At 72.4% G+C, this 56,501-nt stretch carries 50 protein-coding genes and 2 pseudogenes (1 of these 52 running past the window's edge); 25 read left to right on the plus strand and 27 right to left on the minus strand.

All coding sequences use genetic code 11. The features are described from left to right. Positions 1–1,268, minus strand: a 1,268-nt coding sequence (locus ACZ6H8_RS06775; protein ID WP_464145746.1) for an ATP-binding protein, incomplete at its 3' end; no start/stop codon positions are given. Positions 1,269–1,888: 620 nt separating this feature from the next. Here ACZ6H8_RS06775 and ACZ6H8_RS06780 point away from each other — a divergent pair. Next, positions 1,889–2,506 carry a hypothetical protein gene (locus tag ACZ6H8_RS06780; protein ID WP_464145748.1) on the plus strand — a complete coding sequence of 206 codons (618 nt, stop codon included), beginning with the start codon at positions 1,889–1,891 and terminating at the stop codon, positions 2,504–2,506. Here ACZ6H8_RS06780 and ACZ6H8_RS06785 read toward each other — a convergent pair. Beyond that, the gene (locus ACZ6H8_RS06785) at positions 2,503–3,117 is read right to left on the minus strand and encodes an SDR family NAD(P)-dependent oxidoreductase (RefSeq protein WP_464145750.1); all 615 of its coding nucleotides are present in this window, start codon (positions 3,115–3,117) and stop codon (positions 2,503–2,505) included. The two genes, ACZ6H8_RS06780 and ACZ6H8_RS06785, sit on opposite strands and share 4 nt — an antisense overlap. A gap of 32 nt (positions 3,118–3,149) precedes the next feature. Next, positions 3,150–3,938: a DUF998 domain-containing protein gene (locus ACZ6H8_RS06790; RefSeq protein ID WP_464145752.1), complete on the minus strand. Its 789-nt coding sequence runs from the start codon at positions 3,936–3,938 to the stop codon at positions 3,150–3,152. Positions 3,939–4,171: 233 nt separating this feature from the next. On the opposite strand from ACZ6H8_RS06790, the gene ACZ6H8_RS06795 reads away from it, so the two are divergent. After that, positions 4,172–4,666 carry a DUF427 domain-containing protein gene (locus tag ACZ6H8_RS06795; RefSeq protein ID WP_464145754.1) on the plus strand — a complete coding sequence of 165 codons (495 nt, stop codon included), beginning with the start codon at positions 4,172–4,174 and terminating at the stop codon, positions 4,664–4,666. Positions 4,667–4,914: 248 nt separating this feature from the next. Here ACZ6H8_RS06795 and ACZ6H8_RS06800 read toward each other — a convergent pair whose 3' ends face one another. Then, on the minus strand, positions 4,915–10,953 hold the full coding sequence (locus ACZ6H8_RS06800) for a choice-of-anchor G family protein (RefSeq protein WP_464145756.1): 6,039 nt from the start codon (positions 10,951–10,953) through the stop codon (positions 4,915–4,917). 320 nt (positions 10,954–11,273) lie between these two features. Continuing rightward, positions 11,274–12,689 carry a DUF6421 family protein gene (locus tag ACZ6H8_RS06805; protein WP_464145758.1) on the minus strand — a complete coding sequence of 472 codons (1,416 nt, stop codon included), beginning with the start codon at positions 12,687–12,689 and terminating at the stop codon, positions 11,274–11,276. Between the two features lie 234 nt (positions 12,690–12,923). Between ACZ6H8_RS06805 and ACZ6H8_RS06810 the strand changes: the two genes are divergently transcribed. From ACZ6H8_RS06810 to ACZ6H8_RS06835, 6 genes are read left to right on the plus strand one after another with little or no spacing between them, the layout of a single operon-like run. After that, complete coding sequence (locus tag ACZ6H8_RS06810) at positions 12,924–13,904, plus strand: tripartite tricarboxylate transporter substrate binding protein (RefSeq protein WP_464145760.1); 981 nt, start codon at positions 12,924–12,926, stop codon at positions 13,902–13,904. Between the two features lie 59 nt (positions 13,905–13,963). Then, complete coding sequence (locus ACZ6H8_RS06815) at positions 13,964–14,320, plus strand: VOC family protein (protein WP_464145762.1); 357 nt, start codon at positions 13,964–13,966, stop codon at positions 14,318–14,320. Positions 14,321–14,330: 10 nt separating this feature from the next. Then, positions 14,331–15,353: an amidohydrolase family protein gene (locus tag ACZ6H8_RS06820; RefSeq protein WP_464145764.1), complete on the plus strand. Its 1,023-nt coding sequence runs from the start codon at positions 14,331–14,333 to the stop codon at positions 15,351–15,353. Next, positions 15,350–16,024 carry an RraA family protein gene (locus tag ACZ6H8_RS06825; RefSeq protein ID WP_464145766.1) on the plus strand — a complete coding sequence of 225 codons (675 nt, stop codon included), beginning with the start codon at positions 15,350–15,352 and terminating at the stop codon, positions 16,022–16,024. Before ACZ6H8_RS06820 ends, ACZ6H8_RS06825 begins: the two co-directional genes overlap by 4 nt. Positions 16,025–16,033: 9 nt before the next feature. Continuing rightward, positions 16,034–16,606, plus strand: coding sequence for a tripartite tricarboxylate transporter TctB family protein (locus tag ACZ6H8_RS06830; RefSeq protein WP_464145768.1), 573 nt, complete (start codon positions 16,034–16,036; stop codon positions 16,604–16,606). A 1-nt stretch (position 16,607) separates the two neighbouring features. Further along, the gene (locus ACZ6H8_RS06835; RefSeq protein WP_464145770.1) at positions 16,608–18,125 is read left to right on the plus strand and encodes a tripartite tricarboxylate transporter permease; all 1,518 of its coding nucleotides are present in this window, start codon (positions 16,608–16,610) and stop codon (positions 18,123–18,125) included. On the opposite strand, the gene ACZ6H8_RS06840 is transcribed toward ACZ6H8_RS06835, so the two are convergent. Beyond that, on the minus strand, positions 18,103–18,864 hold the full coding sequence (locus tag ACZ6H8_RS06840; RefSeq protein WP_464145772.1) for a MurR/RpiR family transcriptional regulator: 762 nt from the start codon (positions 18,862–18,864) through the stop codon (positions 18,103–18,105). The two genes, ACZ6H8_RS06835 and ACZ6H8_RS06840, sit on opposite strands and share 23 nt — an antisense overlap. 160 nt (positions 18,865–19,024) lie before the next feature. On the opposite strand from ACZ6H8_RS06840, the gene ACZ6H8_RS06845 reads away from it, so the two are divergent. Then, positions 19,025–20,002, plus strand: a complete 978-nt coding sequence (locus tag ACZ6H8_RS06845; protein ID WP_464145774.1) for a tripartite tricarboxylate transporter substrate binding protein — start codon at positions 19,025–19,027, stop codon at positions 20,000–20,002. A 33-nt stretch (positions 20,003–20,035) separates the two neighbouring features. On the opposite strand, the gene ACZ6H8_RS06850 is transcribed toward ACZ6H8_RS06845, so the two are convergent. The 6 genes from ACZ6H8_RS06850 to aztB all read right to left on the minus strand — a co-directional run bounded on the left by ACZ6H8_RS06850 (position 20,036) and on the right by aztB (position 25,922). Further along, on the minus strand, positions 20,036–20,395 hold the full coding sequence (locus tag ACZ6H8_RS06850) for a hypothetical protein (RefSeq protein ID WP_464145776.1): 360 nt from the start codon (positions 20,393–20,395) through the stop codon (positions 20,036–20,038). 69 nt (positions 20,396–20,464) lie between these two features. Then, complete coding sequence (locus tag ACZ6H8_RS06855; protein ID WP_464145777.1) at positions 20,465–21,277, minus strand: exodeoxyribonuclease III; 813 nt, start codon at positions 21,275–21,277, stop codon at positions 20,465–20,467. A 228-nt stretch (positions 21,278–21,505) separates the two neighbouring features. Then, positions 21,506–22,729, minus strand: a complete 1,224-nt coding sequence (locus ACZ6H8_RS06860; RefSeq protein ID WP_464145779.1) for a hypothetical protein — start codon at positions 22,727–22,729, stop codon at positions 21,506–21,508. 78 nt (positions 22,730–22,807) lie between these two features. Next, positions 22,808–23,782 (minus strand): zinc ABC transporter substrate-binding protein AztC, encoded by a 975-nt coding sequence (aztC, locus tag ACZ6H8_RS06865; RefSeq protein WP_464145780.1) that lies wholly within the window; start codon positions 23,780–23,782, stop codon positions 22,808–22,810. Beyond that, positions 23,779–24,963 (minus strand): ABC transporter, encoded by a 1,185-nt coding sequence (locus ACZ6H8_RS06870; RefSeq protein WP_464145782.1) that lies wholly within the window; start codon positions 24,961–24,963, stop codon positions 23,779–23,781. The genes aztC and ACZ6H8_RS06870 overlap by 4 nt, the downstream gene beginning before the upstream one ends. After that, complete coding sequence (gene aztB / locus ACZ6H8_RS06875) at positions 24,960–25,922, minus strand: zinc ABC transporter permease AztB (RefSeq protein ID WP_464145784.1); 963 nt, start codon at positions 25,920–25,922, stop codon at positions 24,960–24,962. Before aztB ends, ACZ6H8_RS06870 begins: the two co-directional genes overlap by 4 nt. 44 nt (positions 25,923–25,966) lie before the next feature. Between aztB and ACZ6H8_RS06880 the strand changes: the two genes are divergently transcribed. From ACZ6H8_RS06880 to ACZ6H8_RS06895, 4 genes are all read left to right on the plus strand, one after another. Next, complete coding sequence (locus ACZ6H8_RS06880) at positions 25,967–26,656, plus strand: metal ABC transporter ATP-binding protein (RefSeq protein WP_464145785.1); 690 nt, start codon at positions 25,967–25,969, stop codon at positions 26,654–26,656. A 176-nt stretch (positions 26,657–26,832) separates the two neighbouring features. Continuing rightward, on the plus strand, positions 26,833–27,384 hold the full coding sequence (locus tag ACZ6H8_RS06885; protein WP_464145787.1) for a maleylpyruvate isomerase N-terminal domain-containing protein: 552 nt from the start codon (positions 26,833–26,835) through the stop codon (positions 27,382–27,384). Positions 27,385–27,460: 76 nt separating this feature from the next. Continuing rightward, a complete protein-coding gene (pyrE, locus tag ACZ6H8_RS06890; RefSeq protein WP_464145789.1) occupies positions 27,461–28,012 on the plus strand; it encodes an orotate phosphoribosyltransferase in 552 nt (183 codons plus the stop codon). 49 nt (positions 28,013–28,061) lie between these two features. Next, positions 28,062–28,985, plus strand: coding sequence for an AEC family transporter (locus ACZ6H8_RS06895; protein WP_464145790.1), 924 nt, complete (start codon positions 28,062–28,064; stop codon positions 28,983–28,985). Between the two features lie 89 nt (positions 28,986–29,074). Here ACZ6H8_RS06895 and ACZ6H8_RS06900 read toward each other — a convergent pair whose 3' ends face one another. The 7 genes from ACZ6H8_RS06900 to ACZ6H8_RS06930 all read right to left on the minus strand — a co-directional run bounded on the left by ACZ6H8_RS06900 (position 29,075) and on the right by ACZ6H8_RS06930 (position 35,997). Beyond that, positions 29,075–30,457, minus strand: coding sequence for a tripartite tricarboxylate transporter permease (locus ACZ6H8_RS06900; protein WP_464145791.1), 1,383 nt, complete (start codon positions 30,455–30,457; stop codon positions 29,075–29,077). After that, positions 30,457–30,900: a hypothetical protein gene (locus tag ACZ6H8_RS06905; RefSeq protein WP_464145793.1), complete on the minus strand. Its 444-nt coding sequence runs from the start codon at positions 30,898–30,900 to the stop codon at positions 30,457–30,459. Before ACZ6H8_RS06905 ends, ACZ6H8_RS06900 begins: the two co-directional genes overlap by 1 nt. Beyond that, the gene (locus ACZ6H8_RS06910; protein WP_464145795.1) at positions 30,897–31,847 is read right to left on the minus strand and encodes a hydroxymethylglutaryl-CoA lyase; all 951 of its coding nucleotides are present in this window, start codon (positions 31,845–31,847) and stop codon (positions 30,897–30,899) included. The genes ACZ6H8_RS06905 and ACZ6H8_RS06910 overlap by 4 nt, the downstream gene beginning before the upstream one ends. Continuing rightward, a complete protein-coding gene (locus ACZ6H8_RS06915) occupies positions 31,844–33,112 on the minus strand; it encodes a hydroxymethylglutaryl-CoA reductase, degradative (protein ID WP_464145796.1) in 1,269 nt (422 codons plus the stop codon). The genes ACZ6H8_RS06910 and ACZ6H8_RS06915 overlap by 4 nt, the downstream gene beginning before the upstream one ends. 118 nt (positions 33,113–33,230) lie before the next feature. Further along, complete coding sequence (locus ACZ6H8_RS06920) at positions 33,231–33,695, minus strand: hypothetical protein (RefSeq protein WP_464145797.1); 465 nt, start codon at positions 33,693–33,695, stop codon at positions 33,231–33,233. Between the two features lie 95 nt (positions 33,696–33,790). Further along, entirely contained in the window at positions 33,791–35,596 is a 1,806-nt protein-coding gene (locus tag ACZ6H8_RS06925) for a GAF domain-containing protein (protein ID WP_464145799.1), read from the minus strand. Positions 35,597–35,607: 11 nt separating this feature from the next. Then, positions 35,608–35,997 (minus strand): hypothetical protein, encoded by a 390-nt coding sequence (locus ACZ6H8_RS06930; RefSeq protein WP_464145801.1) that lies wholly within the window; start codon positions 35,995–35,997, stop codon positions 35,608–35,610. A gap of 99 nt (positions 35,998–36,096) precedes the next feature. Between ACZ6H8_RS06930 and ACZ6H8_RS06935 the strand changes: the two genes are divergently transcribed. Both ACZ6H8_RS06935 and ACZ6H8_RS06940 read left to right on the plus strand, forming a co-directional pair. Beyond that, complete coding sequence (locus ACZ6H8_RS06935) at positions 36,097–37,530, plus strand: sugar porter family MFS transporter (protein ID WP_464145803.1); 1,434 nt, start codon at positions 36,097–36,099, stop codon at positions 37,528–37,530. A 268-nt stretch (positions 37,531–37,798) separates the two neighbouring features. Next, positions 37,799–38,395, plus strand: coding sequence for a hypothetical protein (locus tag ACZ6H8_RS06940; protein WP_464145805.1), 597 nt, complete (start codon positions 37,799–37,801; stop codon positions 38,393–38,395). A gap of 184 nt (positions 38,396–38,579) precedes the next feature. Here the strand turns inward: ACZ6H8_RS06940 and ACZ6H8_RS06945 are convergent, their stop codons facing one another. Continuing rightward, positions 38,580–39,404: an HAD-IIA family hydrolase gene (locus tag ACZ6H8_RS06945; RefSeq protein WP_464145807.1), complete on the minus strand. Its 825-nt coding sequence runs from the start codon at positions 39,402–39,404 to the stop codon at positions 38,580–38,582. A gap of 157 nt (positions 39,405–39,561) precedes the next feature. On the opposite strand from ACZ6H8_RS06945, the pseudogene ACZ6H8_RS06950 reads away from it, so the two are divergent. Then, a pseudogene (locus tag ACZ6H8_RS06950) lies at positions 39,562–40,074 on the plus strand (TrmH family RNA methyltransferase); the annotation flags it as partial. Here ACZ6H8_RS06950 and ACZ6H8_RS06955 read toward each other — a convergent pair. The 3 genes and pseudogenes from ACZ6H8_RS06955 to ACZ6H8_RS06965 all read right to left on the minus strand — a co-directional run. Next, positions 40,063–40,896: pseudogene (locus ACZ6H8_RS06955) on the minus strand (Nramp family divalent metal transporter); the annotation flags it as partial. The pseudogenes ACZ6H8_RS06950 and ACZ6H8_RS06955 sit on opposite strands and share 12 nt — an antisense overlap. A 180-nt stretch (positions 40,897–41,076) precedes the next feature. Then, positions 41,077–43,101, minus strand: coding sequence for a YhgE/Pip family protein (locus ACZ6H8_RS06960; protein ID WP_464145809.1), 2,025 nt, complete (start codon positions 43,099–43,101; stop codon positions 41,077–41,079). Then, a complete protein-coding gene (locus tag ACZ6H8_RS06965) occupies positions 43,098–43,784 on the minus strand; it encodes a hypothetical protein (RefSeq protein ID WP_464145811.1) in 687 nt (228 codons plus the stop codon). The genes ACZ6H8_RS06960 and ACZ6H8_RS06965 overlap by 4 nt, the downstream gene beginning before the upstream one ends. A 76-nt stretch (positions 43,785–43,860) precedes the next feature. On the opposite strand from ACZ6H8_RS06965, the gene ACZ6H8_RS06970 reads away from it, so the two are divergent. The 3 genes from ACZ6H8_RS06970 to ACZ6H8_RS06980 all read left to right on the plus strand — a co-directional run bounded on the left by ACZ6H8_RS06970 (position 43,861) and on the right by ACZ6H8_RS06980 (position 47,728). Continuing rightward, positions 43,861–44,397, plus strand: coding sequence for a TetR/AcrR family transcriptional regulator (locus ACZ6H8_RS06970; protein ID WP_464145813.1), 537 nt, complete (start codon positions 43,861–43,863; stop codon positions 44,395–44,397). A gap of 85 nt (positions 44,398–44,482) precedes the next feature. Continuing rightward, complete coding sequence (locus ACZ6H8_RS06975; RefSeq protein ID WP_464145815.1) at positions 44,483–46,303, plus strand: AMP-binding protein; 1,821 nt, start codon at positions 44,483–44,485, stop codon at positions 46,301–46,303. A gap of 135 nt (positions 46,304–46,438) precedes the next feature. Then, positions 46,439–47,728, plus strand: a complete 1,290-nt coding sequence (locus tag ACZ6H8_RS06980) for an adenylosuccinate synthase (RefSeq protein WP_464145817.1) — start codon at positions 46,439–46,441, stop codon at positions 47,726–47,728. Positions 47,729–47,776: 48 nt separating this feature from the next. Here ACZ6H8_RS06980 and ACZ6H8_RS06985 read toward each other — a convergent pair whose 3' ends face one another. After that, on the minus strand, positions 47,777–48,814 hold the full coding sequence (locus tag ACZ6H8_RS06985) for a hypothetical protein (protein WP_464145819.1): 1,038 nt from the start codon (positions 48,812–48,814) through the stop codon (positions 47,777–47,779). 63 nt (positions 48,815–48,877) lie between these two features. Here ACZ6H8_RS06985 and ACZ6H8_RS06990 point away from each other — a divergent pair, with 63 nt between their 5' ends. Beyond that, positions 48,878–50,128: an MFS transporter gene (locus tag ACZ6H8_RS06990; protein ID WP_464145821.1), complete on the plus strand. Its 1,251-nt coding sequence runs from the start codon at positions 48,878–48,880 to the stop codon at positions 50,126–50,128. 63 nt (positions 50,129–50,191) lie between these two features. Here ACZ6H8_RS06990 and ACZ6H8_RS06995 read toward each other — a convergent pair whose 3' ends face one another. Continuing rightward, the gene (locus tag ACZ6H8_RS06995) at positions 50,192–52,207 is read right to left on the minus strand and encodes a S9 family peptidase (RefSeq protein ID WP_464145823.1); all 2,016 of its coding nucleotides are present in this window, start codon (positions 52,205–52,207) and stop codon (positions 50,192–50,194) included. An 80-nt stretch (positions 52,208–52,287) separates the two neighbouring features. Further along, positions 52,288–52,812, minus strand: coding sequence for an adenine phosphoribosyltransferase (locus ACZ6H8_RS07000; RefSeq protein WP_464145825.1), 525 nt, complete (start codon positions 52,810–52,812; stop codon positions 52,288–52,290). A 177-nt stretch (positions 52,813–52,989) separates the two neighbouring features. Between ACZ6H8_RS07000 and ACZ6H8_RS07005 the strand changes: the two genes are divergently transcribed. From ACZ6H8_RS07005 to ACZ6H8_RS07025, 5 genes are all read left to right on the plus strand, one after another. After that, complete coding sequence (locus ACZ6H8_RS07005; RefSeq protein ID WP_464145827.1) at positions 52,990–53,349, plus strand: PadR family transcriptional regulator; 360 nt, start codon at positions 52,990–52,992, stop codon at positions 53,347–53,349. Further along, the gene (locus ACZ6H8_RS07010) at positions 53,346–53,735 is read left to right on the plus strand and encodes a DUF1048 domain-containing protein (RefSeq protein ID WP_464145829.1); all 390 of its coding nucleotides are present in this window, start codon (positions 53,346–53,348) and stop codon (positions 53,733–53,735) included. Before ACZ6H8_RS07005 ends, ACZ6H8_RS07010 begins: the two co-directional genes overlap by 4 nt. Then, on the plus strand, positions 53,732–54,556 hold the full coding sequence (locus ACZ6H8_RS07015; protein WP_464145831.1) for an ABC transporter ATP-binding protein: 825 nt from the start codon (positions 53,732–53,734) through the stop codon (positions 54,554–54,556). Before ACZ6H8_RS07010 ends, ACZ6H8_RS07015 begins: the two co-directional genes overlap by 4 nt. Then, positions 54,553–55,314, plus strand: coding sequence for an ABC transporter permease (locus tag ACZ6H8_RS07020; RefSeq protein WP_464145833.1), 762 nt, complete (start codon positions 54,553–54,555; stop codon positions 55,312–55,314). Before ACZ6H8_RS07015 ends, ACZ6H8_RS07020 begins: the two co-directional genes overlap by 4 nt. A gap of 155 nt (positions 55,315–55,469) precedes the next feature. Continuing rightward, complete coding sequence (locus ACZ6H8_RS07025) at positions 55,470–56,084, plus strand: GNAT family N-acetyltransferase (RefSeq protein WP_464145834.1); 615 nt, start codon at positions 55,470–55,472, stop codon at positions 56,082–56,084. Positions 56,085–56,295: 211 nt separating this feature from the next. On the opposite strand, the gene ACZ6H8_RS07030 is transcribed toward ACZ6H8_RS07025, so the two are convergent. Further along, positions 56,296–56,501 carry the end of a hypothetical protein gene (locus ACZ6H8_RS07030; RefSeq protein ID WP_464145836.1) on the minus strand. Its footprint extends 1,147 nt past the window's final position, so 206 of the gene's 1,353 nt are visible here — the last part of the coding sequence; its start codon lies beyond the right edge, outside the window — the gene reads right to left on this strand; the stop codon is at positions 56,296–56,298.

Below are 56,501 nucleotides of genomic sequence, written 5' to 3' on the forward strand. Positions count from 1 at the left end.
GAGGGGGAGTCGTCGCCTGCGGGGCGCTGCGCGGCGACGGCGCCGGTCGCGGGTGCGGTCACGCGCGCGGGCAGCGTCGCTCGGACGAGCCATCCGCCGCTGGGGCGGGCGCCGGCCTCGAGCGTGCCGCCGACGGCGGCGACGCGTTCGCGCATGCCGGTGAGTCCCATGCCGGTGCCGAGGGCGCGGGCGGGGGCGCCGTGGCCGTCGTCGCTGACCTCGACCTCGACGATGTCGCCGCGGTAGCGCAGGCGCGCGTCGACGTGCGCGGTGGGGCCGGCGTGCTTGCGCGCGTTCGTGAGCGACTCCTGCAGCACGCGCACGAGCGTCAGCTCTGCCATCGGCGAGATCGCGACGGGTTCCCCGACGACCTGGAAGTCGACGATCTGGCCGGAGCCCTGCGCGGTCGCGAGCAGCCCGTCCACGTCGGCGAGGGTCGGCATGGGGCCGTCGCCGTCGCCGTCGCTGCGGAGGGCGACGACCATGGTGCGCAGCTCGGCGATCGCGTCGCGTGCGGACTGCTCGACGCTGCGCAGCGCATGCTCGGAACGGTCGGCGTCGCTGCGCAGCGTGCGGCGGGCGGCACCGGCTTGGATGCCCATGGCCGACACGTGGTGGGCGACGACGTCGTGCAGCTCGCGGGCGATGCGCACCCGTTCGAGGGCGACGGCCTGACCGGCGAGCTGGTCGCGTTGCGCGACGATCTCGGCGTGCGCATCCTCGAGCTGCTCCTGCTCGAGCGCGCGCGTGTAGGCGCGGTCGCCGAACACCCATGCGCCGCCGAAGTAGGCGACGTTGATGAAGATCTGGATGAGCATCGTCGAGATGACGGCCGTGGTCGCTGGTTCTTCGACGAGGACCGTGATGAACGCCCAGCCGAGCCACACGGCCATGCCGACGACCACGACGAGGCGCACCCAGAACGCGCGGCGCCGGTTCGGATCCCACGCGCCCACCGTGTAGAAGGCGAGGAACATGATGACTTGCGAGACCGTGAGCTCGACGATGCCGAGCTGCCCGAACACCACGTAGAGGCCGCACGACAGCAGCGCCGCCGCCCACGGCCACACGCGGCGGACGGCGAGCGGCGCTGCGAGCGCGAACGAGGTGAGCACGAACGCCCACGCGGGGATGTCGTCGTGGAACACCATGTACTGCGCGAGCGAGCTGAGCACCCCGACGACGGCGCTGACGAGTCCGAGCACGGCGGCGACGATGACGTCGTTGCGCAGCTCGGCCCGGCTGGGGCGTCGGCGGGTGGCGGACATGCGCTCCAGGGTAGGCGGGTGCGGTGGGAGTCGCCTCAGTCGGATGGGGGAGTGCGCGAAAGCTGAAGCACCCGGCGATCGAGTGCCGGGGACAACCTCCCCCGGGCGCCTCCTGAGCCCGGGAACGAAAAGCGCACGGGCCGGAGGCTACGTGGGTGCGGGATGGACTTCGATCACGACAGCGGTCCCGCTAGGCCCCTCGAACCGATGCCAGATTCGTCCGCCCGCGTCCGCGACGCTCCAGTCGGACGATGTCGTCTCCACCGCGATCCACGTTCCAGAGGGATCTCCGGCCAGCAGGTCGGTTACCTCGGCGACGATCGAGTCGTAGTCATTGCTCTCACCAGAGATGACAACGTGCGCACACGGGGTTGGCGACGACGCGTCGAGTGGCTCACCCCACGCGTCCCATCGATCATGGAGCAACGTCGGGGCCCGTGAACTCAGGCGCTTCCATGCCTCTGGGAGGTCGTTCCAGGCTATGCCGAGGTGCAAGAGCGTTTCGTCCATGCGGTCACGCTGTCAAAAGGCGACGACGCCAGCAGCTGGGGTTGTGCGCAGCTCCGGAGCTGCCAAGCTGTGGAGGATGTCAGGGCAAGGCGCCGTGAGGAGCTGCACGAGTGAGCGAGCACTATCACCGGTTCGAGCGCCAGTCGATGACGCCGGAAGAGCGCGCTGAGACAACGGTCGTGCAGCGGTACGCCGATGCCTTGAGTACCTACCTGGCGTCGCATCCCGACGACATCGCAAGGGCGCACGTGCACAACGCGGGTTCGACGACCGTGCAAACGCTGGTCGCGTCAGTACTCGAGCCGCTCGGATTCCAGAGCGAAGTCCGGGTTGCCGACACCGCCGGGTATGTCGGAGGCGCGACAGTCGATCTCTTCCTGCCGCTTGCAGACTCGCGCGGGATCTTCGTTGAGGTCGAGCGGGGTGGCACGATCACGAACAACCACGATCTGAAGGATTTCTGGAAGACGCACATCGCGCCCAATGCCCACCACCTCTTCCTCGTTGTGCCGATGGCCAACTGGGAGAAGTCGGGAAAGGTTCGCGAGAGGCCGTTCCGTCGCATGCCCGCGCGGTTTAGTGCGTTCTTCCAGGGGGGCCCGCGCGAGGTCGATGTTCTCAGCCTTCACGTCTTCGGGTACGGATCCGAGGTTGGTCTGCTTTCGAGGGAGACTGCCGCGCTTGAGGTGGAAGCGCCGGAGGACCTCGCGGAGGAGAACCTGAGCTAAACCCCCACGAACCCCACGATCTCCCCGGCCACGTCCTCCACGTCCGAGTAGCCGTCGAACGCGCGGTCGGGCTCCGCCTCGCGGTCGGCAGCCGACACGAGCGCCTTCACCCGGATCACGTGGGTCGTCGCAGGCGTCGCGCGCAGCGCGTGGCCCACCGCCGCGAGCCACGTCTCCGCCGCCGCCTTCAGCGCCACGTAGGAGGCGTTGCCTGCCGTCGGGCGCTCGAGGCCCGTCGTGGAGATGATCACGATGCGTCCAGCCGACGACGCGCCGATCGCGGGGGCGAACGCTCGCGTCGTGTTGCGCAGCGTCGTCACGACGCGCGCCTCGAGCCACGACCAGTCCTCGTCCGACTGGCCCTCCAAGCCGCCGCCACCGCGCCACCCGCCCACGAGGTGCACGAGCGCATCCACCTCGCCGACCGAGGATGCCAACGACTGCACGTCCGCGAACGACGTCAGATCGCAGACCTGCCGCTCATCGGCCTCGACGAGCTCCAGACGCTCCGGCGACGATCCGACGGCGATCACGTGGTGGCCCGCCGCACGCGCCGCGACCGCGGTCGCGCGGCCGAGCGGGCTGGAAGCTCCGGCGATGAGGATGCGCATGCGCACAGTCTGCCGGTCGCGGCCGAGACCCGTCAGGCCGATGCGTCCGCATCCGGCCGGCGCGAGCGGAGCGCCGCATCCGCCGCCGCCTCGTCCTCGTCGCGCAGCCGCTCCCACTGCTCCTGCCGCAGCGCGCCGCGATGCACGAGCACCGCCGCGACGCCCATGAGGATGAGCCACGCGATGATCGGGTACACCGCGAGCCGCTCGATGCCGCCGACGCCGAGCCCCAGGTCGGCACCGGGCACCGACGGCATCAGCACGAGCCCCACCATGCCGACCATGCCGACGAGCGACAGCGCGACCGACAGGATGCCGACCCCGCGCCACCGTCGCACGAGCATGCCGATGCCGGCGACGAGCATCCACACGAGGCCGCCGCCGATCGCGAGCGTCGCCCCGATGCCGTGCACCGCCCCACGCGTCGCGTCGCCGCCGAGCGTCTCGGCGATCGAGCCCGGGAACGTGCCCACGAGCATCATGCCCACGCCGTGCACGCCGCCGAGCACCGTCGCCGCCGCACGCCATCCGCGCGGCAGCAGCCACGCGAGCTGCCACACCGCGACGAGCACGATGAGGCCCTGCAGCACGAACGCGGCATCCATGAGCAGCCACTGCGGCGAGCACACGACGCGGTCGTCGAGGATGAGGCACTCGGGCACGCCCAGGTCGGAGATGTAGTTGTCGCCGAACGAGTACGGCGCATCCACCCACGCGGCCGCCACCACCTGCTCCGCGATGAGGTACTGCGCGGTCGCGACGAGCGCGACGCCGCCGCGCGCCACGCGGCGGTCGGTGAGGGTCGGGGCGGATGCGGTCACCCATCAAGCCTGGCACGCACGGCGGGCGCGGGATGCGACCCCCTCGGCGCGGGCGGCCGCCGAACGCGTCTCGAGGTGCGCTTCTCCAGCGGAGGTGCGCTGCGAGGCGCACCTCAGTTGGAGAGCCGCACCTCGCAACGACACGCGCACCTCGCAACGACACGCGCACCTCGCAACGGCGGGGGACAGGATGCGCACTGGTGCCACAGCGCCCAGCGGGGGAGGGTAGGGGGATGCGACCCAAGCCGATCCCCCCGAAGCCCGGCCAGGAGTCCGTGTGGGACTACCCGCGCCCACCCAGGCTCGAGCACGCGGGCGTGCACATCGTCGTCCGCCTCGCCGGCACGGTCGTCGCCGAGACCGACGATGCGCTGCGCGTGCTCGAGACGAGCCACCCGCCGACCTACTACCTGCCGGAGGCGGCGTTCGCACCGGGCGCCCTCGTGCCAGCCGAGGGGTCGAGCACGTGCGAGTGGAAGGGACGCGCCGCCTACGCCGACGTGCGCGCACTCGGCCACACCGTGCCCCGCGCCGCATGGACCTACCCCGAGCCGCGCCACCCGTACGAGACCATCGTCGGTCACTGGGCGGTCATGCCCGGCGCCCCGCTCGTGTGCACCGTCGACGGCGAGGAGGTCACGCCCCAGGAGGGCGGCTTCTACGGCGGATGGATCACGTCGGCGGTCGCAGGACCCTTCAAGGGCGTGCCAGGCTCGATGGGCTGGTAGCACCGACCCCTCGCCCCTCGCCGGCCGGTGCACGAGCCGGCGGCGGCCTGCTCCGCCGTCGGAATGCGGCCTGAGCGGCCGCTGAGGTGGAATGCGCCCTCGAAGCACCGCTCAGGCCGCATCCCGACGGCGCACGACGCGAGACGGCGCCGCTGCCGCGCCGCCCACGCTCGGAACGACGAGCCCCCGCGAACGCGAAGGCGGGGTGCGACCCGAAGGCCGCACCCCGCGATCACGCGTCGATCCGATCAGCCCGTGCAGGCCACCAGGTCGAACACGTTGTTGTCGAGCGCCAGCTGGTCGCCCAGCAGCACCACCTGCGGGTCCTCGAGTCGCTCACGCTCGTCGAGGATGTCGGCCCACATGCAGTTCGGCCGCGACGTGAACACCGGCACGCCCTGCGCTCCCGCGATCGCCGAGCCGGCGAGCGCATCCGGGAACCGCAGACCCGTGGCGACGTAGATCCGATCGGCGGGGCCGTCGAACGACGCCTGCGACACCTCGATGGCGGTGTCGAATCGGTTCTCGCCCGCGTAGCGGTCGATCACGTCGATGCCGGCGTTCGTGAACGCAGCCTCCTGCGAGGTCGCGACCGCGTTGCCGTCACCTGCGATGTACACGCCGTCGACGCCGAGGCCCTCGAGCGTGTCGACGAGGCCGGCAGGCGGCGTCGCACCGTAGGTGAGCAGCAGCGGCGAGCCATCGGCACCCGCAGCGGCTCCTGCCGTCAGCGCGTCGGGGAAGTTGAGCCCCGTCGCGATGTAGGCGGTGGATGCGCTGTCGAACGCGTACTCCGCGATCAGCTGCGACGTCTCGAATCGGTCGTCGCCGCCAAGGCGCACGATCTCACCCGCGAAGGGTGCGATCTGCGATGCCACGTTGGCGCTCACCGAGCTCTCGTCGCCGACGATCACGACGACGTCGGGCTCGAGGCGGTCGAACTCGTCGAGCACGCCCGGCTCGACGTACTCCTGACGGGTCAGGAGCAGCGGCGAGTCGGTCTGCGCGGCAGCGGGTGCTGCCGACAGCGCGTCCGGGAACTTCAGACCGTTGGCGAGGTACACGATGTTCGCTCCGAAGGGGAACGCGTCACGTGAGATCTCGACGGCGGTCGCGAAGCGGTCCGGGCCTCCGAGTCGGATGACCGGCAGGTTCGACGCGCGAACGTCGAACGTGTCCGTCGCGGTCCGCGGACCCTGCACGGCGGTCGCCGTCAGCGTCTGCGGGTCGACGTTGCCTGGCACCTGGAACGCTGCGGTGAACAGCGCGCCGTCCGGCTGCACCGCGGCCGTCACGGAGCCGACCGTGCCGCCCGTGGCGTTCGTGATCGTGATGGTCACGATGCCGGCGGTCGGGTCGAAGCCCTCGCCGTCGATCGCGACCGTCGCGCCCGCCTCGACGGTGCTCGGCGACACGATGATCGTCGCCGGTCCCGCGGGGATGGAGACGACCGAGACCGTTGCGGTCTCGACGTCGTCACCCTGCGTGGCCTCGAACTCGAGCGTGCCGAGGTCGGTGCCTGCCGGGACGGTGAACGGCACCGAGAACGAGCCCTCGACCGCGGTCGCGGGGAAGGTGCCCACGACGTCGCCCGAGGCGTCGGTCGCGGTGATCGACACCGTCCCGTCTGCCCAGCCGGTGCCTGCCACGGTGACCTCGTCGCCGATCTCGGCGAACTCGGGCGTCGCCGTCAGCGTCTCGACGAGGTCGACCTCGAGGTCCGTCTCGCCCTCGTCGCCGCACACGCCGGTGGCGACTGCGGAGATGGTGAGCGAGTCGACCGTGACGTCGAGCGGCACGGTGTAGACGGTGCTCCACTGGCCGTCCACGACCGTGAGGCCGGGGATGGTGGCGAGCACGGTGTCGCCTGCGGTGATCGTCACCGTGACGGGGCCGCAGAGGAACCCGTCGCCGGAGATGGTGACCTGCTGGCCAGGGTCGGCCGGGTTCGGCGTGACGACGACCGTCGGGTCGGCGACCACCTGCACCGTGTCGGTCGCGTCATCCGCGCCCTGCTCGGCGGTGACCGTCAGCTCGCCGAGGTCGGTGCCCTCGGGGACCGTGAACGACCCCGTGATGACCCCGTCCTCGTCCGGCGTGAGGCCCAGCGGCGTGCCGACCGTCTCGCCGTCCGCGTTCGTCACGGTCACGGTGACGACGGATGCGGGATCCCATCCCGTGCCGCCGATCGTGATCGCGTCGAGCACGTGCAGCTGCTCGGGCGTTGCCGAGACGGTGGGCGCGAGGGTGACCTCGAGCTCGTCCGTCGCCTCGTCGTCACCCTGCGTGGCCGTGGCCGTGAGGGTTCCGGGGTCGACGTCGCCCGGCACCACGAAGGAGCCGGTGATGACGCCGTCGGTCGGGTCGAGCGTGAGCTCCTCGCCGACCTGCACGTCGTCCTCGTCGGTGAACACGACCGTCACGGGCGTGCCGTCGGCCCAGCCACCGCCGCCGACCGTCACGGTGTCGCCGGGGCGAGCCGTGTCGGGCTCCACCGTCACCGAGGGCTCCTCGGCGATGGCGAGCGTGTCGGTGGCGTCGGCGTCGCCCTGCACCGCGGTCGCGGTGAGGATGCCGGGGTCGGTGCCGGCGGGAACCGTGAAGTCCCCGTCGATCGTGCCGTCGGCGCCGGGCGTGAGCACGACCGCGTCGCCGACCTGGTTGCCGTCGGCGTCCTCGAAGGTCACGGTGACGTCGCCGCCGTTCGGCAGCCATCCGCCGCCGTCGACGGTCACGTCCTCGCCTGCCCGCACGGTGCCGGGCTCGATGACGACGGATGCGGGGTCGAAGACCGCGACGGTGTCGCTCGTCGAGTCGTCGCCCTGCGTGGCCGTGCCGGTGAGCTCGCCTGCAGGCGTGTCGCCGGGGACCTCGAAGGAGCCGTCGATCGTGCCGTCGTCGTCGGGGACGATGGTGACCGCGTCGCCGACCTGGTTGCCGTCCGCGTCCTCGAACACGACCGTCACCGGGCCACCGTCGGGGTTCCAGCCGTCGCCGTCGATGACGACGTCGTCGCCACCGCGCACCTCGCCGGGCGAGAGCTCGACGGTCTCGGGCTGGTCGACCTCGACGTCGGTCTCGTCCGTGCCGCAGTCGCCGGTGGCGACCGCGGTGATGGTGAGCGAGGTGGCGTCGGTGTCGGCGGGCACGACGTACGTCGTGCTCCACGTGCCGTCGGCCGCGACCTCGATGTCCTCGATGACCTCCAGCTCGACGTCGCCGTCGGCGATCGTCACGGTCACGGGGCCGCAGAGGAACCCGGAGCCGCTGATCGTGATGGTCTCACCGGGGTCGACCGGGTCGGGCGTCACGACGACGACCGGCTCGCCGAACACGGTGACGGCGTCGGTCTCGACGTCGTCGCCCTGCGTCGCGGTGAACACGAGCGTGCCGAGCGTCGTGCCGCTCGGGACCGTGAACGGCTCCGAGAAGTCGCCGTCGACGGCGGTCGCCGTGAAGGTGCCGACGGTCGCGTCGGCGGCGTCGGTCGCCGTGAGCTCGACGGCTCCGTCTGCCCAGCCGGTGCCGACGAGGGTGACCTCGTCGCCGATGCGGAGGGACTCCGGGGTGGCGGTGAGCGTCTCGTCGAGGTCGACCTCGACGTCGGTCTCGCCCTCGTCGTCGCAGGTGCCGGTGGCGACTGCGGTGATGGTGAGCGAGGTGACGTCGATGTCGGCGGGCACGACGTAGGTCGTGCTCCACGAGCCGTCGGCCGCGACGGGGATGTCGGTGATCTCGACGGGCTCGTCGCCGCCGGTGATGGTGACCGTCACCGGGCCGCAGACGAAGCCGCTGCCGGAGATCGTGATGGTCTCACCGGGGTCGACCGGGTCGGGCGTGACGATGACGGTCGGCTCGCCGAACACGGTGACGGCGTCGGTCGACGTGTCGTCGCCCTGCACCGCGGTGCCCGTGAGCGCGCCGTCGGCCGTGCCGTCCGGCACCGTGAAGGTGCCGTCGATCGTGCCGTCGGTGCCGGGGGTGATCACGACGGGCGCGCCGACCTGGCCGGCGGCGTTCGTGAACGTGACGGTGACGTCGGAGCCGGTGGCCCAGCCGTCGCCGTCGATCGTGACCGTGTCGCCGATGCGCACCTGCGCAGGCGTCAGCTCGAGGGACTCGGGCTGGTCGATCTCGACGTCGGTGTCATCCTCGTCGTCGCAGGTGCCGGTGGCGACTGCGGTGATGGTGAGGGTGTTGGCGTCGATGTCGGCGGGCACGTCGTAGGTCGTGGACCACGAGCCGTCCTCGGCGACGGGGATGTCGGCGATGACGACGGGCTCGGAGCCGCCCGTGATGGTGACGGTGACGGGGCCGCAGAGGAATCCGCTGCCGGTGATGGTGATGGTGTCGCCCGGGTCGACCGGGTCGGGGTCGACGATCACGACGGGTGCCGCGACGACCTCGAGGTCGGCCGTGGTGGTCGCGCCGTCCTGCACGGCGGTCCCGGTGAGGTCGCCGACCTCCGTGCCCGTCGGGATGGTGAAGGTGTCGTCGATCGAGCCGTCGGCCGCGGGGGTGATGACGACCTCCTCGCCGACCTGCTCGCCGTCGGCGTCGGTGAACGTCACGGTGACGTCGCCGCCGTCCGGGTTCCAGCCGGTGCCGGAGAGGTCGACGGTCTCGCCTGCACGAGCCTGGTCGGGGTCGATGACGAGCGTGCCTGCGGCGAGCGCGTCGACGTTGAGCACGGATGCCGAGCCCAGGGCGACGGTCGCGGCCGACGAGCCGAGGAGGCCGGGCAGCAGCACGACCTGCAGCGCGTGGACCGTGAAGCCGTCTGCTCCCAGGTCGCTCTCGGCCGGCTGCGCGTTGACCGTGGCGGTCGCGACGAGCGCGATGGCGTCGAAGACGATGTCGAGGTCGCCGAGCACGGAGCCCACGAGGGTGTCGAGGTCGTCGACCGCGGTGGTGATCCCGCTCGTCGCCGTCGTCAGCAGGGGGCTGACGAGTCCGCCGACTGCGCCGAGGACGGGGCCGGACACGGCGCCCAGGAGGGCGTTCGTGAGCTGCTGGACGCCGACGAGCGGCAGGCTGAGGATGGTCGTGTCGGTCACGGTCACCGTGCCGGCGCCGTCGAGGAACCCGCCCAGCGTTCCGACGACGTTGATCTGCGCCGTCGCCACCGAGCCGTTCAGGAGGGTGACGGAGATCGGCACCGTGAGCGTGATGCTCGACTGCTCCAGTGCCTCTGTCAGCGCCTCCGACAGGTTCGTGGTGATGCCACCGACGAGCGTCGCGACGCTCGTCGAGATGCCGGAGAGCAGGTCGGCGTCGAGCACGGGGGTGTTCGGGTCGAGGTCGTTGAGGCCCTGACCTCCGTCGTTCACGATCTGCGCGAGGTCGACCGAGACGGTGCCTGCCGACAGGTCGAGGACGATGCCGTCGGACACGAGCTGGATGCCGGGCGTCGCGTCGTCGTCGTCGAGGAGGGTCGCGAGCACGGCCGTGAGGTCGGCGACCTCCACGGCGGCCGTGCCGCCGGTGGCGTCGACGCCGAGCAGACCGCCGACGAGGGGGAGCGACAGCTGGATGTTCAGGGTGTCGACGAGCTGCTGCAGCGCGCCGTCCGTGCCGCTCAGGCCGTCGATGCCCGTGTCGAGCGCGGTCGTGAGGGCAGCGAGGTCCTCGGTCAGCGCCGATGCGAGCTCGCCCACCGCGGGGCTGTCGAACTCGAGCGTGAGGTCGGCCAGCGCGTACTCGTCGTCGACCATCGTGCCGTCGGTCTCCGCGCGTGCCGCGAACGCGCCGACCTCGAGCTGCAGCTCCGAGACGATCTGGTCCGTGATGCCCGACAGGCCGAGCTCGCCGAGTGCTGCGGTGAGGTCGATGGTCGCAGAGGGGATGGTGCCCGGGGCCGGGTCGGGGTCGACAGCGATCGCGCCGTCGGCACCGATGAGGCCGCTCGCTGCGATGGAGGTGTCGGCGTCGGTGAAGGCGTAGCTCCTGAGCGTGCCCGCCTGGCCGAGGCCGCCGATGAGGCCGTTGTTCGTGCCGGAGTCGATGAGGGGCAGCTGGAGGCCGTCGGTGAGGCCGATGGAGGCACCGAGCAGCTCGCTGTCGAGCGTCAGGTCGTTCGCCTGGGGATTCACCGTCTCGGACGTGCCCGTGTACGCGGTCGCCGCGTCGAGGAGGCCCTGATCGAGGAGGGTGGCACTGAGCACGCGCGCGAGCGCCTGCTCGCGATCATCCTCCGCGGCGGTCGCTGGGGCGACCCCGAATCCTGCGATCGCGATCGTCGTGGCTGCGACGATCCCGATCGGCTTCCATGCTGCTGTGCGACGCATCGGTGCCCCCTGTGGAGATAGAGAGTGAGGTGTCCTCAGGTGCACCGTACCCCGGGCTGCAACCTGTGGATAGAGCCCGCGCGATCAGGCGCCCGGTGTACACTTCCGCCGCCTCAGATGTCCAACCGTCCGACGAGATGGCCCGCCCGCCCGCACCGCGATGTCGCGGCAGGAGCGACGATTCGACGATCGAGCGGACGCGACGACGCATCCGTCCCCCGCGCGCGGCACCCGGCGATGCCGCCGGACGATCTCTCGCGACACGCCGAGAGGCCCCGGAGCACGGATGCTCCGGGGCCTCTCGGCGACGCTGGTGGACGCTACGCGGTCGCGCCCGTGATGCCCGACGTCGACGCGACGACGTCGCGCATCTTGCGCTCGAAGGCCTCGAAGAACATCGACAGCGGGAACTCGTCGTCCATCACGAGATCCGTGAGCTCGCGAGGCGCGCCCGTCAGCGGCAGGTCGCCCGCCTTCCACGCCGACGCCGGGTGCGGCTCGACCGTCGCCGAGACGAGCTCGTACGCCGCGAGCCAGTGCGCGACCTTGGGGCGGTCGATCGAGCGCCAGTACAGGTGCTCGATCGCCGCGCCCAGCTCGTTGACCATGTCGGGCACGGCATCCCAGTCGAACGCGAGCTGCGTGTCGGTCCAGTGCAGCACGCGACGCTGGTGCAGCCACGCGAACAGCAGCTGCCCGCCGAGGCCGTCGTAGTTGCGCACGCGCGAGCCCGTGATCGCGAACCGGAAGATGCGGTCGAAGATCACCGCGAACTGCACGAGCCGCGCGCGCTGGATGAGCAGCTCGTCGTCGTCGCTGCGCACGTCCTGCGCCTTGAGGCGACGCTCGATCGCGACCGACTCGCGGAACGCGGTCAGGTCGCAGCGCAGCTCCTCGAGGGAGTAGAGGAAGAACGGCATGCGCTGCTTGATCATGAACGGGTCGAACGGCAGGTCGCCGCGCATGTGCGTGCGGTCGTGGATGAGGTCCCACATCACGAAGACCTCCTCCGTGAGCCGCTGGTCGTCGAGCATCGCGCTGACGTCCTCCGGCAGCTCGAGGTGCGTCACCTCGACGGCTGCCCGCACGACGCGGCGGAACCGCGCCGCCTCGCGGTCCTGGAAGATCGCGCCCCACGTGAACGCGGGCGTCTCGCGCATCGCGACGGTCTCGGGGAACAGCACGGCCGAGTTCGTGTCGTAGCCGGCGGTGAAGTCGATGAAGCGCAGCGGCACGAACAGCGCGTTCGAGTAGTCGCTCGCCTCGAGGTCGGCGATGAACTCCGGCCAGATCACCTCGACGAGCACGGCCTCCACGTGCCGGTTCGGCGAGCCGTTCTGCGTGTACATGGGGAAGACCACGAGATGCTGCAGCCCGTCGACGCGGTGCTGCTGCGGCTGGAAGAGCAGGAGCGAGTCGAAGTGGTCGGGCACGTCGAAGCCGCGATCGGCCCACCGCTCGAAGTCGACCGCCGACTGCTCGAGGTAGTCGGCGTCGTGCGGGAACAGCGGGGCGAGCTCGCGCATGCCGCCGACGAGGTCGGCGACGTGGTCGCGGGCCGCGGCATGGTGCGCGGCATCCTCGATCGCGCCCGACTTCGCCTGCAGGGCCTGCAGGGCGGTCGCGGCGGCCTTGAGGCGCAGCCATGCGGGGTGCTGCGTGAGCTCGGCGGTGCTGAGCGGCGTGGCGATGGTCACGTCGTGAGGGCCTTCCTGGCGGTGGAACGAGGGATGCATCCAGCGTAGGAACGAGCGCCCGCACAAGCATTGCGCGCGGAGGCGGCTTTCCTGCACGTTCCGTGCGTCGCGACGATGCTCCGCGCGCGGCGCAGGTTCGTTGCGTGGACGCTCGACGGTTGACGAGCATGCATGCAACCTGCAAGATAGGCATCAGTTGCAAGAAACCTGCCAGCCCACGACTCGTGGTCGCTGGCAGCCGACACACCCAGCCTGCTCGACGAGGAGAAGGTCATGCGTACGACGTGGAAGCTCACGGGGATGGCCGCGGCCGTCCTCCTCATCGGGACCGGCTGCGCCCCGACGACACAGTCGGCCGACGAGGGGAGCGACTTCCCCGGAGCGGATCAGGTCGTCACGCTCGTCGTCCCGTTCGACGCCGGCGGCATCACCGACGTCTTCGCGAGACTCTTCGCCCCCGAGCTCGAGGACGCCCTCGGCGCGACGGTCGTCGTCGAGAACCGCCCGGGAGCGGGCGGGCAGATCGGCTTGACCGCCATGGCCGCCGAGCCCGCCGACGGCTCCGCGATCGGGTTCACGAACCTCCCCTCGACGCTCGCGTACCTCGACCCTGCGCGCGGCGCCACCTACGACGCGGGCTCGTTCACGCCGCTCGGCGGCATCGGCATCAGCCCCACGGTGCTCGCCGTCGCCGCCGACAGCCCCTACGAGACGCTCGACGACCTCGTCGAGGCCGCGGAGGCCTCGCCGGGCGTGATCGCGCTCGGCACGGGTGGCAGCGGCGCGAGCGACGACTACCTCGCGTCCGCGGGCCTCGAGGAAGCCACGGGCATCGACCTCAACCTCGTCACGTTCGAGGGCGGCTCGGCAGACAAGGTCACGGCCCTGCTCGGCGGCGACGTCGACGCGATCATGGGTAGCGTCGGCGGCATCCTCCCGCAGCTCGCGAGCGGCGACCTGCGACTCATCGGGACGGCGACGCAGGAGCGGAGCTCCCTGACCGCCGACGTGCCGACGCTCGCCGAGGCCGGAGCCGACGTCACGATCTCCGGCACGCTCAACATCTCCGGGCCCGCAGGCATGGACGACGACGTCGTCGCCGCCTTCGCCGACGCCATCGAGCAGGCGACGTCGTCGCAGGACTTCATCGACGCATCGGCCGCCGCCGGCTTCGAGGTGGTCTTCGCGACGCCCGACGAGCTCACGGCGCAGTGGGCCGACCAGCAGGCGCTCGTCGAGCCGCTGTTCGGCTGATCCGCCGGGCATCCGACGCCCCACCATCCCTCCCCACCCGTGACCCGTCAGGAGACACCGTGCTGACACGCATCGACCACATCGACCTCAAGGTCCCCGACCTCGAGGAGGCCGTCGCCTTCCTCGCGCACCTCGGCATGCAGGTGGTGCGACGCACCGCCCCCGAGCGCGGCACCGTCGAGATCGCGCTGCCGGGAGACGGCCAGGTCGTCTTCGAGCTGCGCGAGGACCGCACGGTCACCGGCACGACGCTCAACCACATCGCGCTGCGCTCCGATGCGCTCGAGGGCGACACCGACGCGCTGGCCGACGCGGGCGTGCCCGTGCTCAAGCGCGCGACCTTCATCGCCGACACGGGCCGCACGGTCGCGAACGTCGCAGACCCGGCAGGCTCCGCCTGGCAGCTCACCGACTGAGGAGGACGGCATGCGCATCGACACCCACGGCCACTTCACGACCGCCCCGCCGCAGCTCGAGGCATGGCGCGGCAGGCAGCTCGCGTCGCTCAATCGACCGAGCGCCGGCAGGATCGCCATCTCCGACGACGAGATCCGCGCTGCCCTGCAGCGCCAGCTCGGCGAGATGGCGCAGACCGGCACCGACAAGATGATCTTCTCCCCGCGCGCGTCGGGCATGGGGCACGAGGTCGGCGACGCGCGAGCGAGCCTCGCGTGGACCCGGCACTGCAACGACCTCATCCACCGCGCGTGCCTCCTCTACCCCGAGTCGCTCTACCCGGCCGCGCAGCTGCCGCAGTCGCCGGGCGTCAGCCCCGCCGAGTGCGTGCCCGAGCTCCGACGGGTCGTCGAGGAGCTGGGATTCGTCGGCGTCAACGTCAACCCCGACGTCGCGGGAGGAGGGCAGCCCTTCACCCCTGCGATCAGCGACCCGTGGTGGTACCCGCTCTGGGAGGCCGTCATCGAGCTCGACGTGCCCGTGCTCCTGCACGCGACCTCGACGGTGAATCCGGCCCTGCATCTCAACGGCTCCCACTACATCAACGCCGACACCGCCGTGACGTTCGAGCTCGCGTGGTCGGACCTCTTCGAGCGGTATCCGGACCTCAAGGTCATCGTGCCCCACGGCGGCGGGTCCATGGCGTACCAGTTCAATCGGCACCGCGCGCTCCACATCCAGGCCGGACGGCCGCCCTTCGAGGAGCGCGTGCGCAACTTCTACTTCGACACCGCCCTGTACGACCGGGACTCGATCGAGATGCTCATCCGCAAGGTCGGCGCCGACAACGTGCTGTTCGCGGCCGAGATCGTCGGCACCGCGAAGGTCGTCGACCCCGACACCGGCAGGCAGTTCGACGACACCGCGTCGTTCGTCCAGGACATCGCGTGGCTGAGCGACGACGACAAGGCGAAGATCTTCTCCGGCAACGCCAGGCGCCTGTACTCGCGCGCCGACTTCGGTGCCGCCACGAGCGCGAAGGATGCAGCATGACCCTCGGATTCCGCGTCCGTCCCAGGCGCCGCGCCGTGTCCGCCGAGCTCGCAGCCGGCTTCCTCGCCGTGCCGGTCTCGACCGTGAGCGACTCGATGGGCCGCCTCACCGCGGGCGGCAGCGCCGTGCGACCGATGCACGCGGGTGGTGCCCTCTCAGGGCCCGCGCTCACGGTGCGCACGCGGCCGGGCGACAATCTCATGGTGCACCTCGCCCTCGACCTCGCCGAGCCCGGCGACGTCGTCGTCGTCGACGCGGGCGGCGACCGCACGAACGCGATCATCGGCGAGCTCATGGTGCTGCACGCCGTGCAGCGCGGCATCGCGGGCCTCGTGATCCACGGCGCCATCCGCGACTCGGCGGAGATCGCGGCCCAGCATCTGCCGGTGTACGCCTCGGGGGTGACGCATCGCGGTCCGTACAAGGACGGTCCCGGCGAGATCAACGTGCCGATCGCCATCGACGGCATGACGATCGAGCCGGGCGACCTCGTCGTCGGCGACGCGGACGGCATCCTCGCCGTGCCGTTCGACCACGTCGAGACCGTGCTCGACGCCGCGCGCCGCAAGCTCGCCGCCGAGGAGCGCTCGGCGGTCGCGCTCCGCGCTGGCTCGAGCGACCGCTCCGGCATCCGAGCGCGCGCACTCTCGCTCGGCGCCACCTTCGAGTAGGGCGGGACCATGCATCGCGAACCATCGGACCACGACGGCGTGGCCGAGGCGATCGTCGACGAGCTCGTCGACACCGACGCCGACCTTCCTGTCACGACGGGCTACCGCATCGCCAACCAGGCGGCGGCTGCCGTCGCGGCGCTCCTCGGCGCAGGGATGGCGTGGGGAGGGCTCGACCTCGGGCTCGTCGCCCCGAACGGCACGCCCGGGCCCGGCGTCTTCCCCGTCGCGATCGGCGCGCTCTTCGCCGCGCTCTCCGTCGTGTGGTTCGCGCTCGCGACGCTCGGGAGGCTCGATCGCAGCTCCGACGCGCAGATGCCCGACCGCGCGGGCGTGCGGCGCATCCTCGTGACGGCCATCGCGACCGGCATCTTCCTGTGGGCCCTGCTGTGGATCGGATACGTGCTGTCGATGACGTTGTACGTGCTCGCGCTCCTCGTGCTCGTCGGCGACAGGCGATGGCTCTCGAGCCTCGTCATCGCCGTCGTCTTCGGCGCAGGCTCGTACGCGGCGTTCACGCTCGGACTCCATCTGCCGCTTCCGCGGGCGGCCCTGCCCTTCCTCGCGCCCCTCGGGATCTGACATGGGCTCCATCGACCTCCTGCTGCAGGGCTTCGCGACGGTGCTGACCGTCGAGAACCTGCTCCTCGCGCTCGTCGGATGCGTGCTCGGCATGCTCGTGGGCATCCTGCCGGGCTTCGGCCCGGCTGCAGCCGTAGCGATCCTGCTGCCCGTGACGTTCACGCTCGGCGCGATCCCGGCGATCATCATGCTCGCCGCCATCCTCTACGGCGCGAGCTACGGCGGCACGATCACCGCGGTGCTCCTCAACGTCCCCGGTGAGACCTCGTCGGTGGCCACGACGCTCGACGGGTACCAGATGGCGAAGCGCGGGCGTGCGGGGGCTGCCCTCACGATCGCCGCGATCGGCTCGTTCGTCGGCTGCATCGTCGGCCTGCTCGGCTTCATCGTCGCGGCACCGCTCAGCCGCTACGCCCTCGAGTTCGGTGCCGCCGAGTTCTTCTCGCTCACGGTGCTCGGGCTCAGCCTCGTCATCGGGCTCGCGGGCAGATCCATGATCAAGGCCATGGTCAGCGCGCTCATCGGCCTCGCGGTCGGGGTCGTGGGCATCGATCCGCTGCAGGGCGTCCCGCGCTTCACGTTCGGCCAGGCGCCCCTGCTCGACGGGCTCAACTTCATCGCGGTCGTCATGGGCATCTTCGGGGTCTCCGAGCTGCTCTCCACGGTCGATCACTCGAGCAGGTTCGGCCGCGTCATGCCCGTCGGTCGCATCTGGCCCACACGCGAGGACTTCCGTCGCTCCGTCGGCCCGATCGTCCGCGGCGCCCCGCTCGGGTTCCTCTTCGGCCTGCTCCCCGGATCGCCGGGCGCTGCGACGTCGTTCGCGTCGTACACGATCGAGAAGGCCGTGTCACGACGGAAGCACGAGTTCGGCAAGGGCGCGATCGAGGGCGTCGCCGGTCCCGAGACCGCGAACAACTCCCTCGCGATCGCCGGCATGATCCCGCTGTTCACCCTCGGCATCCCGACGTCGGCGACGACGGCGATCCTCATGGGCGCGTTCATCATCAACGGCCTCCTGCCCGGTCCGCTGCTGTTCCAGCAGAACCCGGAGGTGCCGTGGGCGATCATCGCGAGCATGTTCGTGGGAAACGTGATCCTGCTCATCCTCAACATCCCGCTCGTGCGGGTGTGGATCCTGTTCCTGAAGACGCCGTTCCCCGTGCTCTACGCCATCGTGTTCGGATTCATGATCCTCGGCGCGTACACGCTCGACAACAACGTCTTCAACGTCGGCGTGCTGCTCGTGTTCGGGGTGCTCGGCTACGTGCTGCGCAAGCTCGACGTGCCGCTCGCCCCCATGGCGCTCACGATCGTGCTCGGGCCGCTCATGGAGAGCAACCTTCGCCGCGCGCTCTCGATCTCGCGTGGTGATCTCTCGACGTTCGTCACGAGCCCCATCTCGGCGACGCTCCTCGTCGTGGCCGTGCTCGCGATCGGCGGCACGCTCGGCTATCGCCGGTGGAGCCGTCGGCGCGCCGCCGCGGCCGAGCGCGTCACGACCCCAGCTGCTGGATGAGGGCGTAGTCGAGGGCGTACGCGACGGCTGCGAGCGAGACGAACACGCCGTGGTTCAGCTCGGAGCGCGGCACGGCGAGCAGGTGGTCGGCCGCCGGGCGCAGCGTGTGGATGGGCTGATCGGTGATGAGGACGACGGTCGCGCCGCGCTCGCGCACGGCGTCGAGGGCGGGGCGCAGATCGTCGTAGGCCGACGAGAGCGTGAAGGCGATGACGGCATCGCCTGGCCGCACGGTGCCCAGCTGGACCTCGAGCTCGACGCCCACCTGCCGCAGCACCGAGACCGGGAGGCCCAGGATGGCCACCTTCCGTCCGAAGAACTCGGCGACGGGTCCGACGAGTCCGTCGCCGAGCACGTAGCGGTGCCCCGCGGCGAGCACCGCCGCCATCGACGCGTCCACGTCGGACTGCGACACGTGGTCCTCGAGGCGCGCGAGCATCTCGCTCTGCGCACGGACGACGCGGGCGAGCGAGGACTCCTCGCCGCTGGGCTGCGGACGACGCCGCAGCCCGCCGCCGAGGTCGGAGGCGAGATCGAGCCGCATCGCGACGTAGCCGGGATAGCCGAGCTTCTGCGCGAAGCGGACGACGGTGGACTCGTGGACGTCGGCCTGGCGGGCGAGCTGGGCCGCCGTGAGCATCGGGGCCGCCTGGCTGTCGTTGAGGAGGACGGCGCCGATGCGGCGCTCGGACTCCGTGAGGTCGGTGTGGGAAGCGTGCAGTGCCTCGCGGAAACCCATGGATCGATCCTTCCCTGCGGGGCGACGCACCGTCGCGTCCCTCGCGCTTGACACCGTTGCAGGTTTCCTGCACTCTATCCCTGACCTGCAAGAAACATCCACCGTCTCGCGGTCGAGCGTCGATGACGACGCCCTCGCTCGAGACTCGAGGAGAGATTCGATGAAGAAGCTCCTGAGCATCCTGGCACCCGCCGCCGCGCTGGCCCTCGGGCTGTCGGGGTGCGCGCCGACGACGGCAGCGACGACCGACGCCGCCGACGCGTTCCCCGAGGCCGGCTCGACGATCACCGTCATCGTGCCCTTCAGCGCAGGCGGCACGACCGACGTCACCGCCCGCGCGTTCACCGCTGCGCTCTCCGAGGAGCTCGACGTCAACGTCGAGGTGCTCAACGTGCCGGGCGCGGGCGGTCAGCTCGGTCTCACGCAGCTCGCGAGCGCCACCCCCGACGGCTACACGATCGGGTTCACGAACATCCCCTCCGCGATCCCCACCTACGTCATCGACGACCGCGGCGCGACGTACGACCGTGCGAGCTTCGTGCCGATCGCGGCTCTCGCGCGCACGACGAACTACATGGCCGTCAGCGCCAGCAGCCCGTACGAGACGCTCGACGACCTGCTCGAGGCCGCCGCGGCGTCGCCGGGCGCCATCTCGGTCGGCACGGCGAGCGAGGACGAGACCCTCGGAGTCCTCGCAGCGGCCGAGAGCGCGGGCGTCGAGTTCAACGTCGTGCCATTCGACGGCGGCCCAGAGAAGACCACCGCGCTGCTCGGCGGCGAGGTCGACGTCATCATCGGTGGCGGCACGACCATCGTCCCGGGCGTCATGAACGGCGACTTCCGTGCGCTCGGGATCTACGGCGGGGAGCAGGACCCGTTCCTGCCCGACGTGCCGACGTTCGCCTCGCTCGGGATCGACCTCGACATCAACGGCTTCCTGATCGTGTCGGCTCCAGCAGGCACGCCGCAGGAGCTCGTCGACGTCTACGAGGCTGCGGCCGAGTCCGCCGTCGCGGCACCCGGGTACCAGGAGACCGTCGAGGCGGGCTTCCAGGAGCCGATGTTCGTCGGCGCGCAGGAGATCGGCGAGACCTGGGCGGATCAGGAGGCGCTCTTCCTCGAGCGCTTCGGCGACTGAGCCGGCCGGTCGCGGTGTCCAGGCCGCGCGGCGTCAGGACCCCGCGACGAGCGCCACGGCGAGGCCAGCGAGCCACGATGCGACCGCGACGGCGCATGCGATCGCCGGCCACCGGATGGCGGGCCGTCGACGAACCAGCTGTACGACGCCGCCCGCGATGCCGACCCCGACCGCCACGGCGGGCACGCCCAGCATGAGCACGAGCGCGACCGGTCCCGACGTCTCGTCGCACGGCTGCAGCGCCACGGGGCACGGCTGCGTCACGGCGAACAGCGGGATGAGCGCGAGCGTGCCGAGCGCGACGAGCAGTCCCACCGACAGGACCATGAGCGCGACCGCCCGCAGCGGGCTCTCCGCCCGAGGCCCCTGCTCCTGCGCTCGTCCCAGATCCACGCGATCCCCCTCGATCGCCGCCAGCATCGCACGTCGCGACGGGATGCCGGCGGCGATCGCCGCAGGTCGCTAGAAGATCATCGGGCGATCGTCGTCGAGCTCGGTCTCGACGTCGATGTCGACGACGACGGGCACGTGGTCGCTCGGCGCGTCGCCGGCGCGCTCGCCCGAGTCGATGCGCGCCGCCGTCACCAGCTCGGCGAACGAGGCGGTGCCGAGCACGAAGTCGATGCGCATGCCCTCGCCCTTCTGCCAGCGGCCCGCCTTGTAGTCCCAGTAGGTGTAGCCGCTCGCGCGATCGCGCACGACGTCGGTGAGGCCTGCGTCCTCGAACGCGCGGAACGCGGCCCGCTCCGGCTCGCTCACATGCGTCGAGCCCTCGAACGCGGCGATGTCCCACACGTCGTGGTCGAACGGGGCGATGTTGAAGTCGCCCATGAGTGCGAGGCGCTCGTGCCGCCAGCCCTTCGCGTGGTTCGCGAGGATGCGCAGCCACTCCAGCTTGTACGTCAGGTGCGGATGCTCGAGGTCGCGCCCGTTCGGCACGTACAGGCTCCACAGCCGCACGCCCTCCACGGTCGCCGCCATGGCACGCGCCTCCACGACCGGCTCGCCCGTGTTCGCGTAGCCGGGCTGCTCGTCGAACTGCCGCACGACGTCGAGCATCGGCAGCCGCGAGGCGATCGCGACGCCGTTCCACTGGTTCGTGCCGTGCGCCTCGACGTGGTACCCGGCAGCCTCGAACGCCTCGTACGGGAACTGGTCGACGCGGCACTTGATCTCCTGCATCGCCAGCACGTCGACGTCGGAGCGCTCCAGCCAGTCGACGATGCGACCCACACGGGTGCGGACGGAGTTCACGTTCCAGGTCGCGACGCGCATGCCGCCAGCCTATTTCGTCGGTGCGACGGAGGGCGCCGTGTGTCGGGGCGGTGCCGTGCGCGGGCCCTGAGGTGCGAGCGCAGCTCGGCCCCTTCGAGCGGGGCCTTCTCCCTCCGGCCCCTGAGGTGCGAGCGCAGCGAGCCTCGAAGGGCGCTGGATGTGCCGCGACGCGACGAGGCCCGCCGGACGCGCGCTGCGCATCCGACGGGCCCCGAGATCCCTGCAGCCTCAGCCCGCGAACGTCATCTCGTTCGGGGCGGACTCGAGCGTGCCCGTCGCGAGCACGTCGCCCGAGTCGATGTCGATCGCGTGGATCTCGAGCGACGCCGGGTCGGTCACGTACGCCGTGTGCCCCTCGACGACGAGGTACGGGTGCGCCTCCTGCCACTCGGCAGGACCCTCCCACGCATCCATCACGGGGAACGACGAGGTGAGCTCGCCCGTCTCGCCGTCGAAGCCGTGCAGCTGGCCGTCGGTGCCGATGATCCACAGACCGCCGTCGTGGTCGCGCTCCACGCCCTGCCACGTGTACTCGACGCCCTCCGGCAGGTCGAGGATCTCCCACGTGCCCGCCGCGGTGTCGACCATGCCGATGCGGTGCAGCAGCGAGCCCTCCGCGTCGGGGTCGTCGCGGTAGTCGGTGAACGCGATCGACGAGTCGTGCGTCGTGTAGAGGTTGCCGACGCGGCCGAACTCGTCGGGGCTGTCGAGCTTCGTGAACTCGCCGTCGACGTACAGCAGCACGCCGTCCTGGCAGCCGATGATCACGTGCTCGTCGGCGGCGACGCCCTCGCCGTGCACCGAGGGGCACTCCTCGTTGCGCTCGGTCTCGGTGCCGTCGGCGTCGAGGATGCGCACGCCCGTGCGCGACTCCTCGTCGCCGAGGGTCGACACGATCGTGCCATCGGCGAGCTCGACGGCGACGCCGTGGTGCGCGGCCTCCGACTCGTGCTCGACGACGTCGGAGGGCAGGTCGGCGGAGTCGGTGAGCGCGTCGGTGTCGAACGCCCAGAAGTCGCCGGTCGCATCGTCGAACAGCACGGTGCGGCCGTCGTGCAGCACGACGTGGCCGGCGGCGTCGCCCTCGAAGACCGCGCCGGTCAGCGCGGGCTCCTCGTCAGTCGACGCGCCCGTGGCGAGCACCTCGAAGCCGTTCGACGACGTGACGAACACGTGCTCGCCGTCGCCCGCCGGGTTGATGCGCAGGAAGCCGTCGAGCGCGACCTCGTCGCCGACGGGCTCGAGCGTCTCGGCGTCGAGCACGACGACGCCGCCGTCGACCGTGAGGGCGAGGCGGCCCTCGCCGCCGTGGCCGTGGTCCTCCTCGGCTGCGGGGGAGGTGCTCGGCTCCGCGTCGGAGCTCGAGCAGGCTGCGAGCGCGAGGCCCGCCGCGGCTGCGACGGCGAACGCGCTCGTCGCGCGGCGTCGCAGGCGGTGCTGGGGGATGGTCATGGGATTCCTTCCATGGGTGGGATGCGGCGTCGCCGCGGTGGTGTGGGTGGTGCGGGGTGGCTGGTGGGTGCCGCCGGCTCAGCCGAGGGCTGCGGCGATGCGGTCGCCGTTGGCGGTCATGAGCTCGAGGTAGGTGGCGGCGCCGCCGCCGGGCTCGGTGAGCGACTCGGTGAACAGCGACTCGACGCGCACGTCGACGCCCGCCTCCTCTGCGAGCACCTGGATGAGGCGGTCGGGCTGCGACGACTCGGCGAAGATCACCGGCACGCCGGCCTCGTGGATCGCCGAGGCGAGGTCGTCGAGGTCGGAGGCGCTGGGTGCGGCGAGCGTGGACCCGCCCGGGATGACGGCGCCGACGATGCGGAAGTCGTAGCGCTCGGCGAGGTAGCCGAACACGTGATGGTTCGTCACGAGCACGCGCCGCTGGGAGCCGAGCGCGTCGAAGCGAGCGGCGAGGTCGGCGTCGAGGGCGTCGAGCTCGCCGCGGTACGCGTCGGCGGAGGCGGCCAGCGCGTCGGCGTCGATGCCGTCGACGTGCTCGGCGAGCGCATCCTCGAGCATGTCGACGACGTTCGTCATCTGCGTCGGGTCGGTCCACCAGTGCGGGTCGGGGCCCGTCGCGTCCTCGGTGGCGTACTCGAGCACGTCGACCGCGTCGCCCGCCTCGAGCACCTCGACGCCCGCATCCGCTGCCGCCTCCACGTGCTGCGTCAGCCCCTCCTCGAGCCCGAGGCCGTTGGCGACGACGAGGTCGGCGCGCTCCATCGACGCCGCCTGCTGCGCCGAGATCTCGAACGAGTGCGGGTCGGCGTTCGGCTGCATGAGCGTCGCGACCTCCACCTGGTCGCCGACGAGCGTCTCGACGACGTCGCCGAGGATGTTCGTCGTCACGACGACGCGCGGCCCCTCGGATCCGGGCGCGCACGCGGCGAGGGTGCTGGCGGCGAGGGCGGCGCTCGCGATGGCGGCGACCGCCGTGGTGGCGACGCGCCTGCCCGTGCGGTGCCCGAGGTGCGAGCGCGGCGAGCCTCGAAGGGCTCCCGCCGCCCTCATCGCCCGACCTCCGCCAGGAACGCGGCCTCGAGCGGCAGCGTGCGGGCGATGCGCGCACCGTCGGCGTAGTCGATCTCGAGCACGGTGCCGTCGGCGACGACCGGCACGTAGGCGCGCGACGCGTCGACCTCGATCGTCGGCGTCGCACCTGCCGCGAGCGCGTCGGCGAGCAGCGGCTCCGTCGCGCCGAGCTCGGCGCCGGTCGCGTCGAGCGCGAGCACCCGGCCGTCGGTCGCGACGGCGACGACGTGCTCGTCGGCGTCGTCGACGGCGGCGACGTGCGCGAGCGGCGCGGCCGTGGGCACGAGCGTCCACGAGCGCTCGCGGGTGTCGAGCATCCAGAGGCCGACGTCGCCGGCGACGCCCGCGACCGACGGGCGGCCAGGGCGGCCGTCGAGGGTCGTCGCGATCGTCGACGCGTCGGTGCCTGCGGGGTATGCGATGGTCTCGAGCGGCTCGTCCTCGGCGGTCGCGAGCACCGCGCCCTCTGCGCACGCCACGGCGACGCCGACGCGTGTCGTCACGGCATCGGTCGGCGACGTGCACGCGGCTGGGTCGCCGATGGCCTCGCCGTCGTGGTCGGCGAGGTGCACGCCCGCGTCGTCGGCGACGACGATCGCGTCGCCGAGCGGGATCGCCGCGACCGCATCCGCGTCGAAGCGGCCGATCTCGGTCGTCTCGCCCTGGCCGAGGTCGCCGCGGTCGAGCACGACGACCTCGCCTGAGCCGCCCGCGACGACGACCGTCGTCGTCTCGGTCGACGCGATGCGCGCCGGGCCGGTCGCGTCGAGCGTCGCCGCGACGTGCGGCTGCGCGCGGTAGTAGTGGGAGTGGTCGCCGTGCTCGACCGTCCACACGCCCGAGTCGACGATCGCGATGCCGTCGGCGGTGGACGCCGCGACGAATCGGCCGTCGCTCGCAGCGTCGGAGACGGGGCCGAGCTCGGCGATCTCGCTCGTCGCCTGCGCCTCGTCGGCGAGCAGGTCGAGCAGCGTCACGGCGCCCTGCGCGTCGATGCCGACGAGGCCGAGCTGCGGCTCCTCGTGCTCGCTCGCCCCCTCGACGAAGCCGTGCGGCGTCGCCTCGGCGTCTGGCTCGGTGCTCGTGGCGGGGCTGCTCGTGCAGCCGGCGACGACCAGCAGTGCGGGCAGTGCGAGCAGCGCGGCGGTGCGGCGGGTCATGCGGTCCTCTCGGAGGGGTCGGGGATGCGTGCGGCGACCGGTGCGGGCTCGGGCGCGACGTCGGCGCGGGATGCGTCGGATGCGTCGCAGGCGCCGGCGGGATCGGTGCCGGCTCGCACGGCGGCGGCCTCGGTGGGGCGCGTGTGCGTGGCGACGAGGCTGCGCGCGACGGCGGAGATGGCGACGGCGGCGACCGCGGCGACGGCGATCGAGGCGCCCGCAGCCGTCGCGAGATGCCACGACGCGAGCAGCCCTGCCACGACGGCACCCGATCCGACGGCCGCGCCGCCGAGCATGACGCCCGGCATGCTGCGCGCCCACAGCGCCGCTGCCGCTGGCGGCGCGACGAGCAGGCCGACGACGAGCAGCGTGCCGACGGCCTGGTACGACGCGACGACGGCGACGATGACGAGTGCCGCGAGGCCCGCACGAGCGAGACGAGGCCGCATGTCGAGGGTCGCCGCGACGCGCTCGTCGAACGCGAGCGCCGTGAGGGGGCGGTGGAGGAGGAAGGCGATCGCTGCCGTGGCGAGGAGTCCGACGGCGAGGGCGGCGAGCTCGCCCCCGCGGATGGCGAGCACGTCGCCGAAGAGCATCGAGGTGACGTCGGTCGCGAAGGAGCCCGAGTGCGACACGATGATGATCCCCGCTGCGAGCATGCCGACGAAGGCGATGCCGATCGCGGTGTCGTGCTGCAGGCGCGAGCGACGCGTGAGCCACCCGATCGCGACGCCCATGGCGGCGGCGCTCACGGCGGCGCCCGCGATGGGGGAGGCGCCCACGAGGGTCGCGATCGCGACGCCGGGCAGCATGCCGTGGCCGAGCGCCTCGCCGAGGAAGGCCATGCCGCGCGCCACGACCCAAGCGCCCGCGATGGCGCAGATCGTCGCGGCGAGCACGCCGCCGAGCAGCGCACGAGCGAAGAAGGCCGTCTCGAACGGCTCCAGGATCCAGGGCACGCCTCCACCGTAAATGATAACGGTTATCGAAGTACAATCGGAGCGTGTCGCACCTCCTCCTGCACCGCATCCACGCCGACCGCGACGGCCACCGCGCCCTCGACGACGTCAGCGCCTCGTTGCCGGCCGGCGCCGTCACCGCGCTCGTCGGCGACAACGGCTCCGGCAAGTCCACGCTGCTCGAGGTGCTCGCCGGCGTGCTGCCCCACGGCGGCACGATCGATCCGCCACCGACCCGCGTCGCCCTCGTCGTGCAGCGCACCGACCTCGGCGACCGGCTGCCGCTGTCGGTGCGCGCCGTCGTCGGCATGGGGCTCTGGCGCGAGCGTGGGCTGCTGCGTCGCATGCGTGCCGCCGATCGGGCGCGCGTCGACGCAGCGCTCGACGTCGTCGGCATGCGCACCCATGCCGGCCGGCAGCTCTCCGCGCTCTCCGGCGGGCAACGCCAGCGGGTGCTCGTCGCGCAGGGGCTCGTGCAGGATGCGCCGCTCACGCTGCTCGACGAGCCGACCGCATCGGCGGACGCCGCATCCCGCGACCGCATCGACGCCGCGATGCGCGCCCTCGCAGACGGTGGCTCGACGGTCGTCGTCGCCACGCACGACCGCGCGTCGCTCGCGCGCGCCGACCACGCGCTGCTGCTCGAGCGCGGCCGCGTCGTCGCGGCGGGCGCGCCCGTCGACGTCGCCGCCGAGCAGGCGCGACGCGCGGCGGCGGCGCTCGCGCTGCCCTGATCGCGCGGCCTCGGCGCGCACGAGGTGACGCTGAGCGCTCGAGCATGTGCACGCTGCATCCGGCGTCCCGCTCAGCGTCACCTCGTGCGCTCGTGGCCGTCACCCGACGCGTGCCGCCGCGCGGCAGGGGCACACGGCGTGGGGCGAGGGCATGGCGCATCCGGCAGGATGAGCGCATGGCGCTGCCGCTCCGCGAGCTCTACCTCGACGCGCTCGAGCTGTTCACCGCCGAGGCGCTCGCGGCCTCGGACTCGCTCGGCCTGCCGTCGGCGTGCGAGGGCTGGACGATCGCCGACGTCGTGCTGCACCTCGTGGCGACGCAGCGCAGCAACGTCATCGCCCCGCTCGCAGGCGAGGGCGAGCCGATCGGTCCGTCGTCGCAGCGCGTCGAGCTGCCGTACGTGCGCGCGATCGGCGTCTGGGAGCGCACGGCCCGCGAGGCGATGGCCGCCGTCGACGCGTGCTCCGACGACCGGCTGCCGCTGCTCTCCCTCCCGACGATGGATCTCACGATGCATGCGTGGGACATCCGCTGGGGCATCGCCCGCGTCGGCCTCGCCGACCGGCTCGAGCTGCCGGAGCGGCTGCTGGCGTTCGCAGAGGGCCTGCCGTCGCGCGTGCGCGACGAGCATGTGCGCGGCCCCGTCGTGTTCGCCGCGGCGCGACCCGCGCCGGAGGGCGCCTCGCGCACGGAGTCGATCATGGCGTGGGCGGGCCGCGCGGTCTGACGGCGCGTCCCGAGGTGCGCGTCGCGCAGGTGCTGCCGTGCGCGACCGGCTCGTCGGGCCTGGGTAGCCTGGTGCCGTGACCGTGCGCGACGACCTCATCCAGCTCATCCGCGACGAGGCCGTGTTCCACGGCGACTTCGTGCTCACCTCCGGCAAGCGGGCGTCGTACTACGTCGACATGCGCAAGCTGTCGCTCGACCACCGCGGCGCACCGCTCATCGGTGACGTGCTGCTCGACCTCATCGCCGACATCCCGGACGTCGTCGCCGTCGGCGGCCTCACGATGGGGGCCGACCCGCTCGCGAACGCCGTGCTGCACCGCGGCCTCGCACGCGGGCTCGCGATCGACGCGTTCGTCGTGCGCAAGCAGCCGAAGGACCACGGCCGCGGCCGGCAGGTCGAGGGTCCGGATCTCGCCGGCAAGCGCGTCGTCGTGCTCGAGGACACCTCCACGACCGGCGGCAGCCCCATCGCCGCGATCGAGGCGCTGAGGAAGGTCGGTGCGGAGGTGGTCGCGGTCGCCGTGATCGTCGACCGAGCCACGGGTGCGCAGGCGGCGATCGAGGCGACGGGCGTCGAGTATCGGGCCGCCATCCACCTCGGCGACCTGGGCCTCGAGCCCTCCTGACCCGACCATCTGAGGGCAGAGCAGGGCAGGACAGGACGAGAGGAGACGGATGGGCGGCGTGCTCATCGGGTTCGCGATCATCGCGTTCGTCATCCTCGTCGGCTGGGTGCTGGCCCGCACGAAGATCGTGTCGCAGGACGACCGGCTCGTGCTCAACAGGGTCGCGTTCTTCGCAGCGAGCCCCGCGCTGCTGTTCACGGTGCTCGCCGCATCCGACATCCGCGTGCTGTTCTCGGGCGTGCTGCTCGTCGCGCTGCTGACGTTCGTGGCCGTCGCGCTCGTCTACACGGTCGTCACGCGCATCTGGTTCACGAAGGACGTCGGCCGCATCGCGATCGGCGCGTCGACGTCGGGCTACTCGAACGTCAACAACATCGGCCTGCCCGTCGCCGTGTACGTCATCGGCGACGCCCAGTTCGTGGGGCCCATGATCATGCTGCAGCTGCTCGTGCTCGCGCCGCTGCTGCTCGGGGTCCTCGACGTCACGAGCGCCGGCAAGGCGTCGTTCCGGGGCATCGTGACGCAGCCGCTGCGCAACCCGATCCTCATCGCATCCGTGCTGGGGGCGATCGTGTCGGCGACGGGGTTGCAGATCCCGGATCCCGTGCTCGCGCCGCTCGAGATCCTCGGCGGTGCCGCGGTGCCGCTCATGCTCGTCGCGTTCGGCATCTCGCTCGGCGGCGACAAGCCGCTGGCACGCGGATCGGGTCGCAAGGAGGTGCTGCTGGCGACGATGCTGAAGGCGTTCGCTGCGCCGGCGATCGCGTTCGTGCTCGCCCGCTTCGTCTTCGGCCTGTCGGACGAGCTCGTCTACGCGTGCACGATCATGGGTGCGCTGCCGACGGCGCAGAACATGTACCAGTACGCGCTGCGCTACCAGACGGGCACGGTCGTCGCGCGCGACGTCATCCTGCTGACGACCATCTCGTCGCTGCCGGTGATGCTGCTCATCGCGTGGCTGCTGCGCGCGTAGCGCGCGAGGCACCCTCCCTGCCGCCGAGCGGTCGCTCGATGTCGTGGTTCGGGCTCGATCACGACATCGAGCGACCGATCGCGCGTGCGTCAGCCCAGGAGCGCCAGGACGGCGGGCCACGTCAGCACCGCCACGTAGAAGCCCATGAACTGCACGCCCGTGTGCATCTGCACGAGGCGGTTGAGCGTGCCGCCCGCGAGGCCGACGACGATCGCCACGCCCAGCGCGACGAGACCACCCTCGTAGAGGCAGATCACGGCGATGAGGCCCGCGAACGCCCCGATGACGGCCTCGTGGCTGACCTTCCGCATGATCCACGACGCTGCGCGGTGCGCCTGCGTCATCGCGAACGGATAGGTCAGCAGCACGGCGACGAGCACCGCGAGGAGCCCGAACACGAGGAACTGCCACGGCTCGAGCAGGTCGTGCAGGTTGTTCGTCGTGCCCGCCTCCGCGTCGATCGTGTACACCGGCGGCGCGTTGAACAGCGGGTTCGCAGGACCCGCAGCCATGGGCGACAGCGGCAGGCCGATCGCGATGAGCGGGATGAGCGTCTCGGCGATGTAGGTCGACTCGGTCGTGCCGTTCTTGATCGCCATCATCGACGTGAGCCGGCGGTAGCCGTTCTTGATGCGGCCCGCGAACGTCTCGCCCATGAGCACCGTCATCGCGACGGGCGAGAACACGAAGGTCGCGCTCGACACCACCGCCGCGCCGGCGGTCGATGCCGCCTGCCGCGCGTCGAGCACCTGCAGCGGGTTCGGCATGCGTCCCGACCACGTGCGCGAGTCGGCGGCGAGCTCGAACACGCGCGGCGCATCCCGGCGCATCCGAGCTCGACCGCCGGGCGTCGACGCGAGGAAGAGGTCGAGGATGAGCGGCCCCGTGGCGATGCCGAGGAAGAACGAGATCGACAGCGGCGTGCCGAGGATCGCCGTCGAGCCGTCGCGCAGCAGCACGATGAGCACCACGAACGGCACGAGCGCCACGAGCGCCCGCCAGCGACCCTTCGACACGAGCGCGATGAGCGCGGCCGCGGCGAGGAACAGCCACGGCGCCACCGCACCGATCGCCTCCGAGAACGGCGTGAGGATCCACGCGAACAGCACGGCGACCGGCACGGCGATGATCGCGGCGATCACGCCGCCCGAGATCGCCTTGCGCAGCGCGATGTGCGGCACGCCCAGCTCGCGCAGCAGCTGCGCATCGCGCAGCAAGGGTGCTGCGAGGGTGTCGCCGGGGATGCCGAGCAGCGTCGTGGGGATCGCGTGCGTGATGTGCTTCGCCGAGATCGCCGCCATGAAGAAGGCGAAGACGCCCACGGGCGGCACGCCCAGCAGGATGACGAGCAGGGTGATGGGCGCGATCGTCGCCGTCTCGTCGGTGCCGGAGACGAGGCCCAGGAGGCCGAACACGACGGCGCCGACGACCGCCATGCCCGCGGCCCATGCGAAGAGCTCGAGGATGTCCATCAGGCGACCTCCCCCGCCTCGGTGCGGCGGCGGTGCTGCGCGGCGAGGTCGTCGTAGAGCCCGAGCGCGCGCACCTCGGCGATCAGGCGCGCCGGCAGCTCGTCGGGGTCGCCGAGCGGGCCGATCTCGGCCTCGATCGCATCCATCGCCTCCCGGCGCGAGCCCGCGGTCTCCGCACCGATCTCGACCCTGCGCTTCGGGCCGAACAGGCGCGCGGCGATGACGGCGGCGACGAGGCACGCGCCGATGCCGGCCAGCAGCGCGTACGAGCGCTGCAGCCCCTCCGTGACGTCCGTCATGGCGAGGAGCCATGTGGTGCCGAGGTAGGCGGGCGCGCCGAGGCCGACGCCCAGCACGATCGACAGCACGAGGTGCCGGGAGTCGACGGTGTCGCCCCACACCTCCATGAGCCTCGTCTGCGAGGCGGGTGGCTGCTGGGTCATGCGTGCTCCTTCGTCGACAGCGCGCGGGCGACGCGCGACGACGTGGGTCGGGCGAGCGTCGTGGACAGCCACGCGCTCGCATCGGTGAGGGCTGCGAGGTCCACGCCCGTGTGGACCCCCATGCCGTCGAGCATCCACACGAGGTCGTCGGTTGCGAGGTTGCCGGTCGCGCTGCGCGCGAAGGGACAGCCGCCGATGCCGCCTGCGGACGCGTCGAACGTGCGCACGCCGGCCTCGAGGCCGGCCAGCACGTTCGCGAGGGCCGTGCCGTACGTGTCGTGCATGTGGAGGGCGAGGTGGTCGATGGGGATGCCGTCGCCGGTGAGCGCGTCGACGACGCCGCGCACCTGGCCGGGGGTGGCGACGCCGATCGTGTCGCCGAGCGAGAGCTCGTCGACGCCCCACTCGTGCAGCAGCGCTGCGACGCGGACGACGTCCGAGAGGGGCACGTGTCCCTCCCAGGGGTCGCCGAAGACCATCGACAGATACCCTCGCACGCGCACGCCGTCTGCGCGGGCATGCGCGACGACCTCGCGTGCCGCCGCCTCGGTCGCGGCGCGCGAGGCGCCGAGGTTCTCGCGCGCGAACGTCTCGGTCACGCTCAGGAACACGGCGACGTCGCGCGCTCCGGCGGCGACGGCCGCGTGGTAGCCGTGCAGGTTCGGGGTGAGCACGGGCGTGCGGATGCCGAGGTCTGCGACGGCCGAGAGCACGGCATCCGAGTGCGCCATCTGCGGCACGCGGTCGGCGCGCACGAACGAGCCGACCTCGATGACGGGGAGCCCGGCGGCGGCGAGCATGCGGATGGCGCGGATGCGGTCGTCGACGCCGAGCGTCACCGCCTCGGCCTGCAGGCCGTCGCGCGGCGCGACCTCCCAGATCGTCACGGCGTCGGGCACGCCAGGCAGCGGCGAGGGCTCGGGTAGGCGCGGGTCGCGCACGCTCATCGGCCGGCTCGCAGCTGGGCGAGCTCGCGCTCGGCGACGTCGGCGCGCACGGCGCCGGCGGCGACGAGGCGGGCGGCGAGCGCGTCGACCTCGTCGGCCGTCGCGCCTGCCGACACGGCGACGTTGCGGGCGTGGAGACCCATGTGGCCGCGCTGGATGCCCTCTGCCGACAGGGCGCGCACGGCGCCGACGTTCTGCGCGAGGCCGACGGCGACGACGATGCGCGCGAGCTCGTCGGCCGTCGAGACCTCGGTGAGGCGCACCGCGGCCTGCGCAGCCGGGTGGCTGCGGGTGGCGCCGCCGACGAGGCCGACCGGCATGGGCAGCTCGAGCGTCGCCGCGAGGTTGCCGTCGGCATCGCGCTCCCACGTCGACAGCGAGCGGTAGCGGCCGTCGCGGGCGGCGTGCGCGTGGGCGCCGGCCTCGACGGCGCGGGTGTCGTTGCCCGTGGCGAGCACGACGGCCGTGATGCCGTTCATGATGCCCTTGTTGTGCGTCGCCGCCCGGTACGGGTCGTCGTGCGCGAGCGCGCCGGCCTCGAGCATGTCGGCGACGACCTGCGGGCCGCCGATGTCGTCGGGCCGGATCACGACGCGTGCGCGCGCGAGGCGCAGGTCGGCCTTGTTCGTGAGGATGCGCAGCAGATGCCTGCCCTGGGCGATGCTCGCCAGGAGGGGAGCGGTCGCCTCGGCCATCGTGTTCACGGCGTTCGCGCCCATCGCATCGCGCACGTCGACGACGAGGTGCACGACGAGGTGGGTGCGGGTGGCGCCGTCGACGATGCGCACGTCGAGGCGGCGCGCGCCGCCGCCGTGCTCGATCAGTCGCGGGTCCTGCGCGTTCGCGAGCTCGAGCACCTCCGCCTCGCGCTCGAGGATGCGGGCGCGGGCTGCGTGCACGTCGGCGACGTCGAGCAGCTGCACCTGCGCCTGCATGATGGGGCCGGTGGTCGTGGTGGTGAAGCCGCCGGTGGGGCGGGCCATGCGGGCGACGTTGCTGGCGGCGGCGACGACGCTCGGCTCCTCGGTGGCCATGGGCACCAGCACCTCGCGGCCGTCGACGATGAAGTTCGTCGCGATGCCGACGGGGATGCCGATCGTGCCGATCGCGTGCTCGATCATGCGGTCGGCCTGCTCGAGGTCGATGCCGCCGTTCAGGAACGCGGCGAGGTCGCCCGGGTCGATGCCGAGCTCGGCGGCGACGGCGGCGCGGCGCTCGTGCGGCGCGAGCGTGCGGAGCCCGCTCAGTCGGGAGGTGCGTGCCACGGTGCAGGCCTTCCTGGCGCGCGTCGTCGCGTCGCCTCCCTCATGGAAGCAGTCGGCCCACCGTCCCGATGTGTCTCGAGTGGACGCTCTCAGGCGTCCTGCTGTGTCTCAGCCCGCCTCAGTCCGCCGCCGCCGCCCACGGGCCGCTCGCGCCGATCCCGACCGACTCGAGCGTCGCGTCGGGCTCGACGAAGACGAGCTGGCACCCCGTCGCGCTGCCGTCGGCGACCTCGCCGAGGCCGTCGCAGGCGAAGTCGCCGATGCCGAAGAGGTTCACGGGCGCCACCTCGCCCGACGACGCGTCGCCGTGCCACGCGGAGGCCGGCACGCTCTCGTCCCCCTCCGAGCCGAAGTCGACCTCGTAGTGCACGAAGTAGGGGGTGTGGCCCTCGACCTCGTCGAGGCCCGTGAGCGAGGCGACGTCGGCGGCGGTCATCTCGTCGATCGCGGTCACGGTCATCGTGCCGTCGCCGTAGTCGTCGGCCTCGCCGAGCGGCAGCGGACCCCCGCCGCTGCAGCCGGCGAGCAGCAGGACCGCGGCGGTGGAGGCGAGGAGGGCGGGGACGACACGTCGAGACATCACGCCGCGACGCTATCGCCGCGGCGCCGGGAGGATCCTGCATGCCCACGAGCCGTGCGTCGCCGTTCGGCGCGCGGGCGAGCCCATCGGCCGCGCGCTCACCCGCGCAGCATGCGCCGCGCGAGCTCGAGTCGCACTGCCACCTCGACGCGGAAGCGGGACTCGGGATCGGTCCACGCCGACCCGAGCAAGGTGCCGATGCGGGCGGCGCGCTGCTTCACGGTGCTCGGATGCACCCGCAGCGCCGCGGCCGCCGCCTGCACGGAGCCGCGCGCGTCGAGCAGTGCCCGCATCGTGTCGACGAGGGACGTGCCGCGCTCCGAGTCCCAGGCGAGCACGGGCGCCAGCACCGCCTCGATCGCGGATGCCGCAGCGGCGCCGTCGCCGGCGAAGAGCCCCGAGTAGGGCGCGAGCGTCGCGGCGTCGACCGCGCCGGTCGCGTCGAGCCCGGCGGCGAGGCGGGCGCTCGAGGTCGCGCGTCGGGCGGCGTCGGCCGCGCCGCCGAGGTCGGCGGCACGGGCGCCGACGGCGAGCGCGTCGTGGACGCCGAGCGTGCCGAGCACCTCCGTCGCCGCCTGGAGGGGCGACGCGTCGGGCACGAGCACGACGAGCCCGTCGGGTGCGTGCGCCGTGAGCCACGCCGCGCGGCGGCCGGCGATCGCGACCCAGCGTGCGCGCACCTCCGCGACCGCGGGGACCGCGACCGCCGCCCATGGCGCATCCACCGCGAATCCCCGCGCCGCCGCTCGTCGCAGCGCTGCAGGGGAGGCGCCGTCGAGCAGGTCGAGCGCGAGCTCGCCCCGCACGCGATCCTCCGCGTCGGCGACGGCGGAGCGCTGCACCGCGAGGAACGCGAGCACGAGCGCCGCGCGCTCGACCGTGCGGCGGCGCACGCCATCGAGCGGCGTCGCGCCGCGGCCGACGAGCAGCGCACCCGGGCGCTCGCGTGACGCGAGCACGGGCGCGACGAGCTCGACGGCACCGTCGACGACGACCGCGGCGCCCTCGCGTGCCGCCGCGGCGAGCGCACGGCCGAGCGACGGCACGGCATCCGCGAGCGCTGCGTCGCCAGCGACGAGCCGATGCTCGGCGTCGAGCAGCGCCACGGGCCGCGCGAGCGCCGTCGACAGCGTCGCCACGAGCGCCGCGGGCTCGGCCCCGTCGACGGCGGCGCGGGCGAGCTCGGCGTGCAGGTCGGCCGCCCACTCGGTGTGCCGGCGCCGATCCTCCGCGAGCTGCGACGCCGTCGCGACGTCCTCGAACAGGCTCGCGACCTGCAGCACGATCGCCGCATGCCCGCCGAACGTCGACAGCAGCGCGATCTCGTCGGCGGCGAACCGATGCGCAGACCTCGTCGCCGCGAACAGCACCCCCAGCACCCGATCGTGGGCGACGAGCGGCACGCCCAGCAGCGACCGCAGCCCCTCCTCGGCGAGCACGTCGTCGATGATCGCGTCGTGCGGCAGCGTCGCCTGCGCGTACTCCTCCACCCACTGCGGCGTGCGCGTGCGCACCGCGAGGCTCGCCACACCCACGCCGGCAGGCACCACCATGCCCAGGAAGCGCGGGGATGCGATGCCGCGCGTCGCCCGCACGTACAGGCGATCCTCGCGCTCCACGTACGTCGACAGATAGGCGACGTCGACGCCCATCAGGTCGAACGCGCGATCGACGATGCGCTGCAGCATCGCATCGACCTCGTGCACGTCGAGCAGGTCGCGCGTCGACGCCATCACGGCGCCCAGCTGCACGTCGCGGCGCACGAGCCGCTCCCGCTCGTCGAGCAGCCTGCGCATCGCCGCCGCATCCGCCGCGTCCGGCAGCGCCGCCCGGATGCGGGCGTCGTCGACGTGCGCGCCCGCGACGGCGTCGTCGAAGATCCCCGACAGCGACGACGCATCCACGGAGCGCTCGCCTACGCCGCGTCGGACGGCGGCCACTCGGTGAGCGGTGCAGCAGGCGTCAGCACGCCCTCCGCGACCGGCACCGGCACCTCGTACCGCGTCGGCGCGGTGCCGTCGATCGAACCCAGACGATCCTCGACGAGCACGACTCGCGCGCTCGACAGCTCGGCGATGCGCGCACGCACCGTGCGCCCGTCCGGCAGCACGAGCGACCACGCACCGTCGAGCCACGCGATCGAATGCGCGTCGAGCGCCTCCTCGACCTCCAGCCACTCCACGGGCGCGCCCATCGGACGGCCCAGCAGATCCATCGCCTGGAACAGGCCGCCCTCCGCCAGATGCACGTAGCCGACGGTCTCGCCGTCGGCGCGCCGATGCGGCATCCATTCGTCGGGGATCACGGCGAGACCCTACCGCTCGCGCCCGTGCGTCGCAGCCCGCAGACGCGATGCGCGCGACAGGCGTAGCGTGCCGAGGCACGCGCACACGAGGAGGCGGCCATGGCGGGCGACGGACACAAGCGGATCAACGCGAGGGTCGTGGGCATCGCGATCGCCGCCGCGCTCGGTGGCTTCCTCTTCGGATTCGACACGGCCGTCATCAACGGCGCCGTCGACGCTCTCGCAGGGGAGTTCGCCCTCTCCGCAGCGGTCAAGGGCTTCGCCGTCTCGTCGGCGCTGCTCGGCTGCGTCGCCGGAGCCTGGTTCGCCGGGCAGATCGCGAACCGCTTCGGCCGCATCCCCGTCATGCTCGTCGCCGCTGCGCTGTTCCTCGCGTCGTCGATCGGATCGGGCCTCGCGTTCGGCGTCGTCGACCTCATCGCATGGCGTGTCATCGGCGGCCTCGGCGTGGGCGCCGCCTCCGTCATCGCACCCGCCTACATCGCCGAGGTGTCGCCTGCGCACGTGCGCGGACGCCTCGGCTCCCTGCAGCAGCTCGCGATCGTGCTCGGCATCTTCGTCGCGCTGCTGTCGAACGCGGCGCTCGCGTCGTTCGCGGGCGGCGCGGCCGGCGAGCTGTGGGCCGGGCTGCAGGCGTGGCGGTGGATGTTCATCGCCGAGGCGATCCCCGCGGTGATCTACGGGGTGATGGCGATCCGGCTGCCCGAGTCGCCACGGTTCCTCGTGGCGAAGGGCGACGTCGACAAGGCATCCCAGGTGCTGCTCGACTTCACGGGCGAGCCCGACGTGAACCTGCGCATCGAGCAGATCCGCACGTCGCTGCAGCGCGAGGACCGGGAGTCGCTGCGCGACCTGCTGGGCTCGCGCCTGGGGCTGAAGCCCATCGTGTGGGTCGGCATCCTGCTGTCGGTGTTCCAGCAGTTCGTGGGCATCAACGTGATCTTCTACTACTCCACGACGCTGTGGCGGTCGGTGGGGTTCGACGAGTCGGATGCGCTGCTCACGAGCGTCATCACGTCGGTGACGAACATCGTCGTCACGATCGTCGCGATCCTCATCATCGACAAGGTGGGGCGTCGCATCATGCTGCTGGCGGGCTCGGCGCTCATGGCGGTGTCGCTGGGCACCATGGCGCTCGCGTTCTCGTTCGCGACGCTCGATGCCGACGGGGCGGCGACGCTCGAGGCGCCGTGGTCGACGATCGCGCTCGTCGCGGCGAACCTGTTCGTCGTCGGCTTCGGTGCCACGTGGGGCCCGGTCGTGTGGGTGCTGCTGGGTGAGATGTTCCCCAATCGCATCCGCGCGGGTGCGCTCGCCGTGGCCGCTGCGGCGCAGTGGCTGGCGAACTTCGCGATCTCGACGACCTTCCCGGTGTTCGCCGAGATCGGGCTCACGTTCGCGTACGGGTTCTACGCGTTCTTCGCGGCGCTGTCGTTCGTGTTCGTGCTGCTGCGCGTGCCTGAGACGAAGGGCATCGAGCTGGAGGACATGCAGGAGGAGATGGACGTGCGCAAGCGCGCGTCGTCGTCGTAGCCGCGCACGGTGGTCGCTCGTGGTGGTGACTGGTCGCTCGTTGCATTCGACCGATCACCACCATTCGTGACCAGGCAAGGCCCGCGGCGGGGATCGACGCGACCACGAGCGACCAGTCCGACGAAGGGATCGTCGGCCGGCGTGGCTGCGCACGGAAGCGCGGCGCGCGATCGCTGCCTGCATGCGTGCATGCAAGCAAGCAGACGCACGCACGCCCGTCGCCGTCGACCCGTCGGACGCCGCCGCACCGCAGGGCTAGCGTGAAGGGATGCTGCGCGACCGCCTCTACCCGACGCCGCGCGCCGTCGTCCTCGGGCAGGCCGGCACGGGATGGCTCGGGCTCGTCTCGTCGTGGGTGCTGCTCGGGTTCGGGTCGGTGCTCGCTGCGCTCTCCGGCTCGGGGCTCGCGGATCTGTCGCTCGCGTGCGAGGCATCCGAGCGCGTGTGCGGCGCCGCGGCGTGGGGCGGCGTCATCGCGGGGGTGACGTCGATGGCCGTCGCGGTGCTCTTCTCGATCGTCATCGCCCGCGGGTTCGGACCACCCGTGCGCTGGTGGATCCTGCCCGCCACGGCGGGCACGATCGGCGCCGGCCTCGCGCTCGGCGCGTTGCTGGGCGAGGGGGAGGTGCCGCTCGGGATGCTCGTCGCAGGCATCGCCGTGCTCGCGGTCGCCGTCGGCCTCGGCATCCTCGCGCTCGGGCAGGGCAAGGCGGCGGTCTACGGATGGGTGCGGCTCGACGGGCTCTCGGGCCGCGAGGTGCCCATGCGCGGCATCGAGGGGCTGCTGCCCGTCGCTGCGGTCGCATCCTTCGCCGCAGCGGCGACGTTCGCGGTGCACACCGCGCGCCTGCTCGCCTCGGGCTGATCGCCTTCAGCCGCGACGCTGGTCACGGTTCGACCGACGGTGGTCGCCCTTGCACCGGATTCGGCCCCGATCAGGTGCAACCGTGACCAGTCCCACGCGGCCGGAGATCGACGGTGGTCGCCATTGCACCGGATTCGGCCCCGATCAGGTGCAACCGTGACCAGTCCCACGCCGGGAGGAGGACTCAGACGTCGGCGTGTGGCGGCTCGGCGTCGACGTCGGTCTCGTGCGGCTCTGCCTGCACGAGCTCGTGCACCCCGGAGACGATCTCGTCGGGCCGGAACGGGTACTGGTCGATCGAGGTCGTCGTCGTGATGCCCGTGAGCACGAGCACCGTGTGCAGGCCCGCCTCCATGCCGGCGATGATGTCGGTGTCCATGCGGTCGCCGATCATGCCCGTGTTCTCGGAGTGCGCGCCGATCTTGTTGAGCGCCGATCGGAACATCATCGGGTTCGGCTTGCCGACGACGTACGGCATCTTGCCCGTCGCGGCCGTGATGAGCGCCGCGACCGAGCCCGTCGCCGGCAGCGGCCCCTCCGGGCTCGGGCCCGTCGCATCCGGGTTCGTCGTGATGAAGCGAGCGCCGGCGTCGATGAGGCGGATGGCCTTGGTGATCGCCTCGAACGAGTAGTCGCGCACCTCGCCGACGACGACGAAGTCCGGGTCGGTCTCCGTCATCGTGAAGCCCGCGTCGTGCAGCGCCGTGATGATGCCCGCCTGCCCGAGCACGTACGCCGAGCCTCCCGGCATCTGCTGCTTCACGAAGTCCGCCGTCGCGAGCGCCGAGGTCCAGATGCGGTCCTCCGGCACGTCGAGGCCCGACGCGCGCAGCCGTGCTGCGAGGTCGCGGGGCGTGAACATGGAGTTGTTGGTGAGCACGAGGAACTCGGTGCCCGCGTCGGTCCACTGCTGGATGAGCGCCTGCGCGCCTGGCAACGCGTGGTTCTCGTGGACGAGCACGCCGTCCATGTCGGTCAGCCAGCACTCGATGTCGGTGCGATCGCGCATGCCTCGACGCTAGCGCGCGCACCCCTCGGGTGGTTGGGTTTCGTCGGTATCCGCGCGATGACCTCCGGTCGCGCAAGGCTCGGGCGGTGGCCGCCGGTAGCGTCGGAGCGTGGATGCGGACGGTGGACCTGGGGCGGCGCACGGGCACGAGTCCGACGTGGAGCCAGCGCACGGCGTGGGCCCGTGGACGGGCGCGCTGCCCACCGATGCCCGCTACGACGCGGAGCTGCTGGAGCACGGCGACCGCCGCAACGTCGTCGATGCGTACCGGTACTGGAGCGTGGAGGCGATCGTCGCCGACCTCGATCGGCGGCGGCATCCGTTCCACGTGGCGATCGAGAACTGGCAGCACGACCTGAACATCGGGTCGATCGTGCGCACGGCGAACGCGTTCCTCGCCGCGGAGGTGCACATCGTCGGCAGGCGCCGGTGGAATCGGCGCGGCGCGATGGTGACCGACCGGTACCAGCACGTACGGCACCACGAGTCGGTGGAGGCGCTCGCGGCGTGGGCGGCGGAGGCCGGGCTGCCGATCGTGGCGGTCGACACGCATCCGGCGTCGAGGGCGGTGGATGCGGCGCCGCTGCCGGCGGCGTGCGTGCTGCTCTTCGGCCAGGAGGGCCCCGGTCTCACCGATGCGGCGATCGGGGCGGCGCTGGGCGCCCTCGAGCGAGTCGGTGCCCTCGACGCCCGCGAGGTTGGCGGCGGCGAGCACGAGGATGGCGACGTTGACGGTGCCCGCGATCGCGAGCGCGATCGTCACATCCCACCGAGTCGCTCGCAGCAGGCGGGGGATGGCGAGGCCGTCGCGCTCGCGATCGCGGAACCGGTCGCGGGCGAGGCTCGAGTGCGCGTAGATCGCGTGCGGCATGACGGTGGCGCCGAGGATGGATGCGGCGAGCAGCACCGTGTCCGGCCCCTCGAAGCGGGGCACGAGGCCGCCGAGCGCCTCCGCGCCGGGAGGCGCGACGACGACGCCTGCGGTGAAGCCGACCGCGATGACGACGAGCAGCGCGGTGATGGCGACCTCGAACACCTTGGGGCCGCGACGCGTCTGCATCCACAGCAGCGCCATCGAGATCGCGCCCGTGATGGCACCGCCTGCGACGAGCGGGATGTCGAACAGCAGCCAGAGGGCGACGGCGCCACCGATGACCTCGGCGACGTCGGTCGCCATCGCGACCGCCTCGGCCTGCAGCCAGTAGGCGATGCGGCCCGCGCGTGAGCCGAAGCGCTCGCCGAGCAGCTCGGGCAGCGACCGGCCGGTGACGATGCCGAGCTTCGCCGACAGGTACTGGATGAGCCACGCCATGAGGTTGCCTGCCACGACGACCCACAGCAGCAGGTAGCCGTAGCGGGCGCCGGCAGTCATGTTCGCGGCGACGTTGCCGGGGTCGAGGTAGGCGACGCCGGCGACGAGCGCGGGCCCGAGCAGCCAGATCGGCCGCGGGCGCAGGAGGGGGGATGCGGCGCGCTCACCAGTTTTCGGCATGCCGAAAGAGTACGACCAGGCCACTCGAAACCGCAAGACGGCGCCCGGGACGCCCTCCCGCTCCCCGAGGTGGGTGGGGCGAGCCCTGCCCGCTCCCTGAGGTGCGAGCGGAGCGAGCCTCGAAGGGTGCGTCACGACCGCGACGCCGGGTCGTGGCGGTGACGGCGATGCGCCGGACCCCTACCCGATGAGGCTCGGCTGCAGGTCGCGCAGCGTGCGGTGATCCATCATGCGGGCGACGCCCACGACGACGAGCGCGAGCGCCACGACGCCGAACAGCGCGAGCACGATCGCGTCGTGCCACCCGATCGCCGCCGATCCGCCGTACATCGCCTGCCGCAGCGCCTCGACGGCGTACGTCATGGGCATCGCGTGGTGCAGTGCAGCGAGCGGGCCGGGCAGGGTCTGCCATGGGAAGGTGCCGCCTGCCGTGACGAGCTGCACGACCATGAGCACGAGCCCGAGGAACTGGCCGACGGAGCCGAGCCACACGTTGAGGGCGACGATGATCGCGGCGAAGACGGCGGAGGCGAGCAGCATGACGCCGAGCACGCCCCACGGCACCGCGAGGGTGAACCCGAGCGCGAGCGTGACGATGCCGAAGAGCGCGACCATCTGCAGCGCACCGAGCGACGCGGGTGCGAGCCACGATGCGATGCCGACGCGGATGGGCGAGCGCAGGGCCGTCACGGCTCGCCGCGACACGGGGTGCACGATCAGCAGCAGCGCGTAGATGCCGATCCATGCCGCGAGCGACAGGAAGAACGGCGCGAGCCCCTCGCCGTACGAGCCCGCGCTGGTCAAAGCATCGGCGTCGAGCGCGACGGGGTCGGCGATCGTGTCGGCCTGCTCGTGACGCTGGGATGCGGTGGAGGCCGGGATCTCGCCCACGGCCTCGGTGAGCCCCGAGGAGAGCTCGGCGGCGCCCGAGTCGAGCTGCGCGAGCCCACCGTCGAGCGCGGATGCGCCGTCTGCGGCGTCGTGCGCGCCGGATGCGAGCGTCGTCGCGCCCGAGGAGGCCGACGCGGCGCCGGTCGCGAGCGTCGCCGCTCCCGTGGAGAGCTGCGAGGCGCCATCCGCCGCCTGCGCGATGCCGCCCGCGAGCTGCGGCGCGGAGGTCGAGAGCCGTGCGGCGCCATCGGCGACCTGCTGCGCACCGGCGGACAGCTGCTGCAGCTGCCCGGAGGCGGCCTGCACGCGCCCGTCGCCGTCGACGACCGCCGCGCCGAGCTCGTCGAGAGGTGCGAGCGCCTGCGCGATCGCGGCGTCGTCGAGCCCCGCTGCCTGCAGCGCGGCCACGATGTCGGTGCGCGTCTGCGGCACGTCGGCGGCGAGCCCGCTCGTGACGGACGCGACCTGCGCACCGACGGCGGCCACCTGCGCATTCCCGTCGGCCACCTGCTGCGCGCCGGAGGCGAGCGCTGCGGCGTCGGCGGGCAGCGTGGAGGTCGACGACTGCAGCGTCGCGAGGCCCGATGCGAGCGGCGCTGCACCGTCTGCCAGCTGCTGCGCGCCCGAGGCGACCTGCTCGGTGCCGGAGGCCAGCGCATCCGCCCCGGTGGCGAGCTCGGCCGTGCCGGAGGCGAGCGTCGTCGATCCGGCGTGCGCGTCGGAGGCGCCTGCTGCGAGGTCGCCGGCGCCGGTGGAGGCGTCGACGATGCCGTCGCGGATGTCGGAGATCGCCAGCAGCAGCCGTCCGGCGGCCTCCTCGCCGACGGACTCCTGCACGGAGGCGAGGATCGCGTCGGTCGCGCGCTCGCCGATCGTGCCGGCGAGGTAGCCGTTCGCGTCGTTCGTCTCGAGCGCGATGCGTGCCTGCCGCGGGTCGTCGCCGGAGGCGCTGAGCAGGTCGGCGGAGAAGGTGGCCGGCAGCGTCACGGAGAAGTCGTACGTGCCGTCTGCGACACCTGCGGCAGCGCTCGCGGCGGTGACGCGGTGCCAGTCGAAGTCGCCGGAGTCGACGAGCTGCTCGGCGACCTCGTCGCCGACGACCCGTGCCGTGCCGTCGTCGTCGGTCGCGCCGGCGTCGGCGACGACGAGCGCGACGGGCACGGCGTCGAGGCTGCCCTCGGGGTCCTGGTTCGCCCACAGGTACAGGCCGCCGTACAGCAGCGGCACGGTGCACAGCGCGAGCAGCGCGATGCGCGCCATGGGGGTCGCGACGAGCCTGCGCAGCTCGGCGATCACGATCTGCGGCACGGTCATGCGGCCTGCTCCTCGGATGCGGATGCGGATGCGGATGCGGATGCGGTGGCCAGCGCGTCGCTCGCCGATCCCGCGGGCTCGCCCGCCGCCGCATCCAGCTCGCCCGTCGCGTGCAGCACGCGGGCGGATGCGGGGCTCGCGAGCACGAGCACCGCGAAGCCGCGGGAGGCGAGCGAGCGGGCGAGCGCCCACCAGTCGTGGGGATCGCCGCCGTGGCGGTCGGGGCTCGCGAGCACGAGGGCCTCGACGTCGTCGCGCAGGATCGCGAGCTCGGCGAGCACGCGGGTGCGGGTGGCGGGGGCGACGTCGGCGATGGGCACGTCGAGGTCGGCGAGCACGTCGAGCTGCGCCGCCCATGCGCGAACGCTGCGGGGGTCGCCTGGCACGCCTGCGAACAACAGCTCCTCGGCGATCGCGCCCGCGAGCGTCACGGCGGGGTCGGGGTCGGAGGCGCGGGGCGCGTCGACGAGCGCGACGCGTGCGCGCAGGCCGCGGCGGTCCTCGGCGCCGTCGAGCAGCACGCGTCCGGTGCTGGGCACCATGCGGCCCGCGGCGATGAGCCCGAGCACGGTGGGGCGCTGCTCGGTCTCGACGACCACGAGGGTCGCCTCGCCGGATGCGAAGCGCGCATCCGTCGGCGGCAGCGCCCTCCCCATGGCGACCTGCTGCATCCGAACGTCCATCTCGCACTCCCTCTCGCGACTCGTCGATGGTAAACTAAACTGACTGGTCAGTACAAGTATTGCCGAGAGGTGCAGCATGCCCCGCCCGAACCTGAGCCGCGCGAAGGTGCTCGACGCCGCCGCAGCGCTCGCCGCCGAGCGCGGCGTGACCGCGACGACCGTCGACGACATCGCCGAGCGCGCCGGCGTCGCGAAGGGCAGCGTGTACTACTCGTTCCCCAGCAAGGACGCCGTGTTCGAGGCGGTGCTCGCCGAGGCCGTGGCCCGCACCTCGGCCCGCCTCGGCGACGCGCTCGCCGCCGCGCAGCCAGGCGGCGCGCTGCGGGCCGTCGTCACAGCCTTCCTGCAGGGCGTCGACGAGCGGCCGACCGTCGCGAAGGTCGTCGCCGGCGAGCTCTTCCGCACCGACCGGCCGTGGCAGGAGTCGCTCGCCGCGTACCGCACCGCCCTCTTCACGCTCGTCGCCGACGCCATCGTCGCCGACGGCGCGCCTCGTGCCTCGACGCTGCGCGCCTCCGCCGTCGTGGGCGCCATGGTCATGGTCGCCTTCGAGCGCGCCGTCTTCGAGCCCGAGCGGACGATCGCAGAGAGCGTCGCGGCCGTCGTCGACTGAGGAGGCGGGGCGTGGGGCGTGGGCTGGCGCCCGCTGCGCCGGGTCGACAGCATGGGGTGAGCAGTCCCGCCGACGAGGAGCCCGCATGCCCGACGACGACGTCACCACCGCACCGAGCCAGCAGGCCTCGGGCACCCAGGCGCCGGGCACGCAGGCCCTGCGCACCGCCCGCGACCTGCTCGTGGCCCTCCGCGACGACTACGACCAGGCGGTCGCGACCTTCGCGTGGCCCGACGTCGGCACCACGTTCAACTGGGGCATCGACTGGTTCGACGCGATCGCGGCAGGCAACGACCGCGAGGCGCTCGTGATCGTCGAGGAGGACGGCTCGCGCACCGCGCGCACGTTCGCCCAGATGGCGGCGAGGTCGAACCAGCTCGGCGCGTGGCTCGTCGAGCAGGGCGTGCGCCGCGGCGACGCCGTGCTGCTCATGCTGGGCAACCGCGTCGAGCTGTGGGAGTCGATGCTCGCGCTCATCAAGGTCGGCGCCGTCATCCTGCCGACGACGGTCGCGACCGGCGGCGCCGACCTGCGCGACCGGCTGCAGCGCGGCTCGGTGCGCGTCGTGGTCGCGGGCACGGGCGACGTGGCCAAGTTCGACGGTCTCGCAGACGGCCTCGTGCGCATCCACGTCGCCGACGAGGCAGCGGATGCGGCGGAGGCCGCCGACGCGACGGGCGCGGCTGGCGGCGACGGGGCCGCGCCCGACGCCGGCTGGCTGCGCTACGCCGACGCGTTCGACCGCCCTGCCGCACCGCTGCCGCATCCGGGCACGGGCATCCGCGACCCCCTGCTGCACTACTTCACCTCCGGCACGACGAGCAGGCCGAAGCTCGTCGAGCACACCCACGTCTCGTACCCGGTGGGACACCTGTCGACGATGTACTGGCTGGGCCTCAGGCCCGGCGACGTGCACCTCGCCATCAGCTCGCCAGGGTGGGCGAAGCACGCCTGGAGCTGCTTCTTCGCGCCGTGGATCGCCGAGGCGACGATCTTCGTCGCCAACCAGCCGCGCTTCGACGCCGCAGGCCTGCTGGGCACGATGCGGCGCGAGGGCGTGACGTCGTTCTGCGCGCCGCCGACGGTGTGGCGCATGCTCATCCAGGCCGACCTCTCCGAGGGCCCCGGTGCCCTGCGCGAGGCGATCTCGGCTGGCGAGCCGCTCAACCCCGAGGTCATCGCGCAGGTGCGCAGGCACTGGGGGCTCACGATCCGCGACGGCTACGGCCAGACCGAGATGACGGCCGTCGTCGCGAACTCGCCTGGCACGACCGTGCGCGACGGCTCGATGGGTCGGCCGCTGCCAGGCTGCCGCATCGTGCTCGTCGACCCCCTCACCGGCGAGGAGGCCGACGAGGGCGAGCTGTGCATCGACGCGCGCGACCAGCCCGTGAACCTCATGACCGGCTACGTGGGGGATGCCGAGCGCACGGCCTCGACGATGGCGGACGGCCTCGTGCACACGGGCGACATCGCTGCGCGCGACGCCGACGGCTCCCTGACGTACGTCGGCAGGACCGACGACGTCTTCAAGGCCTCCGACTACAAGATCAGCCCGTTCGAGCTCGAGAGCGTGCTGCTCGAGCATCCCGCCGTCGCCGAGGCTGCGATCGTGCCGGCGCCCGACGCGGTGCGCCTCGCGGTGCCGAAGGCGTACGTCGTGCTCGCGGCCGGGCACGAGCCCGACGAGGCGACGGCGCTCGACATCCTCCGCTACGCCCGCGAGCACCTCGCGCCGTACCTGCGCGTGCGCAGGGTGGAGTTCGCCGAGCTGCCGAAGACGATCTCGGGCAAGATCCGCCGCGTCGAGCTGCGGCAGCGCGAGGAGCGCGTCGCCGCGGGCGAGATCCGGGCGCACGAATGGCGCGACGACGCGCTGCGCGACGCGGCGCCGGGCTCGGCCTGACGCGGGTCCGAGCCGCATCCATCGACGCTCGTCCTTCGGCGACGCTGTGGACGCAGCCAGGAGGGGGCGAGGAGGCTCGGGATAGGGTGGAGTGCAAGCGGGCTCCCGCTTGCCGACCAAGCAGAAGGGGACCCCATGCCAGGCATCGTGATCCTCGGGGCGCAGTGGGGCGACGAGGGCAAGGGCAAGGCCACCGACCTCCTCGCGAGCCGCACCGACTACGTCGTGAAGTTCAACGGCGGCAACAACGCAGGCCACACCGTCGTCGTCGGCGACGAGAAGTACGCGCTGCACCTCCTCCCGTCCGGCATCCTCACGCCCGGCGTCGTCCCGGTGATCGGCAATGGCGTCGTCATCGACCTCGAGGTGCTGTTCGACGAGCTCGAGGCGCTGTCGGCACGCGGCGTCGACGTGTCGCGACTGCGCATCTCGGCGAACGCGCACATCATCGCCGACTACCACCGCACGCTCGACAAGGTCTCGGAGCGCTTCCTCGGCAAGCGCTCCATCGGCACGACCGGTCGCGGCATCGGTCCGGCCTACGCCGACAAGATCAACCGCGTCGGCGTGCGCGTGCAGGATCTGTTCGACCCGTCGATCCTGCGCCAGAAGGTCGAGGGATCCCTCGACCTCAAGAACCACCTGCTCACGAAGGTCTACAACCGTCGCGCGATCACGGTCGACGAGATCGTCGACGACCTGCAGTCGTACGTCGAGCGCCTGCGCCCCATGGTGGGCGACACGGCGCTCGAGCTCGACCAGGCGATGGACCGCGGCGACATCGTCGTGTTCGAGGCCGGCCAGGCGACGATGCTCGACATCGACCACGGCACGTACCCGTTCGTCACCTCGTCGTCGGCGACCGCCGGTGGCGCCGCGACGGGCTCCGGCGTCGCGCCGGCGCGCCTCGACCGCATCATCGGCATCGTGAAGGCGTACACGACGCGCGTCGGCTCCGGCCCGTTCCCGACCGAGCTCTTCGACGAGTGGGGCGAGCGCCTGCGTGCGACGGGCTTCGAGTTCGGCACGACCACGGGTCGCCCGCGCCGCACCGGCTGGTACGACTCGGTCATCACCCGCTACGCGGCACGCGTGAACGGCGTCACCGACTTCGTGCTCACGAAGCTCGACGTGCTCACCGGCATCGAGCGCATCCCCGTCTGCGTCGCCTACGACGTCGACGGCGTGCGCCACGACGAGATGCCCGTGTCGCAGTCCGACGTGCACCACGCGACGCCCATCTACGAGGAGTTCCCCGGCTGGAGCGAGGACATCTCGGGCGCCCGCTCGTTCGACGACCTGCCGAAGAACGCGCAGGACTACGTGCTCGCGCTCGAGGCGATGTCGGGCTCGCGCATCTCGGCGATCGGCGTCGGTCCCGACCGCGAGGCCATCGTCGTGCGGCACGACCTCATCGACGGCTGAACCCGCGCATGTGACCTCGCCGCATCGCCGCCTGGCGAGCCGGCGTCGTCACGCACCCCACCGAGCGTCGACCTCGACGTCGTCGGTCGAGATGCTCGTGACGATCGGCAGTGCGCGCACGTCGAAGCGCTCCGTCACGGCGGCGCCGTCGCCGTCGACGTACGTCGCGACGACGACGCCCGTCGCGATGAAGGACCACGGGTCGCTCCCGACGGTGTCGACCGACGGTGGCGCCTCGAGCGCCCACGTGACGACGGCGTCCGAGGGCGCGTCGCTGAAGAGGGTGAGGAAGCCGCACGTGACGCCGTCGTCGCGCGCGGTTGCGAGGCATGGCGCGATGGCCTCGACGAGGCCGTCGCCGATGGCGGCGAACGTCGCCTGGATCGGCAGCGGCTGCAGGATGAGGTCAGCGCCCGGCGTCGCCGCGATCGTGAGCTCGGGCGCGACGTCGAGTCGGATGAGCGGCGACGAGCTTGGCTCGAACCGGTACACGCCCGGGTAGAGCGCGAGGGTGGTGGGCTCGGCCGACTCGACCTCGACCGAGATCGAGCCGTCCGAGACCTCGACGGTCGTCGCAGGCGCCTGCAGCCGCAGGCTCGCGCGCTGCGCGAGCGAGTCGCGGATGCGCCACGTCTCGCCGACCCACCACCCCGACGGCTGCTCGACGACCACTCGGTCGTCGTATGCGATCCCGCCGAGCGCGTAGGAGACCTCGAAGGCGAGCACGTCGACGGCCGCGCCGTCGTCGCCCTCGATCGTCGTGGGGATGCCGCGCGCGCCGACGGCGCCCACGACGATGCGCTCGGCATCGGCCAGCGACCCCGACTCGGGCAGCTCCTCGGGGTCGGGGGCGAGCGCGTTCGCCGCCTCCACGTCGCCATCGGCGATCGCATCGAGGTATGCGACGACGAGATCCCGCGGATCCGGGCGCTGCGACTCGCCGATCGCGATGCCGCCGATCGCGAGCACGGCGACGGCGCCCGCCCCGGCGACGGCGACGGCGACGCGTCGACGAACGCGTCGCCGTGGGGTCGCATCGGGCATCCCGCCGCCCGCATCGGGTCGGGTGTCGTCGAGATTCGGCATCGCAGCAGCCTGACAGCCGCTCGGCATCGCTCCATCCACGTGGCCTGCATGTTGGATGGGTGCATGGCGACCACGTCTCGCGATGCGCGCCTGCCGCGGTCGTTCCGCTGGCTGCTCGCGGCGGAGTCGGCCTCGAGCATCGGCACGTACGTCACGCTGCTCGCGCTGCAGACGATCGTCGTCGTCACGCTCGGGGGCGACTCGGCGGACACGGGGCTGCTGAGCGCCGCCAGGTGGCTGCCGTACCTCGTCGTCGGGCTGCTGGTCGGCGCGATGGTCGACCGGATGCGGCGGAAGCCGGTCATGGTGTGGAGCGACGCTGCGCGGGCGGTGCTGCTGGCAGCCATCCCTGCGCTGTGGCTGCTCGATGCGCTCACGCTGCCGTCGCTGCTCGTCGTCGTGGTCGCCTACGGCGTCGCGACCGTCGTGAACGACGCCGCGTCGATGGCGTTCCTGCCCAGGCTCGTCCCCGGCGACGCCCTGCAGCGCGCGCACGCACGCATCGACACCGCCGACGCCGTCGCGCAGTCGGGCGGGCCTGCGCTCGGCGGGCTCGTCGTGCGACTCGTGGGGGCGCCGTACGCGGTGCTCGTCGACGTCGTCGCGTCGGCGTTCGCGGCGCTCGCGGTGGCGCGCATCCGCGTCGACGAGCCTGCGCCAGTCGGGGGCCGCGGCGTGCGCGACGTGCTGCGCGACGTCGGGGAGGGCGTCCGCCTCGTCTACCGCGGCACGGCGCTCACGCGCCTCGCCGTCGCGACGCACGTGTGGTTCGCGGCGAACGCGGTGCTCGGCGTGCTCGTGGCGCCGTTCGCGCTCACGGCGCTCGAGCTCGACGCGGGTGCGTTCGGGCTCGTGCTCGCCGCGGCAGGCATCGGCGCGGTCGTCGGCGCGTCGGTGACGGGAGCCGTGGGGCGGCGGCTCGGGGCGTTGCCGACGATCGCCGCGTGCCATGCGCTGTCGACGATCGCGGTGCTCGTCATGACGGTCGCGGCGCTCGTCGCGTCGTCGCAGCTCGCGGCTGCCGTGGTGCTCGCCGCTGGCCAGCTGCTGCACGGCATCGCGATGGGGGCGTCGAACTCGCACGAGATGACGTTCCGGCAGACCCGCACGCCCGACGGTGCGCAGGCGCGCGTGAACATGACGATGCGTGCGGCGAACCGGGCGGTCATCGTGGTGGTCGCGCCGATCGCGGGCGCGGTGGCGGTGCTGACGGGCGTCGTCCCGATGCTCGCGGTCGCAGCGACCCTGTTCGCGCTCGCGGCCCTCGCGATCGCGTTCCGTCCCCGCCCCGCCGCCCCAGGCCCCCACATCTGAGATTTTCGGCCCAATCTGATGCCAGATTGGGCCGAAAACCTCAGATGAGCGAGCGGTCGGGCGTCACCAGGGTAGAGCGTCGGGAATCGGGTCGCCGCCCAGCACGTGCTGCGCGCAGAACGCGAGCACCGTCTCGTTCCACGTCAGCGCGTTCGAGGGGCGCTGGATCCAGTGATGCTCGTCGGTGAGCTGCAGGAACCGGTGCGGCATCGAGGCGGGCGCGCCCTGCCAGCCCGAGACGAGATCCCACCACAGCCGCAGCGCCTCGCTCACCGGCACGCGGTAGTCGCGGTTGCCGTGCGTGACGAGCATCGGCGTCGTGATCGCGGATGCCGAGTGATGCGGCGAGTACGCGCGGTACCACTCGGGCAGGTCGTCGGGGTGCCCGTGCACGCGCACCTTGTGCGCCGCCGCATCCGTCGTCGCATGCTGCTGGTCGAGCGCCCACAGCCCCGCGTGCGTCACGATCGCGCCGAACCGGTCGGAGTGCCCGGCGATCCAGTTCGTCATGAATCCGCCGAAGGAGGCGCCCAGCAGCGCCGTGCGCGTCGCATCGAGCGTGCGCCTCGTCAGCACGCGGTCGAGCAGCGTCTCGCACTCATGCCACACGACGTCGGGCAGGCGCGGCCAGCCCCGGTTGAGGCCCTCGTGGCCGTAGCCGGTCGACATCGCAGGGTCGGGCAGCAGCACCGCCCAGCCGCGCGCGACGGCGAGCCACGGGTTCCACCTCCAGCTCCACGCGTTGTACGAGCCGTGCGGGCCGCCGTGGATCCACAGCATGACCGGCGCGGGCGCTGCCGACGTCGCCGCCTTCGGGGTGCACAGCCATCCGCCCACGAGCACGCCGTCGACGTCGGCCTCGACCCATTCGAGCCGGCCGGGCAACGCGCCGATGCGGCCGGGTGCGGAGATGGGCGTGGCCGCGACCGCGCTACGCCCGGAGAGCGGGATGCGCACGGGCGCGGCGGGCGATGCCATGTCGGAGCGCAGGGCGAAGACCGCCGTGCCGTCGGCGGCGGGCGCGAGCGCGCCGTGCGGCGCGTCGTCGACGAGGGTGCGCACCGCACCGGTCGCGGCATCGACGAGCAGCACGGCGCCGCGCGAGTGCAGGTCGCCGCTGACGACGAGCCGCGCGTCGTCGACCCACGCGTACGCGCCGATCGTGAGGTCGCCGACGTCGACGCGCACCGGCTCGCCGCCGCAGACGGGGTGGATCTCGAGGAAGTCGTAGCTCGTGTCGGTCGGGGTCGACGTCGTGTCGCGCGTGACGGCCACGCGCGTGCCGTCGGGCGAGAGGCGCGGGCCCGACCAGCCGTGCGCGGCCGTCGCCTTCAGCAGCATCCGACGCCTGCGGGTGCGCACGTCGATCGCGGCGATGCCCGTGCGCGTCTCGCCGCCGGCGACGCGCGTCGTCCACGTCGTCACCGCCGTCGAGCCATCGCGGGCGAGGTCGGCGGAGGCGTTCGTGAGGGCGACGGCGTCGGCGCCCGGGGTGAGCTCGCGCAGCGTGCCGTCGGGGGCGACGAGCACGAGCCGGGTCGACTCGTCGCCGAGCTCGTGATCCCAGTAGCGGATGGGCATGCCCGTGTGCCAGATCGTGGTGCGCTTCGCGGACGCGCGCTCGGCTCGTCGTTCGGCGTCGTCGTCGAGCGATCCGCCTGCGAGCACCTGCGTCGTCGCGAGCAGCGTGCCGTCGTCGGCGACGGCGACGAGGCTCAGCCCGCCGGGCGCCGTCGCGACGACGCGCGCCTCGCCGCGCTCCGGCAGGCGCCAGATCGCCGGCCCGTCGTCGTCGGCCTCACCCGTGGGATCGGGCCGAGCGGATTGGAACAGCAGCGAGCCGTCGGGCGCGAACCTCGGCGCCGACTCGCCTTTGGCCGACCACGTGAGGCGTTGCGCATCGCGCGCGCCTGCGGGGTCGAGGTCCCACAGCGACGAGGTCGAGCGCGAGCCGTCGTCGGTCGCCTGCTGGATCTGCGCCACGAGGCGCCCGCCAGGCCCTGCCGCGAGCCCGGCGAGGCGGGGGAGCCGCAGCAGCCCCTCGATGTCGGTGAAGTCGTCGAAGCGCGTCTCAGCCATCCTTCGACGGTATCGGGCACGACGGATCTGAGGTTCTCGGCCGCTTGTGATGTCAGAAGCGGCCGAGATCCTCAGATCCTTCAGGCTGCGAAGACCGCGTGGGTGGTGGGCACGCGCTCGCGACCGCCGAGGTCGACGAGCTCGAGCACGACCGCGATGCCGGCGACCGTGCCGCCGAGCTGCTCGACGAGGGTCACGGCGGCCTCGAGGGTGCCACCGGTGGCGAGCACGTCGTCGACGAGCAGCACACGCCGACCGGTGAGGTCGCCGGACGCCTCGATCGTGGCGACGTCGTACTCGAGGGCGTAGTCGACCGATGCCGCCGGATTCGGCGTCTTGCCCGCCTTGCGGATGGGCAGCAGCCCCGTGCTCGTGGATGCGGCTGCCGTGCCTGCGAGCAGGAATCCGCGAGCCTCGACGCCGGCCACGAGGTCGAAGTCGTGCTCGAAGGGTGCCACGAGCGCGGCCGTGACGGTCGCGAGCGCCTCGGCGTCGGCGAGCAGCGGCGCGATGTCGCGGAACAGGATCCCCGGCTTCGGGAAGTCCGGCGTCTGCGCGATCAGCGACTCGGCGCGGGCGAGGTCGGCGGGGGAGGGATGCGGCACCGCTCCAGGGTAGGTGCCCGGGGGGATGACTGGTCGCTCGGTGCGGTGATCGGTCGCTCGGGGGAGCCACGAGCGACCAGTCGAAGGGAACGCGTGACCAGTCGGGGTTGCCATGCGCACTATGCAGTGTCACTATGTACTGGTAGTCAACGACACTGAGTACCGGGGGAGCGCCGAATGCCGAAGCAGGTGACCGAGATGCTCAAGGGCATCCTCGAAGGCATCGTGCTCGCGATCCTCGGACGCCGATCCGCCTACGGGTACGAGATCACCGCCGAGCTGCGCGACCGCGGCTTCGCCGACATCGCCGAGGGCACGATCTACGCCCTGCTCGTGCGCATCGAGCAGCGCGCCCTCGTCGACGTCACGAAGGTGCCCAGCGAGAAGGGCCCGCCCCGCAAGGTCTACGCGCTCAATGGCGCAGGCCGCACCGCACTCGAGGAGTTCTGGACCAACTGGGACTTCCTCTCCGACCGCCTCGCCGGCCTGCGCGACGACGCGCCCGGCACCCCGACGCCCAGCAAGGAGCCATCGTGAACATCTTCGAGAAGGTCGTCGGCGACCTCGGCGACAAGCGCCGCTACCGCGACTACAAGGCTCGAGCGAAGAGCCTCGCGCAGCCGTACCGCACCACGGCGCACGCGCTCGAGCGCTACCTCCTCAACCTCGGCGCAGGCAGCGACGCCACGCAGATGCTGCGCATGCTCGACGACCTCGCGACCCTGCTCGAGCAGGGCGCCGCCGACGCCACGCCCGTGCGCGCGATCGTCGGCGACGACCCCGTCGAGTTCGCCGAGGCATTCCTCGCGAACTACCCGCAGGGCAGCTGGATCGAGAAGGAGCGAGCGCGCCTGTCGTCGACGATCGCAGGCGCCATCGCCGAGGCCGGCGACGGCCCAGACGACGCGGGCGGCCCGCGATGACCGCCGCGACCCTCGCGCCGCCCGCCATCCGCGTGCGGGGCATCGAGAAGTCGTTCCGCGACGTCTCGGTGCTGCGCGGCGTCGACCTCGACGTCGCCCCGGGCAGCATCGTCGCCCTGCTCGGCTCGAACGGCGCAGGCAAGACGACGCTCGTGCGCATCCTCGCCACCCTGCTGCGGCAGGATGCCGGCACGGCGTCGGTCGCCGGCCACGACGTGCGCGGCGCGGCGCAGCAGGTGCGCGAGGCGCTGAGCCTCACGGGCCAGTTCGCCGCCGTCGACGAGGTGCTCACCGGCCGTGAGAACCTCGCGCTCGTCGCCCGCCTGCGGCACCTGCCCGATCCGAACGGCGTCGCAGACCGTCTGCTCGAGCGCTTCTCGCTCGTCGACGCCGGCCGTCGCCGCGCCGCCACCTACTCCGGCGGCATGCGGCGCAGGCTCGACATCGCGATGAGCCTCGTCGGCGACCCGCGCGTCGTCGTGCTCGACGAGCCCACCACCGGGCTCGACCCGCAGGCGCGCAACGAGGTGTGGGATGCGGTGCGCGAGCTGGCCTCCGCAGGCACGACGGTGCTGCTCACCACGCAGCACCTCGAGGAGGCCGAGCAGCTCGCCCATCGCATCGCGATCCTGCACCGCGGCCGCATCGTGCAGGACGGCACCCTCGCCGAGCTGCGCGCGTTGCTGCCGCAGGCGACGGTCGAGATGGTGGAGCGGCAGCCGAGCCTCGAGGAGATCTTCCTCGCCGTCGTCGGCGACGACGGCGCGGCAGACGGGGCCGGCGCGGCCGAGCACCACGCATCCGAGGAGCGCCGGCGATGACCAGCCATGCCATCGCCGACACCGCGACGCTCACGGGTCGGTCGCTGCGCCACATCCTGCGCAGCCCCGACACCATCGTCACGACCGCGATCATGCCCATCGCGTTCCTGCTGCTGTTCACGTTCGTGCTCGGCGGCGCGATCGACGTCGGCGACGCCGCCTACGTCGACTACCTGCTGCCCGGCATCCTGCTCATCACGGTCGCATCGGGCATCGCCTACACGTCGTACCGGCTGTTCCTCGACCTGCAGGGCGGCATCGTGGAGCGGTTCCAGTCGATGCCGATCGCCAGGTCGTCGGTGCTGTGGGCGCACGTGCTCACGTCGATCGTGGCCAACGTCGTGTCGCTCGCCGTCGTGGTGGGCGCCGCGCTGCTCATGGGCTTCCGCTCGAGCGCGAGCGTGGGCGCCTGGCTCGCCGTCGTCGGCATCCTCGTGCTGTTCACGTTCGCGCTCACGTGGGTCGCGGTCATCGCGGGGCTGTCGGCGAAGAGCGTCGACGGGGCGAGCGCGTTCTCGTATCCGCTCATCCTGCTGCCGTTCGTCTCGTCGGCGTTCGTGCCGACCGCGTCGATGCCGGGGCCCGTGCGCTGGTTCGCGGAGCATCAGCCCGTGACGTCGATCGTCGACGCGATCCGCGCGCTGCTCGCAGGCGGCGAGGTGGGCAGCGAGCTGTGGATCGCGCTCGCGTGGATGGTCGGCGTCCTCGTCGTCGCGACGATCGTCGCAACGCTGCTGTACCGACGCCGCGTGCGCTGAGCCCGCCGCCTCGCGGCCCGCGCCTCGTGGAGACCCGCTCCGTGAGGTGCGAGCGCAGCGAGGCTCGAAGGGAGCAGGCGCACTCGAGCGGCCGTGACCGAGTCGCATGCCACCGATCGAGCATCGGCACCCGCATCCCGTGCTCTGATGGATCCGTGACCGCACGCATCCCCGACCCGGCGACGCTCGAGGGCGACGTCGTGCGCCTCGAGCCGCTCACGAAGGACCTGCTGCTCGAGCTGCGCGACGCGATCGGCGTGCCCGAGGTGTTCGCCGCCGGCTACGGCGGCGGGCTCGATGCGCTCGATGCGACCGACGAGGGCTGGTCGCGGTGGGCCGAGCGTGCGTATCCGTGGCATGCGCGACCGTTCGCGATCCGGCTGCGGTCGGGGGCGGATGCGGGCAGGCTCGTGGGCACGACGTCGCTCACCGACTTCGACGAGGCCACCGAGCAGTGCCACCTCGGCTTCACGGCGTACGCGCCGAGCGTGTGGGGCACGGCCGTGAACCCCGAGGCGAAGCTGCTCGTGCTCGGCCACGCGTTCGCGCACGGGTTCGGGCGCGTGCGCATCCAGGCCGATGCGGCCAACGAGCGCTCGCGGGCCGCGATCGTGCGGCTCGGCGCGACGCTCGAGGGCGTGCTGCGGCGCATGCGGCAGGACGCGGCGGGCTCGTGGCGCGACGTCGCGGTGCACTCGATCCTCGTCGACGAGTGGCCGGCGGTGCGCGAGGGCCTCGTGGAGCGGGTGCGCACGGCGCGACGCCCGTAGCCGCCCTCCCGTTCCGAGGTGCGGTTCCCGTTCCGAGGTGCGGTTGCCGTTCCGAGGTGCGGTTGCCGTTCCGAGGTGCGGTTGCCGTTCCGAGGTGCGGTTCCCATTCCGAGGTGCGCCATTCCCAGCGAGGTGGAGTTGGCACCGCACCTCAGTTGGAGAGGCGCACCTCGGAACGGCAACCGCATCTCGCGACGCGAGGCGCGGCGCGTCAGGCCGCGCGTCGCCGCTCGGGAATGCCGCCAGCGCGGCTCGCTCGCACCGCATCGAGCGTCGAGCGACCCACGGCGAGCACCACGATGCGACGCGCGGCCGCGACGAGCACGACGACGAGCAGCACGTTGCGCGCCGTGAGCAGCACCACCGCCCACGCCTGCAGGTCGACGAGCGCCATGTACGCGATCGGGAAGATGATCG

This window comes from Agrococcus sp. AC640b, from assembly GCF_979255995.1.

What these genes read in the sequence shown, in the direction of transcription:
- ACZ6H8_RS06785 (WP_464145750.1), bottom strand. Translation starts at nt 3,117, where the DNA reads ATGCGCATCCTCATCGCCGGAGCTTCCAGCCCGCTCGGCCGCGCGACC.
- ACZ6H8_RS06795 (WP_464145754.1), top strand. Translation starts at nt 4,172, where the DNA reads ATGCGACCCAAGCCGATCCCCCCGAAGCCCGGCCAGGAGTCCGTGTGG.
- ACZ6H8_RS06800 (WP_464145756.1), bottom strand. Translation starts at nt 10,953, where the DNA reads ATGCGTCGCACAGCAGCATGGAAGCCGATCGGGATCGTCGCAGCCACG.
- ACZ6H8_RS06805 (WP_464145758.1), bottom strand. Translation starts at nt 12,689, where the DNA reads ATGCATCCCTCGTTCCACCGCCAGGAAGGCCCTCACGACGTGACCATC.
- ACZ6H8_RS06810 (WP_464145760.1), top strand. Translation starts at nt 12,924, where the DNA reads ATGCGTACGACGTGGAAGCTCACGGGGATGGCCGCGGCCGTCCTCCTC.
- ACZ6H8_RS06820 (WP_464145764.1), top strand. Translation starts at nt 14,331, where the DNA reads ATGCGCATCGACACCCACGGCCACTTCACGACCGCCCCGCCGCAGCTC.
- ACZ6H8_RS06825 (WP_464145766.1), top strand. Translation starts at nt 15,350, where the DNA reads ATGACCCTCGGATTCCGCGTCCGTCCCAGGCGCCGCGCCGTGTCCGCC.
- ACZ6H8_RS06830 (WP_464145768.1), top strand. Translation starts at nt 16,034, where the DNA reads ATGCATCGCGAACCATCGGACCACGACGGCGTGGCCGAGGCGATCGTC.
- ACZ6H8_RS06835 (WP_464145770.1), top strand. Translation starts at nt 16,608, where the DNA reads ATGGGCTCCATCGACCTCCTGCTGCAGGGCTTCGCGACGGTGCTGACC.
- ACZ6H8_RS06840 (WP_464145772.1), bottom strand. Translation starts at nt 18,864, where the DNA reads ATGGGTTTCCGCGAGGCACTGCACGCTTCCCACACCGACCTCACGGAG.
- ACZ6H8_RS06845 (WP_464145774.1), top strand. Translation starts at nt 19,025, where the DNA reads ATGAAGAAGCTCCTGAGCATCCTGGCACCCGCCGCCGCGCTGGCCCTC.
- ACZ6H8_RS06855 (WP_464145777.1), bottom strand. Translation starts at nt 21,277, where the DNA reads ATGCGCGTCGCGACCTGGAACGTGAACTCCGTCCGCACCCGTGTGGGT.
- ACZ6H8_RS06860 (WP_464145779.1), bottom strand. Translation starts at nt 22,729, where the DNA reads ATGACCATCCCCCAGCACCGCCTGCGACGCCGCGCGACGAGCGCGTTC.
- aztC (WP_464145780.1), bottom strand. Translation starts at nt 23,782, where the DNA reads ATGAGGGCGGCGGGAGCCCTTCGAGGCTCGCCGCGCTCGCACCTCGGG.
- ACZ6H8_RS06870 (WP_464145782.1), bottom strand. Translation starts at nt 24,963, where the DNA reads ATGACCCGCCGCACCGCCGCGCTGCTCGCACTGCCCGCACTGCTGGTC.
- ACZ6H8_RS06885 (WP_464145787.1), top strand. Translation starts at nt 26,833, where the DNA reads ATGGCGCTGCCGCTCCGCGAGCTCTACCTCGACGCGCTCGAGCTGTTC.
- ACZ6H8_RS06895 (WP_464145790.1), top strand. Translation starts at nt 28,062, where the DNA reads ATGGGCGGCGTGCTCATCGGGTTCGCGATCATCGCGTTCGTCATCCTC.
- ACZ6H8_RS06900 (WP_464145791.1), bottom strand. Translation starts at nt 30,457, where the DNA reads ATGGACATCCTCGAGCTCTTCGCATGGGCCGCGGGCATGGCGGTCGTC.
- ACZ6H8_RS06905 (WP_464145793.1), bottom strand. Translation starts at nt 30,900, where the DNA reads ATGACCCAGCAGCCACCCGCCTCGCAGACGAGGCTCATGGAGGTGTGG.
- ACZ6H8_RS06910 (WP_464145795.1), bottom strand. Translation starts at nt 31,847, where the DNA reads ATGAGCGTGCGCGACCCGCGCCTACCCGAGCCCTCGCCGCTGCCTGGC.
- ACZ6H8_RS06935 (WP_464145803.1), top strand. Translation starts at nt 36,097, where the DNA reads ATGGCGGGCGACGGACACAAGCGGATCAACGCGAGGGTCGTGGGCATC.
- ACZ6H8_RS06940 (WP_464145805.1), top strand. Translation starts at nt 37,799, where the DNA reads ATGCTGCGCGACCGCCTCTACCCGACGCCGCGCGCCGTCGTCCTCGGG.
- ACZ6H8_RS06945 (WP_464145807.1), bottom strand. Translation starts at nt 39,404, where the DNA reads ATGCGCGATCGCACCGACATCGAGTGCTGGCTGACCGACATGGACGGC.
- ACZ6H8_RS06960 (WP_464145809.1), bottom strand. Translation starts at nt 43,101, where the DNA reads ATGACCGTGCCGCAGATCGTGATCGCCGAGCTGCGCAGGCTCGTCGCG.
- ACZ6H8_RS06965 (WP_464145811.1), bottom strand. Translation starts at nt 43,784, where the DNA reads ATGGACGTTCGGATGCAGCAGGTCGCCATGGGGAGGGCGCTGCCGCCG.
- ACZ6H8_RS06970 (WP_464145813.1), top strand. Translation starts at nt 43,861, where the DNA reads ATGCCCCGCCCGAACCTGAGCCGCGCGAAGGTGCTCGACGCCGCCGCA.
- ACZ6H8_RS06975 (WP_464145815.1), top strand. Translation starts at nt 44,483, where the DNA reads ATGCCCGACGACGACGTCACCACCGCACCGAGCCAGCAGGCCTCGGGC.
- ACZ6H8_RS06980 (WP_464145817.1), top strand. Translation starts at nt 46,439, where the DNA reads ATGCCAGGCATCGTGATCCTCGGGGCGCAGTGGGGCGACGAGGGCAAG.
- ACZ6H8_RS06985 (WP_464145819.1), bottom strand. Translation starts at nt 48,814, where the DNA reads ATGCCGAATCTCGACGACACCCGACCCGATGCGGGCGGCGGGATGCCC.
- ACZ6H8_RS06990 (WP_464145821.1), top strand. Translation starts at nt 48,878, where the DNA reads ATGGCGACCACGTCTCGCGATGCGCGCCTGCCGCGGTCGTTCCGCTGG.
- ACZ6H8_RS06995 (WP_464145823.1), bottom strand. Translation starts at nt 52,207, where the DNA reads ATGGCTGAGACGCGCTTCGACGACTTCACCGACATCGAGGGGCTGCTG.
- ACZ6H8_RS07005 (WP_464145827.1), top strand. Translation starts at nt 52,990, where the DNA reads ATGCCGAAGCAGGTGACCGAGATGCTCAAGGGCATCCTCGAAGGCATC.
- ACZ6H8_RS07015 (WP_464145831.1), top strand. Translation starts at nt 53,732, where the DNA reads ATGACCGCCGCGACCCTCGCGCCGCCCGCCATCCGCGTGCGGGGCATC.
- ACZ6H8_RS07020 (WP_464145833.1), top strand. Translation starts at nt 54,553, where the DNA reads ATGACCAGCCATGCCATCGCCGACACCGCGACGCTCACGGGTCGGTCG.